We start from the raw sequence: 56,889 nt of genomic DNA on the forward strand, positions 1-56,889 counted from the left end.
AGCTCGTCGAGCGAGACTTCGCCCGGACGCAGCGGGCGCTCCAGGGTCTGGTCGATCAGCGTGCCCGAGGTCATCTCTTTTGCCGGCGCAGCAGCGGCAACCGGGGCTTCCGGCACCAGCGGCGGAGCCTCGGCAACGGGAGCGGCGGCAGCGCCCGCGGCCATTGCCGCCATGCCCTGCTCGACCATCGCTTCCAGCTTGTCGATGAGATCGCGGTCGGTCCCCTCGGGGGGGGGGGGGGGGGGGGGGGGGGGGGGGGGGGGGGGGGGGGGGGGGGGGGGGGGGGGGGGGGGGGGGGGGGGGGGGGGGGGGGGGGGGGGGGGGGGGGGGGGGGGGGGGGGGGGGGGGGGGGGGGGGGGGGGGGGGGGGGGGGGGGGGGGGGGGGGGGGGGGGGGGGGGGGGGGGGGGGGGGGGGGGCTCGGTCGCTTCGAGGCCTGCCAGAATCTCCTTGATGCGGTCGATCGAGGACAGGATCACCGTCACCGCTTCGGCCTTCACCGGCATGCCGTCGCGGAATTTGCCCATCAACGTCTCGCCGGCATGCGCCAGCGCTTCGAGCCGCGGCAATCCGAGGAAGCCGCAGGTGCCCTTGATGGTGTGGACCAGGCGGAAGATGTTATCCAGGATCTTGGCGTTGTTCGGCTCCTGTTCGAACTTCACCAACTGGTTGTCGACGGTGTCCAGGCTCTCGCTGGTCTCCGTCAAAAACTCCCGCAACAGATCATCCATGAAAACAGGCCTTCATACAGGGCGGGCACGCACGAATTGTGATGCGCCTATTCGGAATGGGGCCAGCTTCACCGCAAAGCGTTTAATATTGGTTGAGTATGTGCAAAAGAACGGAACCAACAAAGAGATAAGGCGCTCCGGACAAGCCGAAGCGCCTCGTAAAGATTTGATTAAGATGCCGAGCGCGCTGCGCGCGTTTACGAAGCGGTAATGATGATGGCTTCGCCTTCCGGCTTGAGCGTCACGGTGAGCCCGCAGGCCTGCGCCAGCAGCCGCGTATAATAAGGCTGGATCGCATGCGCATCCGCGGCAGGGCCGCGCTCGCCGCTCAAGAGCTCGGAGATGTTCTGCGGCAGGCGCGCATTATGTCCGGTCGCGGTGATGCGAAAGCTCATCGTTTCGCCCTCGCCGATCGGGTCGATCGTCAGCATGCCGCCGCGCGGGATCGTGTGCTGGGACACGACCAGCATGTTGAGCAGCAGCTTGACGCGATTCTTCGGCAGCAGGAGCCGCGGCAGATTCCAGGTGATCGAGCACTTGCCATCCTCGATGTGGCCGCGCGCCATGGTCTGGGCATCGCCGAGATCGATTTGCGCCCCGGACGAGCCGGCGGCGCCGAAGGCGAGACGGCAAAACTGCAGCCGGGCGGAGGCGGTCTTGGCGCTCTTGCGAATCAGGTCGAGCGCGAATTCGCGGTCTTCCGGCTTGGGATCGTCGTCGAGCACTTCGAGCCCGTTGACGATGGCGCCGACGGGGCTGATGAGATCGTGACAGACCCGCGAGCACAGCAGCGCTGCGAGTTCGAGCATATCGGGAGCAGTAGCGGTCGCGGGCGACGAGGCGTCAGACATATAAAGGGGTCCTGGAGGGTTCCTGAAATTGCACGGCGGACGCCGCGAATCACGCATGCTTGACGGATGCTTCGGGTTCTAACATTCGCCAGCCCGTGGCAGCTAGCTTGCGATAGGTTCGAAGCGGCCATAAAGGGGCTGCGGGCGAATCAACTGAGGGGGCGAGACTTGCTGACGAATGAGGCACACAGGTGAGGATCATCGACGCCGAGGCCGCATCCCGGTTGATGGAGCCGCTCACCGCGCTGGTGGTGAAGGCGGGCGAGGCGATCCTCAGCGTCAACCGGGTGGCGATGCGGATCGACGGCAAGCAGGACGGCTCGCCGGTAACCGAGGCGGATCTCGCCGCCGACCATATCATCGCGGACGGCCTGGCCCAGCTTGCGGGCGACGTTCCGACCCTTTCGGAAGAGCGGACCCAGCTCGCCTCGCCCTCGTTTGATGGCAGCTTCTTCCTGATCGACCCGCTCGACGGCACCAAGGAGTTCGTCGCCGGTCGCGACGAGTTCACCGTCAACCTCGCTTTGGTGACATCAGGCGTGCCGCTGCTGGGCATCGTCAGCGCGCCTGCGCTCGGCCTGCTCTGGCGCGGCATCGTCGGCCGCGGCGCCGAGCGCGTGAGCTTTGACGGCGCTACCATCGGCGTGGCCGAGCCGATCCACACCCGCAAGCTGCCTGCGCAAGGCGAGCCCTGGATCGCGGCGGTGAGCCGCTCGCACGGCGATCCCAGGAGCGAAGCGTTCATCGACAGCAGGCCCAACGCCGTCAGACGGACCGTCGGCTCGGCCGTGAAATTCGGCCGGATCGCGGAAGGCAGCGCCGACATCTACCCCCGGTTCGGGCCCACCTGCGAATGGGACGTCGGGGCCGGCTCTGCGGTCGTAACCGCGGCCGGGGGCAAGGTGACCGACGGCAAGGGCGGCCAGCTCCGCTTCGGCGAACGGCACGCCAGCGGCTTCATCATCCCGGAGTTCATCGCCTGGGGCGACCCGCAGGCGGCAAGACTCTGGCAAGACTCTGAAGGCTGCTACTGACCGAGCTTGTCCTGAAGGGCCGGCCAGCGCTTGCCCACCTCATAGAGGAACCGCTCGGGATTGGCGGCGAAGGCGTCGCGGTTGGCTTCCCGGCTGAACAGATAGAGCCGCTGCGCCACGATCGCGAAGAAACGGGGATTGCCGGCGACGGTCACCCCTCGGGCGATGTCGGCGGGGTCGTAGCCGCCGAATTGCGGTCCATAGATTTCGGGATGGGCCAGGAAGGAGGCGCGGTTGCCCTCGTTGCGGAAGCGCCAGACCGCGCCCCAGAGGTTCGCCTCGAACTCCGCCGTGCCCTGCATGGCCGCCCCCGCGACGAAATAGGCGACGGGATCGAACCCTTCGATGGCGACGCCGGTGAAGCGGTTGACGACGACCCGCTCGGTGGTGGCAGCCCCGGCCGGCGTGACCGGGCCGGTGAGCCATACGCCCGACAGCAGGCAGACGAGGAGGCCGATCAAGGCAATTCCGGGGCGCAAAGGGCTATCTTCCTGCCGTTGTGCCGTCATAGTTGCTGCGGATAACATCCGAGTCGAGGGGACATCCGGCGCAACCTAGAGCCTCGCCTGTTGGCGTCAGGTTAAGGAAGCGACCGGTTTCGGTACCAGGGGTTCTTTTATGACTTTCGCATCACGCCTTGCTGCGCTCGCGCTTGCCGCGATGGTCGGCTGGATCGTGCCGGCCTCCGCCCAGCAGGCGCCGCCGCCCAATCTGCCGCCGCCGCAGCGGACCCCGACGCCCAGCACCTATGGGCCGGACGAGCTCGTCGGCGCCGGACACCGTTTCTTCGGCAACGTCTCGCGCGGGCTCGCCTCGATCATCGAGAAGGCGATCAGCCAATGGGGTCTGCCCAACGGCTATATCCTGGGTGAGGAAGGTTCCGGCGCGTTCGTCGCCGGCCTGCGCTACGGCGAAGGCACGCTCTACACCAAGAATGCCGGGGATCTGCGCGTCTACTGGCAGGGCCCCTCGCTCGGCTTCGACTGGGGCGGCGACGGCGCGCGCACCATGACGCTGGTCTATAACCTGCCCGCCACCAACGCGATCTACCAGCGCTTTGCCGGCCTCGACGGCTCGGCCTACATCATCGGCGGCTTCGGCATGACGGCGCTCACCGCCAACAACATCGTGCTGGTGCCGATCCGCTCCGGGCTCGGCCTCAGGCTCGGCGCCAATATCGGCTACCTCAAATACACGCCGCGTGCGACCTGGAACCCATTCTAGGGTTTTCCTCTCCCATCGGGCTTACGGATCAAGGTTAACGACAGGCCGGGGCTGGCTTTTTGCCGGGTCGCCATGGCATGGTCGTTGGTGAATTTTTCCTTAAGCTTGGGAGTTCTGCCCCATGGTCGAACCGATCATGTACCTGGCGATCGGTTTCCTGCTTTCGATGCTGTGCGGGCTCGCGATCGTGCCGCTGGTGCATAACCGCGCCGTGCGCCTGACCACGCGCCGGCTGGAGGCCGCAACGCCGCTGTCGATGGCCGAGATCCAGGCCGACAAGGACCAACTCCGCGCCGAATTCGCCATGTCGGCGCGGCGGCTCGAGATGAGCGTCGATCAGCTCAAGAACAAGACCACCAGCCAGCTCGCCGAGCTCGGCAAGAAGAGCGACGCCATCAACCGCATGAAGATCGAGCTTGGCGAGAAGAACGCCACGATCTTCGCGCTCGAGGCGCGCGAAAAGGCGGTGAAGGAGCAGCTCCGCGCCACCGAAGAGGAATTCAACGCCAAGACCGAAGCCCTGCGCGCCGCCGAGAACGCGCTGACCGACAAGCAGAACGAGCTCGCCAAGATCAACTCCGAACTGTCCGACCGCTCGATGATGGCGGAGAGCCGCCAGGTCGAGCTGGTCGCGGTGCGCGCCCAGATCGAGGAATTGAAGAACCGCGTCGGCGATGCCGAGAAGGAATTTGCCGCCACGCAAGCCCGCCTCGCCCAGGAGCGCACCGAATCCGAGACCGCCTCGCGCGAGCTCGGCGATGCCCGCGGCCGGGTCGAGAATCTGAGCCAGCGCGTCACCGAGCTCGATCGCCAGCTGATCGGACAGGTGAAGGAAGCCGAGATGCTGTCGAGCCGCGTCGCCGACCTCGAGGGACGGCTCGCCACGCAGGGCAAGCTGCTCGCCGAGCGCGACTATGAGAACAACCAGCTCCGCCAGGCCAATGAAGGCGCCGAACGCACCGTCAAGGAGCTGCGCGTCGAGATCGCGGCCTTGAGCGGCGGCAAGTCGTCGGCCGCCATGGAAGCGCTGCGCGCGGAAAAGACCGCGCTGGAGGAACAGCTGCGCACCGCCCGCGACGAGCGCGCCAAACTCCAGCGCGACATCAACGCGATCCAGCAGCAGGCGGAAAGCTCCTGGGCGACCGAGCGCATGGAGAACGCGCTGCTCCGCGAGCGCATCAACGACATCGCCGCCGAGGTGGCAAAACTCGCGATGCAGCTCGAAGGCCCGAACTCCCCGATCGAGGCGTTGCTGGCGGCCGAGGCCGGCCAGCCGCCGAAGCCGGCGCCGCGCCCGGCCAACGACGCCGCGACCAATGGCGCGCCGAGCCTGCCCGAAGGCGGCGGAACGCTGGCCGAGCGCATCCGGGCGCTGCAGGCCCACGCCTCCCGGGCCCGCCAGCAGGGCGCGTAAGCAGCCCGAAATCCGGCCGGGCCAGCGAATTGCGCGATCGGGCCAAGGTTTTCCGCCCCCCGCGGCGCCTGGAAACTTGACACCTTAAGCCCGCACTTCTAAATCGCGGGCTCCGATGCGCCGGCCGGCCGAACAGGTCCGGCCGTCTGCATGATGGTCCCGGGCGCATAGCTCAGCGGGAGAGCGTTCCCTTCACACGGGAGAGGTCCAAGGTTCGATCCCTTGTGCGCCCACCATTCATTTTCCTGACCGCTGCCGGTTGCCGACGATCGCCCTGGCCTCACGGCTGTTCGGGACCGCCCATATCAAGAACATCGAAAACAACCCCATGCACGGTAGCCGGCCTCAGTCGGATCAAGGGGCTGCGCCTTTTCCGAATCCTGGTTTGACCCGTCGGGCAAGACAGGAGCAGGGTTGCATGATCTGAAGAGAATCGTGCGGCGCTAATGAGCCATCAGGACAGGCAGATCCGCATGCTCCATGATATAGCTGGTCGCCCCGCCGAATATCATTTGCCGCAACCGGGCGCGGGTGAAGGCTCCCTTGATCAAGAGGTCGCAGCCCTCAGCTCTAACGGCATCGAGGACTGCCTCTCCGGTGTCGCGATCCTCCAGTTCAACCGTTCTCGCCTGCGCTGCAATGTCATTGTACCGCAGTTGCTGGACGATCTGATCGGCAGACGGTCCTGGTACCGCTTGGCCGCCAACGACGGTTAGGACCGATACCTTCTCGGCCAGACGAAGCAACGGCATGGCAAATGCGTTTGCCCGAGCTTGCTCGGTACTACCGTTCCAATGGATCATGATGTTTGTTGCGATGCTTCTTGGTGCATTCGATGGCACAAGTAGAACGGGCCTGCCGCTCTCGAACAGCGCGGACTCAATCGCGCGACGGTGAGGGCCCGCAGCATCAATGTCAGACCGTGCCATCACGATCAGATCGAAAGCGCGCCCATAGCTTCCGACAAAATCTTCGCCCTCAGGGGCGGTCTCCAGCCAGCCGAAACATGGTCGACCCAATCCAGCGGATCGAGGAACATCGTGCTTCAGCATGAATGCTTCGAAAAAGTCGCGCATGTCGTTCAATTCGGCTGCGCTCTTCACTTCATACGAATCTAACAGAATGCCGGTGGCCAACTCCGCGGCCAGATATTGAGGGATGCCGAACCGGAGCGGAAAGCCTTCGATATAGGCGCCGGTACGATGCGCGAGGCGTACGGCGGAATCGAGCGTGGGTGTCATCATCGGAATATTCTGAAGCGGGACCAAGAGCGTCTTCATTTTCGACCTCCGGTGTTTGCAGTGAAGTTCGACGCAGGATTCCTAGTTTCGCTTGAATTGATGCCTACGATAATTTCACTTCGCGTCGTTCCGGTGCGCCGCCAGCCTACGCGGCAGCCTGATGATGAACTCCGTATAGTCGCCGGGCTCGGTATCGACCTCGATGCTGCCGCCGTGCTGTTTCACGATGATGTCGTGGCAGATTGAAAGGCCAAGGCCGGTTCCTTCGCCTGCGGGCTTGGTTGTGAAGAATGGGTTGAATATTTTCCCTCTCACGTCGGCCGGGATGCCGGCGCCATTGTCGCGAATCCGGATCTCGACGGCGCCGCCGAGGTTTGTCGTCGTCGCGCGCAGCCTTGGCTCGAAGCCGTCGCCGGCGGCGTCCTTTTGTTTGCTCGCCGCGTAGAAGCCATTTGAAACGAGATTGAGGAACACCCGCGTGATTTCCTGCGGATACAGATCGAGCGCGCCCGCAGACGGATCGAGGTTCCTTTCGAGCGTGATGTTGAAGCCTGCTTTCTCGGCGCGCGCTCCGTGATAAGCAAGGTTGAGGCTTTCCTCGAGGATGGCGTTGATATCGGCCTCGCGGCGTTCGCCAGACCCTTCGCGAGAGTGCAGAAGCATATTCTTGACAATGGAATCGGCGCGCGTTCCGTGCTGCACGATCTTTTCCAGGTTGCCTTGTAGCATGTGTATCAGCACGTCGATGTCCAGCCTTGCTGCCTCGCCGAGTCCGGCTGAGCGCAGCGCGTCGCCGAGTTCTTCGATCAGTTCGGAGGAAAGCGCAGCAAAATTGTTGACGAAATTGAGCGGATTCTTGATCTCATGCGCAATGCCGGCGGTGAGTTGCCCGAGCGAGGCAAGCTTCTCGGTCTGGATCAACCGATCCTGCGCATTTCGCAATTCCTCGAGCGATTGGGACAGTTCCATGGTGCGCTCGCGCAGCTCGTTCAGCAGGCGTGCATTCTCGATCGCGATCACGCCCTGGTGCGCGAAATTGGACACGAGCTCGATCTGCTTGTCAGTGAAGGATCTCACTTCCTGGCGAAAGATCGTGATGGTGCCAATCAGCTCATCTTCCTTCAGCATGGGCACGATGACGAGGGTCCGTGCGCCGGCAAGGTCGGCAAGCGCGCGAACGTTCGGGTTGCCTTCGACGTAGGGCGGCTGAGTCCTGATATCGTCGATATGAACCGTCTGATGAGTTTTCTCGACGGTGCCTAGCCCGCTCGCCGGATGTGGGCGAATGCTCTGGTACAGCCGGGTATCAACATAAGCCTGTGGCGCGTTGTGTAACGCAACCGTGCGAAAGCCGCCATCCTCGTAGAGATTCATGGTGCCGAAGCCGGCCCCGCAAATTCGCGTCGCGTTCTCCAGCATCTTGTGGAAGACCGGAGTCAATGCGCCCGATGAAGCGCTTATGATTTCCAGCACCTCCGACGTTGCCGTCTGCCGCTCCAACGATTCATTCAATTGTTCGAACAGACGCACGTTACCGATGGCGATGACAGCTTGATCCGCGAAAGTCTGAAGCAGGTTGATCTGCTTCTCGCCAAATGGACGAATCTCCGTGCGACGAAGCACGATCGCACCCATGCTCTCGTCATCGCGCAACAGCGGCACGCTCAGAACGGTCCGAACGTTTGAGCGAAGCGCATATTCGCGTCCGGTCGGGAACTCCTCGCCTTCGGACCCGAGCAGGTCGTGCACATGAACGGTGCGACGGTCGATAATCGCCCGGCCGGTGGGCGATTTGACACTGATCGCCCGCCGGCTCCACACCACGGGAACTTGTCCATGATGGGCCTGGATGACGATGTCGTCGCCGTCCCTCAGAACCACCAGTGCATCATATGCCTCGCAAAGTCCGCATGCGCTTTCCACGATCGCCTTGAGCACCGGACCGACCTCGGTCGGCGAGGAAGCGATAACCCGCAAGATATTGGCGCTGCCGGTCTGGTACGTCAGCGCCTCAGACAGATCTCGCGTTCTGGTCTGCAATTGTTCGAACAGCCGTACATTCTCGATGGCGATCACGGCCTGGTCGGCAAATGTGGCGACCAGCTCGATCTGCTTTTCCGTGAAGGGCTGCACGCGCTTGCGAGCGATTACGAGCGCGCCGATCGGCTCATTTTCGCGCATGAGGGGAACACCGAGCGCCGTGCGCTGACCAGCCATGGTGATGGACTCGTGCAGGCCGTATTCGGCATCGGCAGCGACGTCGAGGATCTGCACTGGGCGGCGCTCAAGTACGGCCCGACCTGTTACCGTGCTCCGGCCGGGCGTAATCGGGTGCCCCTGCAGAAACTCGATGTATTCCTCGGAAAACCCCACCGCTGCTCCGGCCTGATATTCATCGCCTTCGCGGCGCATGATGAATGCCATCTCCGCTTCGCACAGCCGTGCCGCCGAATCGACCAGCGTGTTGAGCACGGTCTGCAGATCGAAGGTCGAGCGGCTGATCACTTTCAGCACATCGGCAGTCGCGGTTTGCTGCTGGAGCGATTCGGCGAGATCGCGCGTCTTCGCCTGGACCTCATCGAACAGCCGGACATTCTCAATCGCGATCACGGCCTGATCGGCGAAAGTTGAGACCAAGTCGATCTGCTTGTCCGTGAACGAGTTCACGGCCTTGCGGCCCAGGAACAGCACGCCGATCGTTTCTCCGGATCGAAGCAAAGGTACGCCCAGGAGGGTCCGGTAGCCGCCGGCCCTCTGCTGCTCGGGATAAGCGTATTCGGGATCGACCAGGACATCCTGGATCTGGACAGCCTTGCCGGACAGCAGGACACGCCCAACGACGCTGCCGCGTCCAGCATTGAGTCGAATGCCAGCCGAGACCTCGGCCCACTCGGGCGAGAAATTATACCGAGTTGCATGATAGTATGCGCCGTCGGTGTCCTGCCGGACGATTGCCGCCATGTCGGCACCACACAGCCACGCCGCCGATTCCGTGAGCGTGTCGAGCACCGTTTGCAAATCAAACGCGGAGCGGCTGATGACCTTCAACACATCGGCAGTCGCCGTCTGCTGCTGCAGCGATTCCCGCAAGTCGTCAGTGCGCGCCTGCACCTCATCGAACAGCCGCGCATTCTCAATGGCGATAACGGCCTGATCGGCGAAAGTCTGCAGAAGTTGCACATGATGCGGAGCGAAGGCACCCGGCGCGACCCGCGTGACGCTGATCATGCCGATCACCACGCCGCCGGTCGCGAGCGGAACGAACAACATGCTGCGAAAGCCGCGGGCGCGCGCGATGAATTTGATGTCGTTTGTCAGCGCTTCGGTATCGGGGGTCGGCACCACCTTACCGGCCCGCGCACTTTCAAAACTCTCGAAATCGGCAATCGGCCGCGGAAACATCTGCTGCAAAGCTCGATCGGCGGCAGAATTCGTCGGCGTGAAGGCCGCCAAATGGGCAGTGCCGTCAATGAAGCGGAATACGGTCGTCGAAAAGCCGCCGAGCAGGGCATTGGCGCGCCTCGCGATCGCATCGAATACCGGCTTCACCTCCGATGGCGAACTGGCAATGATTTTGAGGATGTCCGCGGTGGCGGTCTCGCGATCTTGTGCAGCGCGCAATTCGGCCAGGAGCCGCGCGTTCTCGTGCTGCAATTCCGCCACAACGCCCTGAGGAAGCGCGGCCATGATGAAAATCCAGGTCGCCAGCCGGTTCGCGGCCGACGTCAAAATCCAATCAAGAAAGCGTCGGAATTATTCCACCATCAGGTGCCTCCGACCAGACGTATCGCTAGTTGATTTTCAATCGACCACGCGTCAATTCGCCTCCTCGATCTACCGAAGCAGCGAGCTCCACAAGTCGCGCCGCTTTGGTCCACATGGTGGCAGATCGCCGGATCCAAGTGCGGCTATTGCGGCGGCTGATTTCGGACCGCCTCTAATCTCTCAATGGGAGATACGGGTTGATTTAATTTTGCGCTAGCTTTTTCCGCACCAATGCTTCAGACTTGCCTTTATTGTGGATTTAATTTTTCAGGGCGCTGCGATGGGAAAACCTGCCGTTTCCCGCGATGCTTTCCGTGGGCTGTTTGCTTTATATGCTGCGAAGGCGCATCACGACCGTAAGGCCGAGGGCGAACATTGTCTCTTGAAGCTGTTCGGATCTGCGGAAGATTTACCCGATGCTTTACTGCTGCAGTGTTCGGACAGAGCTGAGCTGCTCCGCTCTGAAACTGTTGGTCGCTTGGTGAGCCCGCGCGTCCGTCGAATCACGAACGGCAACGCTCAATATGACCATGCCAGCGACTTTCTGCACGCGCTACTGAGAGACCTTGAGCAGAAAGTGCACTAATCGATACTCGCTGCGCTATCGTCGCTGATCCAGGAGCAATTGAATCTGGTGATGCGAGCCAACTCATGCTGGGGCGAAGCGGAGCGATCAATCAGCTGCACCAGATACCTGGAGCATGGCAGGGACGCCTACGGGCCAACGTGACGAGCCGAATGTTATGTCCGTTTACGATCCATTACGGGAAGAGCTACAGCGCACAGGGCCGCAAACGATTCGGCTCACATTCTCGGAAATTGAAGCAATTCTCGGCAGACCGTTGCCGCCGTCAGCGTACAAGTTCAATGCCTGGTGGGGAAACAATTTGCGCAAAGCCGGTCACACGCAATCTATGGCTTGGCTGCATGCCGGCTTTGTAGCCAGGGTTTCACTAAGACAGCGAGCCGTGGAGTTCATCGACCTCGACGAATTCCACCGCGCCGGGCTAGCGCCCCGCCCGTACCGGCAAGGTCCATCAGAGACATACCAAGAGGGCACCTCAGGAACGCATCGCGTCAATCGCGTGGGCTATCAGGACCGCAACGCTGACGCCGATAAGGATAACGAGGACCCAGTTCAAAAACACGTTCGCCTCCACCTTTGGAATTGAACGCGAGCAACTGTGCACAGTCAAAAACAACCGGCCAAAACTATTAATTTCGGCTTGGGTTGAGGATTCAATGTAACTGTTGCGTCCGTTGTCGGCCCTATCGATGGAATGCCATGAATAGAAGAACCCCGACAACGCACGCCGCGAGCGAGAGCAAGTAAATACCCACGGCAAATCCCGACTCATCTCGAACTGGAGATTTAAATGGGAACTCGCATTATGCGCTGGTCAAGCCCAAAGCTTACTGGAAACGGTTGATAGGACCTTTAAGCTTCCCTGCTGCGGCAATCATGGCACGGCAGCCGAGTCTCTGCCGCGACATTCCAGCTTTAAATGGCTAAATTAAATGAACTTTGCCATGGAGATTAGGTCTGATTTAATTCCGCTCTCACGCGACTGCGACCGGCGCATTCAAAGCAAGAAGCGCGCGATTTGCGTTGCTCGCACAGGCCTTGCCGACGCCTTTTTCCACATTTATGACAAGCGACCTCGGTTTGGGGCCGAGATCGCCAACCTTGGGGAAGGTTTGCTCCCGACGGGGGCTTTTGATTTGGGGACTTGTCGGAAGCTTGGATTCGACTCGGAATTGGGAAAGTCGTTCCGCTTACCGAGCAAATAAAAGCGGCCTCAGCGAACGGGTGCCGGGGCCGCTGCATTTCCGACCATTCATTCAGCTCACCTGTCCTATCGGAGCTCGTCCCCATAGTCATCGGACTTGTAAGCGCTATCGGTCCACCTCATGGGTTTGTCCCTTCCTGATGCGGGAAGGCAATAGTGCTCATCGAATTGTCCTCAAAGAGTAGCCGTGGCCGCGCGCGTTCTTGAAGCAGTCTGGGCGGCTGAGGCCGGCTGGGCTCTGCTTCGGTTTAGAGAGCCTTTGGGCCAGAGCAAAGCAGCAATCCACACTTCACGGTCGCGTGCACGAAACCGTTTTGGCGGCCAAACGAAGCGGCGCTGAAACAACGCCGTCCGATGCTGAGATGGAGTGAGGGAGGATTAAATGCGCAGCCTAATTTTCGGGGTAGTGCTCGTAGCGCTAGCAACGATCGGATCTTCATCGTTTGTTTCGGCCGCTCTTTCGGCAACGCGGGATGCGAAGTCCGCAACGATCTCAACGCGGTTCGCGCCAGCACCAAATGCTCCCAGCTGCACTTTCGCCCCCAGGCCGCGGGCGGGTTTGAGCGTGCGTTCTTGAGCGGCTATTTTCCGAACCATGGATCGGCACTTCGCTGGTCGATCAGAACCTGATTCAATCTCAACGGCTTGAACGAATAGCAATTGCGACCAAGGATAATTGCGCATTGTGCGTAGCTTGGGGATACCTGCTAATAGGTCAACGCATCTGCATTTTCCGAATCGACGTTCCATGGTCGCTGGCGCATGCGCCGTATTCGGGGGTGTAGGTGTGAGCCAGTTTCTATCGATGCTGCTGCTAACAACAGCCGTGGTTTTAACCGTCTGCTTCGGGGTGGCGGCCTGGCGCCTCTCTGACGAAAAGGACACCGACATCACTGGCCAGATCGCACGCCAGTCGTATGGATGGAAAGCGGCACCGGCCAGATAACCCTTTCGCTTGCCTCCTGCGCGCTCTCTGGCCTGAAATGCCGGTTGCGCTTCCCTGGCACGGTCCTTGCCAATCCCGGCCTATCTTTACCGGTCCTGGCAGGGAGCCGTTTCGCGATGAAACAGAAATCTCGAACCTCAAAGCCGCAAAAGCCTACTCTGGCACACATAGCTTCCGATTTGGTGAGATTGCTTAAGGCGATACAGGATCTCGAGGGCCTCAGAGAGAAAGTCCGGCTAGCAGAAGCCGCTCGCGTATTGCACTAAGCTTGGCGGGTAGAGGCGCATTATTTAGGTGTGGCTAGATCAGCGCCGTCGCCCTGAAGCTGTCGATCGCAGGCGATCACGGCGCCCGCCAGCGGTCCTTCGAGCTGCCTCAAAATGTCGAAAACAACCCCATGCACACAAGTTGACGGGCGTTGAGCTGCCGGAGGTGTAAGACGGAGCAGGCTTCAGGCGACCCGCTCCGGCCGCCAGGCCGCGTAGAGGCCAACAAGCGTCCCCATGGCGGCCAGCGCTGCCGCCAACAGCGCCTGCAATTCGCCGTCATCAGCAGGGCCGACGGACGATACCAACCTGGTCACGATCACGAACAGGATGCCCACGGCGGCCGCTGCACCCGCGCAGAGATAGGCGAGCTCTCGCGTCAGGCTGCGGCCGAGAAGTCCGAGCGCCGTGAAATACATCGCGCAGGCGTTGGGATGAACGAACAAGGCAATGCGCGCGTAAGCGCCATAGGCGTCGAACAGGGACTCACATCGGCGCACGGCCGCCTTCGAGGCCACCCGCTGCAGGAACGGCCTGAAGAAACGAGCCTGTCCGTAACTCAAGACGGCGCCCAGGATGATAGCGAGCCACGCCACCACAAAGACGGAAGCATCCGCCGACTTTGGATTGAGCGCCACGGACATCAGGATGAGGGCGGTTCCGGGAAAATAGCCGAAATACGGGAAGACCGACTCCAGGAGCACGCAGACGAACATGAACACCAGAAACCACGACGAACCGGTCGCACCCTGGACGATGGCGTTCAGATCGAAAAGGTTTGCCCTGTACAGGACGAGATACATGCACATGGCCAATGCAGCCAGCGCGTAAAACGGCAATGCTCCCGACAGAAACCGTCTCATCCAACCATCGGGCTTTGTTTCGCGGACACGGCGGGGATCATCGATATCAGGACAGGACAACAAAGACGCATGGCTCATGCATTAGGCGAATGGGATTGCTCCTGCAATCCTCGCCTCGCCCTGCACGCTGCTACGCAATCGACAGAATCTCGATCTCCTGCGCGCCCGTCCCTACGACGTCACCCACCGCCTTCCCCATCAGCGACCGCGCGACCGGCGCGACGAACGAGATCGTCCCCGCCTTCGGGTCGGCTTCGTCCTCGCCGACGATGCGGTAGGTCTGCACGCGGCCGTCGGTGCGGCTGAAGGTCACGGTGCTGCCGAAGGCGACCGTTTCGGTCGAGGTCGGATCGGGAATGAGCTGCGCCGTGCGCAGCCGTTCGGTCAGATAGCGGGCGTCGCGCAACGGCACCGCCGACTGCCGGCGCTTTTCGTTGACGTCCTCGATGGCCTGCGCGGCCTCATAAGCCTCGCGGGCCTGCTGAAGCTGCGTCTGCAACGCCTGCAGCCCTGCTTCCGTCACGAGGTTGGGATGCGGCGAGATCGGGCGATCCGGCAACAGCGTCTCGGACGCGGTTTCGGCGCTTTCTTCCTTGGTAAAGGCGACGCTCAATTCAAAGATCCTGTCGAACTGTTTCGGGTAACGGCGCGCACCATCATGCTGCGATTCACCGAGGGGAAATCGCGCAGAGGCGCCGCTGACGATTGCCCTGGACTATATCTCAAGTTCGACGAAACGACGGAGCTTGAAGACGAGGTCCGGCATGGCCTGGCGGAACCGCGTCGCGTTCTGGAAATTGGTCGAGAACGGGGCGAAGGTAATCATGGCGTTCCAGTGCCGGTAGCCATAGACCGTGACCGAGGCGCCGGTCGCCGGGAAATTCTCCAGCTTGCGCAGCTCACCAAGCACGAGATCGGCGATCGCTTCTGCCGGCAACAGCTGCTTGCCATCCCGCGTCGTGACGATTTTCGCAGGCGGCTCGACCGGTTCCACGGTGGCCGGCGCGGTGGCGGCCGCATCCTCCTGCCCGGTCGACGTCGCCTCAGGGACGGGCGTCGCGACCGCGTCCGCTCCGTTCGACGGCACTGTCGGCGGCCCCTCGGTGAGCGGCGGCGGTGCAACACTGTCTGCGCGCTTGTTGCCTCCAAGGATGCTGCTGATCATGGCCACAAGGCCAGCATCCTTCACGTCGTCACTCATCACTCCCCCCAGGCTTCGGCCTACTCTAGCACTGCGCTCGCAGACCACCACCGGGGATATGAGGTCGGCAGCCGCCCGGCCGGCGCCCATCTGGGCAGGCACCGGCGGCGCGACGGCTGATCACGTCGCGCCGCCGTGCGATCCGTCACTGCTTATCGAACGGGATATATTGCTGGTACTGCTTGGGCACCGAGCTGCGATAGCGCGCGGGCACGGTGCCGCTGTCGACGGAGTGGTCGATTTCCTGCTGCCGCGTCATCTTCTTCTTCGCCGGCTTCTTCGACGCGCTCTTCTTGGAGTCGGTCGGCTGGCTGGACGTGTCGGTGGTTGCGCTCGGCGCCGCCGTCGTGGCCGGCGCAGTGGCTGTCGCCGCAGGCGCCGCGGTTCCGCCGGCAGCCGGCGTGCTTTGGGCCAGGGCATGCGGCGTTTGCGTCATGAGCGCCAGCGCTGCCACTGCAGCCAGCAAATATGATTTCTGCATCAGAACCTCCAAATGCCTTGATCCGTATGAGGCAAGCCTAGTCCCACGGGATCGAGGCGTGCAAGTTCGCCGAGGATAGGTCGGAACCCGTGCGCGAACTGTGGCGGAGATCACAGTGCAAGCCGCTGGCTGCGTCACGATGTACCTCGCTTCGAACGCATCCGGCGTCGCGGACACCAACACAGCATGACCCCGCGTCAGACAGGCCACGGGAACGCCAAGGCTCGGTCGTTCCACCTACCATTGAAGGAGATCGAAATGCGTCGCACCATCCTCACGCTTGCATCGTTCGCAACGCTGATCGCCGCATCGTTGTCGGCGGCCCAGGCCCAGGCCGGAAGCGACAGATACTGCCTGCAGGGCCGCAACTGGGGCTATCCCGGCAACTGCCAGTTCGCGAGCTACCAGCAATGTGCCGCCACGGCCTCCGGAACGTCAGCCTATTGCGGCATCAACCCGCGCTACGCCTATTCGCAGCCGTATCATTACTGATGAAGCAGGTGGTGAGACTCCCTCTCCTGCAAGCGGGAGAGGGAGAGCACCTATTGTGTCGGAAGTGATTAGCCCGGCCTCTGCGCGCCGGCTCCCAATCCGCTTTCCTCGAGCCGCGTCGCGAACCAGAGCGAGAGCGGCTGATCGATTGCGGCGCTGACATACACCTCCGACATCGTCACATGATGCTTGTCCAGCACGAGCAGCACGCCGATCCAGTAGGGAAACCAGACATGCACGTCGGTCAGCGCCCGCAGCTTGTGCTGGTCGTGCTCAAGCGGGGTGTGATTGCTCGCCTTGCGGATCTCCACCGTGAGCAGATTGTTCGGGATCTCGCGCTGATGCACGACGACATCGGGGTAGATCGACTTGCCGAGATGGTCGTCGGTCGAGATGATGGTGCCGTGCGGCAGATGCAGCGTGCGCTCGCCGAGCCGGTCGTAATTGCAGTCGACCGACCAGCCGGCGAACTGCTTCTCCAGATGCACGGCGAACCGGTGGGTGACCGCGCGCTCGCCGATGTCCTTCTCGAACAGGAAGCCCTCGTGGGCGTAGAAGTCCCGCAGCGCCGCGATCACCTTGTTCAGCTCGGTCTGCATCGTGCCTCCGGGCCCATCTCGCGCACCTGGTTCGGTGTCGTCCCGGCGAACGCCGGGACCCATACCGCGAGGTCTATCGAGTGTACACGGCGCACGTACCGAACTCCGAGTCTTCGCCAAACCTCTCCCTGGGGTTATGGGTCCCGGCGTTCGCCGGGACGACGTGGGGAGAGAGCTTGTTCAATCAACCCCCTACATCAGGACTTCGATCAGCCGCGGCCCCGGCTCGGCCACGGCTTCGGCCAGCGCCTTGTTGAACTCGTCGGCATTGGTGACGGCGCGGCCGGGCACGCCCATGCCCTTGGCCAGCGCGACGAAATCCAGCGTCGGGCGGTCGAGGCGGAGCATGTCGTTGGCGCGCTGGCCGGGCTCGCCGGCACCGACATTGTCGAACTCGCCGCGCAGGATCTGGTAGATGCGGTTGGCGAACACGATGGTGACGATATTGAGGTTCTCGCGCGCCTGGGTCCACAGCGACTGGATCGTGTACATCGCGCTGCCGTCACCGACCATGCAGATCACCTTGCGGTCGGGGCATGCGATCGCGGCGCCAATCGAGAGCGGCGTCGAGAAGCCGATCGAGCCGCCCATGTTCTGGAGCCAGTCGTGCGGCGCGGCGGCGGCCGTCGGCGGGAAGAAGGCGCGGCCGGTGGTGAGAGACTCGTCGACCAGAATCGCATTCTCGGGGATCGCGTACGCAATCGACTGCGCGATCGAGGCATGGGTCAGCGCGCCGGTCGGCTTGATTAGCTCCTGCACCGCCTGCGGCTTGACGTCCTTGGCGCTGGCCTTGACGGCGCCGGCGAGCGCTTCGAGCGCTGCGACCGAATTCTCGCCCCACGAGGTCATGCGATGCACGTCGCAGCCCTCGGGCTTGAGCATGCTCGGCTTGTTCGGATAGGCGAAGAACGCCACGGGATCGTCGGACTCGACCAGCACGATGTGACGGAACTTGGCCAGCATCGGCAGCGCGTTCTCGATCACGTAATGGATGCGGTCGATCGAGTAGCGGCCGCGGCCGCGCGCCATCTTGGGGCGGAAGGTCGGGCCCATCACGGTGCAGCCGGTCTTGGCGGCGATGCGCTCGGCCAGCGCCAGGCCCTGCTCGCTCAGGGCGCTGCCGGTCATCAGCAAGAGCGTGCCCTCGCCGTCGCCATGCAGGATTTTTGCGGCCTGCTCGACCGCCTGCGGCGAATAGCTCGCGCGCTGCTGCTCGGCTGGAACCTCGGCAACGCCGTCGGCCTCGTTCCAGGCGGTGTCGGCGGGCAGGATCAGGGTCGCGATCTGCGGCGGGGCGCTCTTGGCGGCGGCAATCGCCGCGGCGCCGTCGGCGGCGACCGATTTGGCATCGGGCGAGGTGCGGACCCAGGACGACATCGGCCGGGCCAGGCCCTCGATGTCGGAGGTCAGCGGCGCGTTGAAGCCGATGTGGTAGACCGCATGCTGGCCGACGATGTTGACGATGCCGGAATTGGCCTTCTTGGCGTTGTGCAGATTGGCAAGGCCGTTGGCGAGGCCGGGGCCGAGATGCAGCAGCGTCGAGGCCGGCGTGCCCTTCATGCGGAAATAGCCGTCCGCTGCACCGGTCACGACGCCCTCGAACAGGCCGAGCACGCAGCGCATGCCGGGCACGCGGTCGAGAGCTGCGACAAAATGCATCTCGGAGGTGCCTGGGTTGGTGAAGCAGACATCCACCCCACCCTTGACCATCGTCCGCACCAGGCTTTCCGCACCGTTCATTCGTTCTGCTCCCGCAACCGGCAATATCCAAAGACCCGTTCGATCAATCATTGTTCGCTCGTCCCGTCAAAGCAATAGGCGGCATCGCGGCCCTGCCCCGCGCGACGATGCGCCGGCTTGGCTAATAGCCCGTTCCGATAGAGTCGGAACGGGGTATTAGCCCCATGTTTTGACGCGTTTTCTTGATGCGAACCGGTATCCACTTCGCTTGAAAACGCTCTGGCGCTTTTCGGCAAATGGCATGGTTGCCGATTTGATAACGCCTGTGCTGGATGATGTCCCTCACGGGGCCGTGGCTTGCGAAAAGCCCGCAAATATGGCCTGTGGCCTGTGTTGAATCGATTTTTTGCTGGGGGAAACAATGATCCGGTTTTTTGCCGCGCCGATTGCCGCCGTCGCACTGCTGTCGGCCATGGCGGGCGGCGCGTTCGCCGAAGAGTTCGACTCGCGCGACATCATGGGCGGCGGCCCGAACTTCTTCCGTTCCGGCGCCAATCCGATCCCCCGCACCACCGTCATGTATAACGGCAATTACGCCCCCGGCACGATCGTGGTGAACACCAGCGAGCGGCGGCTGTATCTGGTGCTGCAGAACGGCCAGGCGCTGCGCTACGGCATCGGCGTCGGCCGCGACGGCTTCCGCTGGGGCGGGGTGCACAGGATCACCGCCAAGAAGGAATGGCCGGACTGGACGCCGCCGTCGCAGATGCTGGCGCGTCGGCCGGACCTGCCGCGCCACATGAAGGGCGGCGTCGAGAATCCGCTCGGCGCGCGCGCAATGTATCTGGGCTCGACGCTCTACCGCATCCACGGCTCTAACGAGCCGGAGACGATCGGCCAGGCGGTCTCCTCGGGCTGCTTCCGCATGACCAATGACGACGTCAGCGATCTCTACGGCCGCGTCTCGGTCGGTACCACGGTGGTGGTGCTGAACAACTAGACGCGAATGAACGGCCGTAGGGTGCGCAAAGCGAAGCGTGCCCACGATTTGTGGCTGTTGGCGAGAGATGGTGGGCACGGCGCTTTCGCGCCTTTGCCCACCCTACGGCACCGTGCTTGAAAGCGGCAGGAACCCGCTAGGCGCGTGAATTTGTAGTCTTGTGCGCGCGAGCCGAATACGGCAGCGTCGCAGGACAATGAGCGCAATCAATCCGCCCGCGCCTGGCCTTCGCATCGCCCTCCTGGCGCTCGGCGCGCTCACCTTGCTTCCTGATACCGCTACCACGGCCGCCGCGGGCGAATTACTCGCGATCTCCTCGCGCCAGCGCTCCGAGAAGAAGAATTTCACCGACGGCGAGATCGTCGAGGGCTTCCTGAAGACGGCGTTCGGCGCCGAATATCATCTCGCCGGCCGCGTCGACCGCATCCGCAAATTCGACGGGCCGGTGCGCGTGTACGCCGAGAGCGACCGCGCCGACCGCAAGACGCAGCTCGCCAAGGTCGTGGCCGACATCGCCCATCGCGTGCAGCATCTCGACATCGCCATGATCGCGACCGCCGAAGCGGCCAATGTGCGGGTGAAGCTGGTGCGCGACCGCGACCTCTTCCGCACCATCTCCAGCTTCTACGGCGCCGAGAAGGCGCGCGAGATCCGCACCTCGCTCGACCCGCAATGCCTGTCCGGCTTCCGCAAGAACGACAATTTCGAGATCGAGCATTCCGACGTCATCCTCACCGTCGACAACGGCGATTTCGTCTTCCTCGACTGCGCCTATGAGGAGCTGCTGCAATCGCTCGGGCCCATCAACGACACCGCGAGCGTGCCGTGGACCATGTTCAACGACAACGTCTCGATGGGCTATTTCGACGTCTACGACCAGTACATCCTCAATCTCTTGTACGACCCCCGCATCAAGCCCGGCATGACCGTGGCCGAGGTCAAGGCGGTGCTGCCCGCCGTGCTCGCCGACGTGCGCACCTGGGTCAGGCAGGTGAATGATCTGAAGGAGTGAGCCGCGCGACCCTCCCCATGGTTCGAGACGCCTGCTTTGGCGGGCTCTCACATGAGGCAGAATCTCACGGTCAAACGCGCCTCACACCTTCCTTGCCTTCGACATCAGGAACTGCTGGCGCATCACATTGTGGCCGGCGTCGAAATATTCCGAGATCAGCGCCTCGAACTCGGCTCGGAAGCTCTTGAGCTTGTCCGGTTCGTCCTTGTACTGGGCGACGAGCTTGATCAAAGGCCCGATCGTCGCTTCCATGGTGCGGCGGAAATGCTGCGGGCTGAGGGCGGACGGCGTCATCATGTCCATCTCGAAGGAGAGATCCTTCGTTTTCCCCGCGAGACGCTCCGCGACGATCTTCGGATCGCCCCACAACACCGGCGATGCCACGCCCTCGGGCGGCGGCAGATGGCGGCCGATCAGCGCGAACATCCGCCCGACATACAGATGCGGCGGCCAGGTGGAGAAGGCGATGGTGCCGCCGGGCTTCAGCACGCGCAGCATCTCGCCGATCGCGACGTCCGGACGCGGCGCGAACATGTGGCCGAACTGGCTGAGCACCACGTCGAACTCGTTGTCGCCATAGGGCAGGCTTTCGGCGTCGCCGTCCTTGAAGTCGACATCGAGGTTCATCAGTTGCGCATGCTCGCGGGCGCGTTCGATCAGGACCGGCGACAGATCGAGACCCCTGACCTTCGCACCGCGGCGCGCCGCCGTGATCGCGACCACGCCGGTGCCGCAGCCGACGTCGAGCAGCCTTTGGCCGGCGGCAACGCCGGCAAAACCGACGAGCCTGGCGGCGGTCGGTGTCGTGAAAACTTCCATCGGCGTGAACAGCGACCAGGCTTCCTTCTGGACTGCCTTGAAAGCTGCAAACGGGTCCTGCGCAGTCATGGAACTCTCCCTTTGCTCGAGGTCGATCTTCATGAGGCTGGCGAAGGTCACCGAAGGTTCAACGCGGCCTCATGACGGCGACGGCACGGTCTTTCATCGTCGCGGCCCTATTGCACGAAATCGGCAACCGTGGTCGCGGCCTTCAGGCCGGTGCCGGTGAGGACGGCAACCGTGGTCTCGTTCGCCTTGATGGCGCCGATGGCAGATAGTTTTTCCAGCGCGGCGGCAGCACTTGCGCTGGTCGGCTCGGCGAACAGGCCTTGGCGCGCGAGGCGCCGCAGGGCGGCGACGATCTCGTCCTCGGTGAGCGCGACGGTGGCGCCGCCGCTCTCGCGCAGAGCTGCGACGATCTCGCGCAGGCGCAGCGGGTGCTTGATGGCGGTGCCTTCGGCGATGGTCTTGTTGACCTCGCGCGCGACTGGCGTATCGACGCCGGCCTGAAAGCTCGCATCGATCGGCGAGCAATTGAGCGGCTGCGCCGCGAACAGCCGCGGTAGCTTCGCGATCTGGCCGGCCTTCAACAGCTCGCGGAAGCCGAAGGCGCAACCGAGCAGAGAGCTGCCGGCGCCGACGGGAACGATGACGTTGTCGGGCGCGCGGAAACCGAGATCTTCCCAGATCTCATAGGCGAGCGATTTGGTGCCTTCGAGGAAGAACGGCTGCCAATTGTGGCTGGCATAGAAGGTCTGGCTCGACTGGCGGATCGCCTCGGCCTCCGATTCCTCGCGCGGGCCCTCGACGAGCTGCACCGCGGCACCGTAGGCGCGCACCTGCGCGATCTTGGCCGGCGACGTCGAGGCCGGCGCCAAAATCTTCACGCGCATGCCGCCGGCGGCACCGAGCCCGGCCATCGACGAGCCGCCATTGCCGGAAGAATCTTCGAGAATTGCGTCGACGCCGATCTGGCGCAGGAACGACAGCATCACGGCGGAGCCGCGATCCTTGAAGCTGCCGGTCGGGTTGAACCATTCGAGCTTGAACAACGGCCGCAAATCGCCCCAGTCCTGCTGCACCAGCGGCGTGCAGCCCTCGCCGAGCGTGATCGGAGCCTTGATCTCGACTGGCAGCGCCGCCCGGTAGCGCCAGAGCGAGCGCGTGCGGCCATCGATGTCCTCGCGCGTGATCCCCGCCCCCGGCGTCACCAGTAGCGGCGTGCGCTCGTCCGAGCACCAGCGCGGCTGGTCGAGCGGGTAGAGCTTTGCGTTGCGGGGGTCGATGTAGCTGGCGGGCATGGGGGTCTCCGGGGCGGGCAGCCGATCCAGTCGATATGTCTGAATATACGGGCTTTATCCAGTCACGCGTTTGGAGGCCGAGGCGCCGCCCGCCCCTTTCAAAAATTCAAACGATTACATAGATATAGGGAGCATTTCGGCGTCGACCGCCGATCCGGACGGGCGCGGGAATGATCCTTCCGGGGCGCGCAGCACGATTAACTTGTCTGTCGCGTCTTGCCGCTACAATATGTTGGATTGAGCTTGCGTCGCCGATGTTCCGCGTCGGCAACGCGACCGAGCCAGGCCCGTCCGAGCGGCGGGCCGTTGGCTTTTTGGGAGTTTGGTCATGAGCCGCGCGAACCGTACCGACCACATCCGCCTGACCTCCCATCCGGAGCCGGGCCGGAAGTCCGCCTTCCCGATCCACTGGGGCGCCCCTGACGCGCGCGCCCGCGGACCGATCATCGGCACGGTCTCGCGCGCCGGGGATCGCAACGTGATCGGCAGCCATGGCGGGTCCTATGCGATGTACCGCGCGCTCGCAGTGTCCGCCGGCGCGCTCGATCCGATTCGGAGGCCCGACCTCACCAACACCTTTCCGGCTGCAACCATCGGTCCGTTCGAGCAATGGCGCGATCCCGCCAAGATCGTCGCGCTCGATCCCTGGGGGCATCTGGTCGCGGAGAATTTCGGCAAGGAGATCGCAGAAGGCTCCGACATCCGCCCGAGCATCGCGGTGACGCGGGCGCGGCTCGACCTGCCGGAGATCCGCGAGGCGCTGGCTGCGAAACGCTTACGCGCCGACGGTGAGGTCGTGCATGCCAATGGCAGCGTCTCCGTGGTGAAGATCGCGATCGATCCGGTCTGGCACCTGCCCGGCCTTGCGGCGCGCTTCGGCACCGGTGAGACCGAGCTGCGCCGCACGCTGTTCGAGCAGACCGCCGGCATGTTCCCCGAGCTCGTCACGCGGCCGGACATGAAAGTGTTCCTGCCGCCGATCGGCGGTACCACGGTCTACATGTTCGGCGATGTGACGAAACTGCCGGACCATCGCACCAAGATCATCTGCCGCGTGCATGACGAGTGCAACGGGTCCGACGTGTTCGGCTCCGACATCTGCACCTGTCGGCCCTATCTGATCCACGGCATCGAGGAATCCGCACGCGGCGCGCAGGAGGGCGGGCTCGGGCTCGTCGTCTACAATCGCAAGGAAGGCCGCGCGCTCGGTGAGGTCACCAAATTCCTGGTCTACAACGCGCGCAAGCGCCAGGAGGACGGCGATGCGGCCGCCGCCTATTTCGAGCGCACCGAATGCGTCGCCGGCGTGCAGGACGCGCGCTTCCAGCAGCTGATGCCGGACACGATCCACTGGCTGGGCTTGAAGCGCATCGACCGCTTCCTGTCGATGAGCGACATGAAGCACGACGCGCTGACCTCCCAAGGAATCGATATCGTCGAGCGCGTGCCGATCCCGCTGGAGCTGATTCCGGCCGATGCCCATGTCGAGATCGCCGCGAAGAAGGCCGCCGGCTATTACTCCACCGACATCGCGCCCGAGAAGGACGTGGACGGCGTGGTCGGGCGCTCGCTGGAAAAATACTGATCGCGATGGCGGAGGCTTTGGAATTGCAGGCACGCTCGCTGCTCAGCGCAGATGCGGTGCGCGCGCGGGCCGGGCAGATGCTGGAGATCGGCCTTGCCGGCGGCTTGAGCCACTTCACGATCGATCTCGACCGCATGGACGGCGTTGCCGACGCCGTGATCGCGGTCACCCGAAAAGCCTATCCGACGCTGGACGTGCCCTTCCACGCGCGCTGGCGTCACTTCGTGCTCGGCGGCGTCGACCGCTGGGCGCGGCTTGCCGACGCTGCATTATGGCCGGATCGCGCGGCGCGGGCGCGGGCCGAGTTCGACCTCGCGATCGTCTCCGTCCTGCTCGATGCCGGTGCCGGCGCTGCGTGGCGCTATCGCGACGCGGTGACGGGCGAAGCCATCGGGCGCTCCGAGGGCCTTGCGATTGCGAGCCTCGACATGTTTGCGAATGGTCTTTTCTCGGGCGATGCGCGCGAGGCGTTAAGGGCAGATGCGGACGTGCTGACACAACTGCCCCTGGCCTCCCTCACCTCAGCGTTTCAGGCCAGCGGTGCCAATCCGCTGCTTGGCCTCGAAGGACGGGTGGATCTGCTGCGGCGACTGGGCAAGCAGGTCGCGAGCCATCCCGAGATTTTTGGACGGATCGACACGCCGCGGCCGGGCGGCCTGTTCGACCACATCGCGGCGCAGGCCAAGGGCGGCGCCATTGCCGCGCCCGCGATCCTGTCGGCGGTGCTGAACCAGCTCGGACCGATCTGGCCATCGCGGCTGGAGCTTGCAGGCGTCCCGCTCGGCGATTGCTGGCGGCATCCGGCGATCAAGGCCGATGATGCGACCGCAGGCCTCGTGCCCCTTCACAAGCTGTCGCAATGGCTGAGCTATTCGCTGATCGAGCCGCTGCAGCGCGCAGGCTTCGAGGTCACCGACATCGACGGCCTGACCGGGCTTGCCGAATACCGCAACGGCGGCCTGTTCGTCGATCACGAGGTGCTGCGCCTGCGCGATGCCGCCGATGCCGAGCGCGCACATGCGGTGGATTCGCTGCTCGTCGTGGAATGGCGCGCGCTCACCGTCGCGCTGCTCGATCAGCTTGCGGAGCGCATCCGCGCCAAGCTCGGTCGCTCGCCGGAGTCGCTGCCGCTCGCCAGCATCTTGGAAGGCGGCACCTGGGCCGCCGGCCGCGCCATTGCGTTTGCGCGCCGGCCCGATGGATCACCCCCGCTCAAGGTCATCAGCGACGGCACGGTTTTCTAATCCTCGCTGCCGCTCACACATTCACTTGATGAATTTCAGGAGCATCCCATCATGGAAGGCGTCACGATCGTCGATCATCCGCTGGTGCAGCACAAGCTGACGCTGGTGCGGGACAAATCGATTTCAACAAAGTCGTTCCGCGAGCTGATCAAGGAGATCGGCATGCTCTTGTGCTACGAGGTGACGCGCGACCTGCCGCTCGCTGACGCCGTCATCGAGACGCCGCTGGCGACGATGCATTCGGCCAAGATCGCCGGCAAGAAGCTGGTGTTCGTGCCGATGCTGCGCGCCGGCACCACCTTCGTCGACGGCATGATGGATTTGGTGCCGACCGCGCGCGTCGCCCATATCGGACTCTACCGCGAGCCGCACAGCTTTGCGGCGGTCGAGTATTTCTTCAAATCGCCGTCCGACCTCGGCGAGCGCCTCGCGATCGTGGTGACCCCGGTGGTCGCCACCGCCAACACGGCTGTCGCCGCCATCGACCGCCTGAAGGAGCGCGGCGCCAGGGACATCCGCCTCGCCTGCCTGATCGCCGCCCCGGAAGGCCTCGAACGGCTGCGCGGCTTGCATCCGGACGTGCCGATCTGGACCGCGGCGGTGGACGAGGGCCTCGACGAGAACGGGTTCATCCTGCCGGGCCTCGGCGACGCCGGCGACCGCGCTTACGGGACGCGGTAAGAGAAGTTCACACCTTCCCGCTGCCGCAAATCCCCTTCAGTGACTGCCATTCCTTGTCCGTCAGCAGCGGCGGGCCGCTGGCCGGGCGATCTTCCCTGGTCATGCGGGCGAGGCGGTCCTCGGTCAGCGGGTGGCTGGCGAGGATCGACGTGAGCGTGGAGCCGCCCTCCTTGCCGGTGATGCGGAACATCAGCTCGGCCGCGGGCTTCGGCGAACGGCCGAGCTTGTGCATGATCTCGATCGCGAACGTATCGGCGGCGGTCTCGGCCTCGCGCGAATAGGAGGCTTCGACGACGGTGCGCGAGGCAAAGATCACGGCGGATGAGCCGGTGACGTCGCCGAACAACAGGCCGATCAGGAACGACGTGCCGCCGTTGTAGATCAGGCCGCGCATGTTGTCGTAATGCTTGAGATGGCCGAGCTCGTGGGCGAGGATGCCGGCGAGCTCGTCGGGGTTTTGCGCCTTGTCGAGCAGGCCCCTCAGCACGTAGACCTTGCCGCCGGGCAGCGCGAACGCGTTCGGCACCGCGGTCGGCAGCACGCCCGCCGTCATGGAATCGTCGTCGAGGCCGGCGGCATCGCGCAGGCGGTTGACCAGCTTTGTGAACGCGGCCTTGCCCGCGGGGTCTTCGCACACGCTGCGGCCGAAGATGGTCTTCACCTGGACTTCGGAGGCATCGCCGATGCGCCGCTCGATCGGTTTCGGCACCAGCGGCGCGAGGCGGTCGGCGGCGAGCGGCACGCCGAACAGCACGACGCAGACGATGGAGACGGTGGCGGCCACCGACCAGCCGACGATTTTTGCGACGCCGCGGCGCGAGGTCCGGTGCTCGTCGAGATGGGGGCAGCGGACGGTCACGTCTGCCGCGAGTACGGCATCGCGGATCTCGAGCCGCGCCAGCGGCGGCGCCGTGGTGCAAGCCAGACGCAATATCCCGGGCGGACTGTCGGCGCGGCGAATGTCGGCATAGGACCAGCGAACCGGCGTTCCGCCCTCCTCAAGGATCTCGAACGCATCGGCGAACGTCAGCGTCACCTGCCGCCGGCGGCTCGACGTGCCGTCGAAGAAGATGGTCGGCTTGGCGGCCTGCGCCGGCGCCTCGGCAAATACGTCAGTCACAGCTCAGAATCCCGCGACATCGAGCCCGTCGGCAAAACCTTCGCCGAGCGCGCTGGCAAGTACGCCGCGCCCCTGCACATCCGACGCCGCGCCGATGTCGTGCACCTTGACGGTCTCCAGCACCTTGGCCCAGAGATCACGCTGAAGATAGACCCGCATGACGATGTTGATCGCAAGCGCCAGCGCGAGATAGCCGATCACCATCATCACCACCATCGGGATGCTCCTGGCGGCATTGTCGGAGCCGAACACCTGATCGGCCGGAACGCCGCTCAGCTGGACGACCGCTAAGGCGCTGCCGCCGAGATAGGCGGAGAACACCATCGAGAGCAGCGTCCACCAGCCGATCACCTTCCAGTACAGGCCGTAGAAGGCATCGTGCGGCAGGTCCGAGGACAGGCTGACGCCGCCGATGCGGATGCCGTCGAGCCACCAGCGCCACTCGCGCGCCTTGAATTCCGCATAGAAGAACGGCGCAAGCGGGAAGATCACCAGCGCGATCGGGCTGAGCAGCCACAGCCACCAACCGCGCTTGAAGAAGGTCCAGCCGTTGCCCTCAAAATCGCCGCGGAGATCGCCGTAATGGGTGTGCTGCATCTTGTAGCGTTCGAGCGCGGCCTCGCGCCAGGGCAGCGCCAGGCCGAGCGTCAGGAACACGAGCAAGCCCCACGCCATGGCGCGGAACGAATAGGCCCAGCCCGAGCCGTCCATCCAGAAGCGGACGCCGCGCCAAACGGTGCGCGTCAACCGGTAACGTCGCGCGCGAAAAATCGCGAACTGGCCGAAGGCGTAGAAGCCGATGAACAGCGGCGTCGAGGCAAACCCCTGCCAGCGCTCGAACTCGATGCCGATCAGGAAGTAGGCGAGGTAGATCGGCACCAGGATCGCGAGCGCGAACAGGAAGCCGACCAGCAGCTCCTTGGCGCGGCCGGTATATTCGGCGGCATCGCCGTCGATCGCGGTGTTCGCCCACAGATGACGACGGATGTCGGTGACGAGCCAGAACCGGTAGAAGCCGAAGGTGACCAGCTCCAGCATGGCACCCTTGGTGACCATTTTGCGGAACTCGGAGCGGTCACCGCTGAAATCGACCCGCGTGGGCGGCAGCGGCGGCGGTAAGGGCTCGGAGCCGATGGGGGTCCATTGCATGTCGTTCACGGCGGCAACCTCGGGATGCGGTCTTGATCGGGTCAAACTATAGATCACAGGTTGGTCGGCCCCCAAGATGGCGGGGTTCGATTTACCTTGATTCCAGTCGGTTTCTGGCACGTTTTCACGACAAACGGTGTGCGGAGGGTCACGCTGTCGAGATCCCGTCAGCGTAATCCGGGATCGTGCCCCAAGCGACGCCGGCCCCGGATGACGCGGAGCCTGTCATCGGGCGGCGCTTTGCGCCAACCCGGTGGCTCCATTCGGGCTTCACATCCACCCTCTCGCAAAGGTTGGATGTGACAAAACTCTCCCTTGCTCCGGCGCAGATAACCGGCTGTAATTGCACATCAAATACCGCAGCGCAGAATTCAACGAGAACGCGCGGTACATGCCAGGGAGAACGGTCATGCATGGGACCATCGAGAGCGCGGCCAAGCTCGACGCCCTTCGCGAGCGCGCCACGACACTGCCGCTGGAGCAATTCGATCCGGGCGATCCGGAATTGTTCAGGACTGATACGTTCTGGCCGTATTTCGATCGGCTGCGCCGCGAAGATCCCGTGCACTACTGCAAGGACTCGATGTTCGGCCCGTACTGGTCGGTGACGCGCTACAACGACATCATGGAGATCGAGACCAACCATTCGGTGTTCTCCTCGGCCTCCTCCCTCGGCGGCATCACCATCCGCGACATCGATCCGGACCTGCGCCGCGAGAGCTTCATCTCGATGGACCCGCCGCGCCACGCCGCGCAGCGCAAGACCGTGGCGCCGATGTTCACGCCGACGCATCTGGACAATCTCGCCCTCAACATCCGCAAGCGCTCGGCCGAGTGCCTCGACAATCTGCCCCGCGGCGAGGTGTTCGACTGGGTCGATCGCGTCTCGATCGAGCTGACGACGCAGATGCTGGCGGTGCTGTTCGATTTCCCCTGGGAGGACCGCCGCAAGCTGACGCGCTGGTCCGACATCGCCACCACCATTCCCGGGCCTGACGGCCTCGTTGCCACCGAGGACGAGCGGCAGGCCGAGCTGACCGAATGCGCCGGCTATTTCGCGCGGCTGTGGAAGGAGCGCATCGCGCAGCCGCCGAAGAGCGACCTGTTGTCGATGATGGCGCATGGCGCCGCGACCCGCGACATGGACGCCAAGAACTTCCTCGGCAATCTCGTGCTTTTGATCGTCGGCGGCAACGACACCACGCGCAACACCATGTCGGGCTCGCTCCACGCGCTGAGCCAGCATCCCGAGCAGTATCGCAAGCTGCGCGAAAATCCCGCTCTGCTCGACAGCTTCGTGCCCGAAGTGATCCGCTGGCAGACGCCGCTGGCGCATATGCGGCGCACGGCGCTCGCCGACTTCGAGTTCCGGGGCAAAGGGATCAAGAAAGGTGACAAGGTCGTGATGTGGTACGTCTCGGGCAACCGCGACGAGGAGGCGATCGAGAAGCCCTACGAATTCATCATTGACCGCGCCCGCCCGCGCACGCATCTGTCGTTCGGCTTCGGCATCCACCGCTGCGTCGGCCTCAGGCTTGCCGAACTCCAGCTCAAGATCATCTGGGAAGAGATCCTGAAGCGGTTCGATCATATCGACGTGGTCGGCGAACCCAAGCGGGTCTATTCGAGTTTCGTGAAGGGTCTGGAAGAACTGCCGGTGAAGATTGCGGCGTGAGACGAAAAACCCTCCCTCCGTTCTTACGGGGAGAGGGAGGGGTGAGGGGCTCTCTCCCCGAAGACGGCGACAGCCGAATCGCAGAGAGTCCCCCTCACCCGGATCGCATCTAACGATGCGATCCGACCTCTCCCCGCAAGCGGGGCGAGGTGAAGGAAGAACCAACTGGAGCCACCACGATGAACATCCAAGCGCCGGTTAAAGTGGACAAGGCCGAACGCATGCGCAGGGCCCGCGAGGAGGCCTATGCGACGCCGTTGGCGCAATTCCACCCCGGCGCGCCCAGGCTGTTCCAGGACGACACGCTGTGGCCGTGGTTCGAGCGGCTGCGCAAGGAAGAGCCGGTGCATTACTGCACCAACGCGCCGATCGAGCCGTACTGGTCGGTGGTGAAATACAACGACATCATGCATGTCGACACCAATCACGGCATCTTTTCCTCGGATTCCACGCTCGGCGGCATCTCGATCCGCGACGTGCCGGAAGGCTACGACTATCCGAGCTTCATCGCGATGGACCAGCCCAGGCATTCGTCGCAGCGCAAGACGGTGTCGCCGATGTTCACGCCGACACATCTGGACGAGCTGGCAAAGCTGATCCGGCAGCGCTCGCAGACCGTGCTCGACAATCTGCCGCGCAACGAGACCTTCAACTTCGTCGAGCGCGTCTCGATCGAGCTGACGACGCAGATGCTCGCGACCCTGTTCGACTTCCCCTGGGAGGAGCGGCGCAAGCTGACGCGCTGGTCGGACGTTTCGACCGCGCTGCCCAAGAGCGGCATCGTCGCCTCCGCCGAAGAGCGCCGCCGCGAGATGGACGAGTGCTACGCCTACATGTCAAAGCTGTGGAACGAGCGCGTCAACTCCGCACCGCGGAACGATCTGCTGTCGCTGATGGCGCACAACGATGCCACGCGCCACATGGACCCCGACAACCTCATGGGCAACATCATCCTGCTCATCGTCGGGGGCAACGACACCACGCGCAACACCATGACCGGCTCGGTGCTGGCGCTGAGCGAGAACCCGGAGCAATACGACAAGCTGCGCGCCAATCCGGAGCTGATCGACTCCATGGTGCCCGAGGTGATCCGCTGGCAGACGCCGCTGGCGCATATGCGCCGCACCGCCTTGCAAGACACCGAGATCGGCGGCAAGCACATCAGGAAGGGCGACCGCGTGGTGATGTGGTACGTCTCCGGCAACCGCGACGAGGAGATGTTCGACAAGCCGAACGACTTCATCATCGACCGTCCGCGCCCGCGCACCCACCTCTCCTTCGGCTTCGGTATCCACCGCTGCGTCGGCATGCGCCTCGCCGAGCTGCAGCTGCGCATCGTCTGGGAAGAGATGCTGAAGCGCTTCGACCGCATCGAGGTGGTCGGCGAGCCCAAGCGGATCTATTCGAGCTTCATCAAGGGGTACGAGACGCTGCCGGTGAGGATTCCGGGGTAGGCTCTAACCTCCGTCATTGCGAGCGAAGCGTCTTCTTCGCTCGTGTCCCGGACGCACCGCAGCGCGTAGCGGTGCGGCGCAGAGCCGGGACCCAGCAAGCAACGGCCTCGCTGCAACATGGGCCCCGGCTCTGCAGCGCATCACACACCGGACGATGCTTCGCATCGCCGGGCGTGCTGCGCTGCGTCCGGGGCACGAGGGCGGTATGTTGGCGTTCCAGCCCAGCTATAAAATTTCGGCATGACAGCTCGCGCCAGATGCGATGGCCGGGCGGCGCGCGGCTGTTCTACGACACGAGCCGCATCTAACTCAATTTGATATCCCACACGCCTTCCTTGCGGCAGGCGGCGACTTCCTCGCGCAGAAGCGCCGTGACGGCGAGCGAGGCCGTCGAGACCGGGCGGTCGATCGGAGAAGCGAAAATGAGCTCGCGCGTCATCGGCTTGGAGACGACAGCGGTTTCCAGCCGCCCGTCCGCGACCTCGCCGTGGACCGACGACGGCGGCAGCAGCGCGAAGCCGAGCCCCTCCTCGACCAGGCTGGTCAGCACGCGGAACGAATCCGCCTCGAGCTGGACGTCGAGCTTGATCTTGCGCTGGGCGGCCGCGTGCTCGATCAGCGCACGGAGGCCGTGCGAGTGAGAGGGCAGCACCAGCCGTTGCCGCAGCAGCCAGCCGATGTCGACGCTCTTCTTGCGCGCGAGGCCGCAGCCGCGCGGGCCGACCGCGACGATGTTGTCGCGCCCCAGGCTCTCCACGTTGAGATGCAGATCGGCCGAGCGGCCATAGAGGATGGCGAGATCCATCTCGCCGCGATGCAGCCATTCGACCAGATGGCCGCTGTAGCTCTCGACGATGCGCAGCGAAATGCCGGGAAATTTTTCGACGCAGCGCCGCGCAAAGCGCGCCGACAGCACGCAGCTCACGGTTGGAACCAGGCCAAGCACGACCTGGCCGGACGGCGGCCCCTGGGACGACTGGATATCGTCGCGGATCTGGTCGATCTGACGCACGATGCCCGAGGTGCGCGCCAGCAGCAGGCGCCCGGCCTCTGTGAGCACCATGCCGCGGCCGTTGCGCGTGAAAAGCTCCGTGCGCAGCTCGTGTTCCAGCAGCTTGATTTGCCTGGAAAGCGCCGGCTGCGCCACGCGCAGCGTGTCGGAGGCCTTGCTCAGACTGCCGAGCTCCGCCACGCAACTGAAGGTCCTGAGCTGCCGGAAATCCATGCTTGCCAATCCTGGAAGGCTACTCCATACGCTATAACAAATGAGCATAGGGGGTTGGCGTTGTTTTCACAACGCCTGAGGATCGGCCGGCGTTATCTTAACTGCCGCTAAGAACTGGAAACGCCATGAGTGAAGAACACCACACCGAAGATTACGCCGACATCCGTGAAGCCGTCGCAAAGCTCTGCGCCCAGTTCCCCGGCGAATATTGGCGCAAGCTCGATCGCGAGATGGCCTATCCCAAGGCGTTCGTCGACGCGCTGACAGCGGCCGGCTATCTCTCGGTGCTGATCCCCGAGGAATATGGCGGTGCGGGGCTGAAGCTGTCCGCGGCGGCCGCGATCCTCGAAGAAATCCAGCGCGCGGGCTGCAACGGCGGCGGCTGCCACGCCCAGATGTACACGATGGGCACCGTGCTGCGACACGGCAACGCCGAGCAAAAAGCAAAATATCTGCCGAAGATCGCCAGCGGCGAATTGCGCCTGCAGGCCTTCGGCGTCACCGAGCCGACCAGCGGCACCGACACCTCCTCGCTGAAAACCTTCGCGCGCAAGGACGGCAACGACAGCTACATCGTCAACGGCCAGAAGATCTGGACCAGCCGCGCCGAGCATTCCGATTTGATGGTTCTGCTGGCGCGCACCACGCCGAAGGAGCAGGCCAAGAAGCGCACGGACGGCCTGTCGGTGTTCATCGTCGACATGCGCGAGGCCAAGAACAACGGCCTCGAGATCCGCCCGATCCGCACCATGATGAACCACGCCACCACCGAAGTGTTCTTTACCGACATGAAGGTGCCGGCGGAGAATCTGATCGGCGAGGAAGGCAAGGGCTTTCGCTACATCCTCTCCGGCATGAACGCCGAGCGTATCCTGATCGCGGCCGAATGCGTCGGCGACGCAAAGTGGTTCATCGCCAAGGCGACGAACTACGCCAAGGAGCGCAGCGTGTTCGGCCGGCCGATCGGCCAGAACCAGGGCATCCAGTTCCCGATCGCCAAGGCCTATGCCTCGATGCGCGCGGCCGAACTGATGGTGAAGGAAGCCACGCGCAAATACGAGGCCGGGCTCGACTGCGGCGCGGAGGCCAACATGGCCAAGATGCTGGCGGCGGATGCGTCCTGGGAGGCGGCGAACGCCTGCATCCAGACCCATGGCGGCTTCGGCTTCGCCGAGGAATACGACGTCGAGCGCAAATTCCGCGAGACGCGGCTCTATCAGGTGGCGCCGATCTCGACCAACCTCGTGCTCTCCTTCGTTGCCGAGCATGTGCTCGGCATGCCGCGCTCGTACTGAGGCCGTCATCATGGGAGCATTGGACGGGATCAGGGTGATTGCGGTCGAGCAGGCGGTGGCGGCGCCGTTCTGCTCCTCGCGCCTGGCGGATGCCGGCGCGGAGGTGATCAAGATCGAGCGGCCCGAAGGCGACTTCGCCCGCGGCTATGACGCGGCGGCCAAGGGCCAGAGCAGCTATTTCGTCTGGCTCAACCGCGGCAAGCAATCGGCGGTGGTGGATCTCGCAACGAAAGAAGGCTGCGCCGAGCTGGAGAAGCTGATCGCCAGCGCCGACGTGCTGATCCAGAACCTCAAGCCGGGCTCGATGGACAAGCTCGGTTTTTCGCGCGAGCGGCTGCTGAAGGACTATCCGAAGCTGATTTCCTGCACGATCACCGGCTATGGCGACGAAGGTCCCTACGCGCATCGCAAGGCCTATGATCTGTTGATCCAGGCCGAGAGCGGCCTGGCCTCGATCACCGGCAACCCTGATGGCGCCTCGCGCGTCGGCATGTCGATCGTGGACGTCGCGACCGGCGCGACCGCGCATGCGGCGATCCTGGAGGCGCTGATCGGGCGCGGGCGTACCGGCAAGGGCTGTGACATCCGCATCTCCATGTTCGACGTGATGGCGGACTGGTGCACCGTGCCGCTGCTCAACTCCGAAGCCGGCAATCCGCCCAAGCGCATGGGGCTGCGGCATCCCTCGATCGCGCCCTATGGCGTGTTCACGTCGAAGGACGGCAAGGACATCCTGATCTCGATCCAGAGCGAGCGCGAGTGGAGGACGCTTTGCGCGAAGGTGCTGGATCAACCCGATCTGCCCGCCGATCCCCGCGTCGCCAACATGGTCGAGCGCGTGCGCAACCGCGACTTCACCGATACGACGGTGGCGGATATCTTCGGCAAGATGACGCGCGACGAGCTGCTCAAGCGGCTGTCGGATGCCGATATCGCCTTTGCCGAGGTCAACACCATGGCCGACCTCACCAACCACCCGCATCTGCGCCGCATCGAGGTCGACACGCCGCAGGGACGCGTCAGCTATCCCGCGCCGGCGCCGATCGTCGTCGGCGAAACGCGCGCTTACGGCGCTGTGCCCGCCATCGGCGAAAACCCAAAGTCCAAGACGTAAGAAGAGCGAGGCGTCATGACCGAGAAGCTCGACATCGATCACTTGCGGCAATGGATCGGCCGCAGCACGGAGGCCACCGACATCGTCACCGCGCAGCTCGTGATGGGCCTGCGCGCGACGCTGTTCCAGGAGGTCGGCGAGCCCAGGAGAGGCGACGCCGCGCCGTTCACGGTGCATTGGTGCCTGGCGCAGCCGGTGTTCCCGATGTCGATGCTGGGGCCCGACGGCCATCCCACCCGCGGCGGCTTCCTGCCGCCGGTGCCGCTGCCACGCCGGATGTGGGCCGGCGGCGAGATCGAGTTCCTGCAGCCGCTGCAGGTCGGCGATGAATCGACTCGGACCTCGCGCATCGCCGACGTGCAGGTCAAGACGGGCTCGACCGGCACGCTGTGCTTCGTCTCGGTCGAGCACAGCATCTCCTCGCCGCGCGGCGTCGCCATTCGCGAGCGGCAGGACATCGTCTATCGCGAGATGACGAGCAGCGCGCCGGCTGGCGCCAAGGCCCCGCCTCCGCCGCCGAAGGCGCAGCACCGCGAGACCCATGTCTCCGACCCCGTGCTGCTGTTTCGCTATTCCGCGCTGACCTTCAACGGTCACCGCATCCATTACGACCGCGACTACGTCACCAAGGTCGAGGGCTATCCGGGCCTGATCTTCCACGGCCCGCTGCAGGCGGCGCTGATCATCGAGCTGGCCGCGAAGCTGCACGGCGGCGAGGCGCCGAAGAAGTTCACCTATCGCGGCCTGCAGCCGCTGTTCGAGGGCACGGAGTTCTCGGTCAACGCCAACGAGACCACTGATGGCATGGAGCTGTGGACCGCGAATGCGGAAGGGCAGCCGACGATGAAGGGCACGGCGGTTTGGTGAGGGACGTCCCGTCGTTCCGGGGCGGTCCGCAGGATCGGACCTCAGGTGCGCAAATTGCGCACCGGGGAATCGCGAGATTCCGGGTTCGCCTCGCGCCCCCCGGCATGACGCCGCCAGGAGCGCGCCCTTCACAGTTCATCGAGCGCCGTCCACTGCGGGACATGCTCGGCCAGCTTGTCGAGCAGACCTTCGAACACCTTGCGTTCGGACACGCTGAGGCATGACAGCATCGCCCGTTCGCGCTCGCGCAAGGTGGGGATGTATCTGGCATAGAGCGTGCGTCCGGCTGGCGTCAGATACAGACGCTGGCGGCGATTGTCGTTCTTGTCGACGTCGCGACGCAACAGCTTCTTCTTTTCCAGCGCAATGATCCCGCGGCTGATATTGGCCTTGAGATGACCGGAAAACTCGCAGATCTCGCTGGCGGTCACGCCCTCGCGAAAACTCAGGAAGATGAGCGTGACGATCTCCGGACGTGTGATGCCGAGCTCCATCTCGATCTTCCGAAACGACGGCTCACGGTAGAAATTCAGGACGTAACCCATCTTGTAGGCGATCCTGACTTCGGTGCCGCCGAGCACGTCCCTGGCGCGGTCGGCGCTTTCCCCTGAATTGGGCCGGGTCGCGTCTTTGCTAGATCGTCTCATATGTGACTTTCTCATTGCCTTTCGGATTGATCTCATCCTAACATCGCAGCGGAATAGAACAGAACTCTGGGAGATCGCCGGCTGTGAACAAGGCGGGACCCGTCGCGTCCGCGCGACGGAGGCATTTGCTGCGCGCGCAGGGGCCATCGTGCTTCTACGCAGGGACTGAGGTGCATCCGATCTATGTCGATCACGTCCGACCGCCCGAGGGCGGAACCGAGCGGACGCCCGTCGTGATGGTACATGGCGCTGCGCACACCGGCGCCTGCTACATGGCGACGCCTGATCTGCGGCCGGGCTGGGCGCCACGATTCGCAGGTACCGGCCGCCATGTGTTCGTGCCTGATTGGCCCGGCCATGGCCGCTCGCCACAGCGGGCGGATTTTCCGACGCTTGGCAGCGCCGACGTCGCCAACTCGTTGCTCGCACTGCTGGAGGAGATCGGCCCCGCCGTATTGCTGGTGCATTCCGCGAGCGGGCCGATGGCATGGTGGATGACCGAGCGACGGCCCGATCTGGTCCGCGCCGTCGTCGGCATCGCGCCGGGCCCGCCCGCCGATTTGCTGAAGGATCTGCCCGACGATCCGGCCGCGCTTGCAGCGCTACGCGACGACGCCAGCGTCGGTCGGCCGGTGCATGCCGCCGAGGATCGGCCCGTCTGGCTGAACGCCGAATTCGCCGCTTCTTCCTGGGCGAACACATCGCGATTTCCGCAACATGCGTTCAAGCACTATTTCGCGTCCATCGTGCCCGAAAGCCCGCGTATCCTGAACGAGCGCTTCAACATCGGCGGACGCGGCCTCCGCGTCGGCGATCTCAACAGACTCGGCAACCATCGCATCCTGATCGTCACCGGCGAGCTCGATCCGCGTCATCCACGCGAGGTGGACGCTGCGACCGCGGCCTATCTCGATGCCGACTTCATCTGGCTGCCGGATCGCGGCATCACCGGCAACGGCCACATGATGATGATCGAGGACAACAGCGATGATCTCGCCGCGCTGGTCCTCGATTGGCTCGATGCGGCCGGCTGCTGACCCGACAAGGCACGAGAAGATCAGGAGGAGATGAAGATGAGATCGAACCTGCTCGGCGCGGCCCTGATCGCGCTGATCGTTCCGATTGCGGCACAGGCGGAAGTCTCGGGTGGCGTCGTCAAGATCGGCGTCCTGACCGATATGGCTGGTGTAACCGCTAATGTCACCGGCAAGGGTTCGCTTGTCGCCGCCGAGATGGCGGTTCGCGAGTTCGGCGGCACCGTGCTCGGCAAGCCGGTTCAGGTGATCTCAGCCGATCATCAGCACAAGCCCGACATCGGCACCGGAATTGCCCGCCAGTGGTTCGATGTCGAGGGCGTGGATGCGATCGTCGACGTACCGAATTCCGGTGTCGCGCTCGCGATCCAGGGCCTCGCACGCGAAAAGAAGAAGATCGTGCTCTATTCCGGCGCGGGCACGACGGCACTAACCAACGAGCAGTGCTCGCCGTTCGGCGTGCACTGGACCTACGACACCTACGCGGTCTCGCACGGAACGGCCTCGGCAGTCGTCGAGGCCGGCGGTACGACGTGGTTCTTCCTCGCCGCCGATTATGCCTTCGGCCAGCAGTTGCAGAAAGACGCCAGCGACGTGATCGCGGCGGCCGGCGGCAAAGTGCTGGGCGCCGTCCGCCATCCGCTCAACACGCCGGATTTCTCCTCGTTCCTGCTCACCGCGCAGTCTTCCGGCGCCAAGGTCATCGGCATTGCCAATGCCGGTAACGACACCATCAATGCGATGAAGCAGGCCAACGAGTACGGGATCGTGAAGGGCGGGCAAAGTCTTGCGGCGATGATCCTGTTCTTGCAGGACATCCACACCCTGGGCCTGGAAGCCGCACAGGGCACGTATCTGACGACGGCATCGTACTGGGACATGAACGAGGCGACGCGCGCCTGGTCCAGGGAGTTCATGGTGAAGACCGGCGCGCCGCCGTCGATGCTGCATGCCGGCGTGTACGGCGCGGTGCGGCACTATCTGAAGGCTGTCACCCAGGCCGGCACCGACGACGCCGAGCGGGTCGCCGCCGCCATGCGCGCGATCCCGATCGACGACATCTTTTCGCAGGGCGCGACGCTGCGCGAAGACGGCCGCGTGACACGCACGATGTATCTGGCCCGCGTCAAGAAGCCTTCGGAGTCGAAATATCCCTGGGACTATCTGGAGATCGTGCGTCCGATTCCATCGGAACAGACCGCGTGGCCGCTCTCGGAGAGCAAGTGCCCACTGGTCAAGGGCGCCACGCGCTAGCGCCCCAGCATCACACGCAGCCTCATCTTGACTTCGCCAAGCAATCCACCGAGAGGTAGGTTGCTTTTGCCTGTGCTCAAAGGCCAAGGCGGACAAATCGTCGCTCATGCTCGGCACGGCGACGGAACACAAGAAGATCAGGGGAGCCGTCCGATGTCGTCCCGCAAGCCCGCCGCGACAAAAAGCAAGTCCGTCACCGTCAAGCAGGCGACGCTCGACCTGCTGCGCTCGTTCGGCATCACAAAAGTGTTCGGCAATCCTGGTTCAACCGAGCTGCCGTTCCTGAGCGACTGGCCCGATGACATCGACTACGTGCTGGCGCTGCAGGAAGCCTCCGCCGTCGGCATGGCCGACGGTTACGCGCAAGCGACCCGCAATGCCGGCTTCGTCAATCTGCATTCGGCCGCCGGCGTCGGCAACGCGCTCGGCAACATCTACACCGCGCATCGCAACCAGACCCCGCTGGTGATTACCGCGGGCCAGCAGGCGCGCTCGATCCTGCCCTTGCAGGCCTTCCTCTATGCCGAGCGCGCGTCGGAGTTTCCGCGGCCTTACGTGAAATACAGCGTCGAGCCGGCGCGGCCCGAGGACGTGCCGGCTGCGATCGCGCGCGCTTATTACACCGCGATGCAGCCGCCGTGCGGGCCGACCTTCGTGTCGATCCCGATCGACGACTGGGCGCATGCCTGCGCGCCGTCCGAGGCGCGCAAGGTCAGCCGGGAAATCGGCCCCGAGCTTGAGCCGATGAAGGCACTGGTCGCCGCGCTCGGCTCCGCAAGGCACCCTGCCCTCGTCGTCGGCCCCGGCGTCGACCGCGCCGGCGCGGTAGACCTGATGGTGGGCGTCGCCGAGAAGGCGAAGGCCAGCGTCTGGGTCAGCCCGTTCTCGGCACGCTGCTCGTTCCCCGAGCGGCATCCGCAATTCGCCGGCTTCCTGCATGCCTCGCCGGCGCAACTCTCCGACGCACTGCGTGAGCATGATCTCATCGTCGTGATCGGTGCGCCCGTGTTCACCTTCCATGTCGAGGGCCATGCCGCGATCTTCGATGGTAGCGCGACGATCTTTCAGATCACGGATGACCCGGATGCGGCGGCTGTGACGCCCGTCGGCACCAGCATCATCGCCACCATGAAGCCGGCACTGAGCACGCTGCTCGACCTGCTGCCGGAGAGCAAGCGCGCCACGCCGAACGGCCGCACACTGCCGCCGGCGCCGCAAGCCGCCGATCCGCTGCCGGTCGAATTCCTGCTGCATTCGCTGTCGCAGGCGATGCCGGATGGTGCGTCAGTCGTCGAGGAAGTGCCCTCGCACCGGCCGGCGATGCAGAAGTTCATGCCGATGCGCGGCCAGGATAGTTTTTACACCATGGCGAGCGGCGGCCTCGGCTATTCCCTGCCCGCCGCCGTCGGCATGGCGCTCGGCAAGCCGAACAGCCGCACGGTCTGCCTGATCGGCGACGGCTCGGCGATGTACTCGATCCAGGCGCTGTGGACCGCCGCGCAGCGCAAGCTGCCGCTGACCATCGTCGTCATCAACAATTCCGGCTACGGCGCGATGCGCTCATTCAGCCAGGTCATGCAGGTGCGCAACGTGCCGGGGTTGGAGCTGCCGGGGATCGATTTCGTCCGGCTCGCCGAAGGCATGGGATGTCACGCGGTGCGGGTGACGAAGGCGGCTGAGCTCGGCAAGGCGCTGAAGCGCGGGATGGCGTTCGAGGGGACGAGCCTGGTCGAGGTCGTCGTGGATTCGGCGGTGCCGGTGCTCTACGGGCAGAAGCATTGAGTTGTCGTCCCGGCGAAGGCCGGGACGACATCGAGTTTGCCGCACCACCGCCGACAACTACGACGCCAGAAATCCCCCGTCCGCCGCCAGCACATGGCCGACCACATACGACGACGCATCCGACGACAGCCACACCACGGCCTCCGCCACCTCCTCCGGGCTCCCCATCCGCCGCAGCGGCAGGCCAGCACTCACCGTTGCGATGTCGCCGACGCCGGCGCTCAGCATCATGTCGGTGACGACGCGGCCCGGCGCGATGGCATTGATGCGGATGCCGCGCGGGGCATTCTCCAGCGCGGCCGAGCGCGTCAGCGAGATCGCGGCGGCCTTCGAGGCCGAATAGAGCGAGAAGCCGGGATTGGGATTGCGCACGCCGCTGACGGAAGCGTTGACGACGATGCTGCCGCGCCCTTGCGCCAGCATCGCCGGCAGTTGGTGGCGCAGGCACAGGAACAGCGCGCGGACATTGGTGTCGAACACGCTGTCGTAGATGTCAGTGCCCTGCTGTTCCAGCGGCGCGCGGCGCTCCTGGAAGCCGGCATTGTTGAAGGCGACGTCGAGCCGGCCGCAACGTTCGATGGCGGTGCGGACGAGGCGCGCGACGTCGTCCTCGCGCGTGATGTCGGTCTTGAGCGCGATCGCCTCCGCACCGAGCTCGCGGCACGAAGCGGCGGTCGCCTCGATCTCGGCCTCGCGCCGGCCCGCCACGATGATCGCCTCGGCGCCCTCGGATGCCATCCGCAACGCTGTGGCGCGGCCGATGCCGGTGCCGCCGCCCGTGACGAGGCAGACCTTGCCATTCATCCGCATCGCCGTCGGCAAAGCTCCGCCCATGGCTCACTCCAAAACGCTTGCGTGCGCCGCGTTGCGCCTATAGTTGTATGATACAACTATAGGCGAGGAGTCAAGGGATGGCCGAGCTTGCGCTCATCGACGACATTCGCGCCGCCTCGCGGTTGATGGTGCGCGAGCTCGGCTTCATGGATGCGACGGTGGCGGCCTCGGACTATCCGCCCTCGGCCGTGCACACGATCCTGGAGATCGGCATCCGCGGCCCGATGACATCAGGCGAGCTCGGCGATTTCCTGCGGCTGGAGAAATCCAGCGTCAGCCGCCTGGTGCGCAAGCTGATCGATTGCGGCGAGCTCAGGGAGACGCCGGATGAGAATGATGCACGCAGCAAGCTATTGTCGCTGACCGCGAAGGGGCGGCGCACGCTGGAGGGGCTGCACGCGTTCGGCCGGCAGCAGGTGCGCGGCGCGCTGGCGGCGCTAACGGCGGCGGAACAGCGCACGGTGCGCGAGGGCATGATGCTCTATGCGCGGGCGCTCAGGCAGAGCCGGGGGGAGGAGACGTTGCCTCGTTAACCACCGGTGTCGTCCCTGCGAACGCGGGGACCCATACCGCGTGATTTATCCGTAAAGCGCAGGTGTCAGTACCGCGCGCAAGAACATCTACCAGTGTTCGCCAAACTTCTCCCTGTGGTTATGGGTCCCTGCTTTCGCAGGGACGACAGCGAGCTTTTGGCGCGAGTATACGTCAGCTCACCGACCTGAAGGTCACTTCCCGAAATCCTCCCGCATCCTGGCCTGGATCTTGGCCATGCCGCCGATCCAGCGATCATAATTCTCGGTCTTCTTGCGCATATAGCCGAGCACTTGCGGATGCGGCAGGATCAGGAACGTCTCCTGCTCGAGGCCGGCGAGCACGTCTTTCGCGACCTGCTCGGGCGTGAGATCGCCGTCGCCGGATTGCGGGCCTTTCGGGATCGAGCGCAGCATGTTGGTGTCGACACCCTGCGGGCAGAGGATCGAGACCTTGATGTTGTCAGCCTTGTGCGAGATCGCGAGATTCTCGGCAAAGCCGACCGCGGCGTGCTTGGTGGTGGAATAAGCGGGGCTGCCGACCTGCGACAGCAGGCCCGCGGCCGAGATCGTGTTGAGGAAATAGCCACCGCCGCGCGCCTTCATGCGCGGGATCAGATGCCGCGCCGCATAGACATGGGCCATGACGTGGATCGCCCAGCTGCGCTGCCACGGCTCGTCGGAGGCTCCGCCGGCATTGACCGACATCGGATCGAAGCCGCCGCCGATGCCGGCATTGGAGCAGAACAGGGCGATGGGGCCGAACTGCCGCTCGGTCTCCTCGATGACGTGCGAGATGTCTTTCTCCTGCGCGACATCGCATTTGAAGGCCGCGCCATCCACCATGGCCGCAACCGCCCGCGCATTGGCGGCGTCCATGTCCGCGACGACGACCTTGGCTGCGCCCGCATTGTAAAACGCCTCGCACAGCGCCTTGCCGATGCCGTTTGCGCCGCCCGTGACGACCACGACCTTGCCGGTCACCTGCATGCGACGTCTCCTCTTGTCTTATACCGCTTCTTGGAAGACCCCCTGGGTCTTGCTCAGCTCAACATGAGGTCGAGCACCGCGGTATAATGGCACGCCGCGCCGGCCAACACAAAGCCGTGCCAGATCGCATTCTGGAAACGCAGCCGCCGCCAGGCATGGAAGATCACGCCAAAGCTGTAGAGCAGCCCGCCCGCAAGGATGAAGCCCAGCACCAGCGCGGGCAGCGCCCGGACCACGGCGTCGTAGAGCATCACGCCGCTCCAGCCCATCGCGAGATAGATGCCGACCGAGACGCGGTCGAACCGGCCGGGATAGAAGAGCTTCAGCACGATGCCGAGGATGGCGACGCACCAGACGCCGGCGAGCAGCACCAGCGCGAATCCGCTGTCCTTCACCTCGAGGATGAACGGCGTATAGGTCGCCGCGATCAGCAGATAGATCGCGGAGTGGTCGAACCGCCGCAGCAGCCATTTGGCCGGCGACACCGGCCAGAGATTATAGGTCGCCGACAGCACCAGCATCGAGAGCAGGCCGGCGACATAGATCGAGACGCCGACGATGTCGGTCGCATCGGCATAGATCGCCGTCAGCACCACCAGCACGGTCGCGGCGATGAGGCCGGAGAGGACGCCGATCGCGTGGATGATTCCGTCGGCGATCAGCTCGGTGCGGTCGTAATTCCAGCCCATCACGTCGGCTGCGGCGTGGACGGAGCTGGAGGCGAACTCTTTCAGTTGGAAGACGGTCATGGCAATCCGCAAGATGAGGCAATGTCCTCTTGTATGGGTCTTTCGGGATCGGCGCGTCGTTCAAACGGCTGATTTTCCGACAAAGACGGTGGAAGTATGGAGCTTGATTTTCTTCACGCAATTGCCACTTTTGTGATCGGTCACACAGTCCAGCCGCTCCCGATCCACTAACGTTCATATGGCATTCAGTTTCCAGGATATGGTCGAAGAAGCGCGCTTGTCCGCGCAGGCGCTGATCGACTATGGCGAGCACTTCTTCAACCCGACGGTGCGGTTAGGCGTTACCGGCCTGTCGCGGGCCGGCAAGACCGTGTTCATCACCGCGCTGATCCACGGCCTCACCCGCGGCGGCCGGTTTCCCGTGTTCGACGCTTACGCCTCGGGCCGGATCGCGCGGGCGCATCTGGCGCCGCAGCCCGACGATGCCGTGCCGCGGTTTGCCTATGAGAGCCATCTGCGCGCGCTGATCGAGGAGCGACGCTGGCCGAACTCGACCGTCGACATCAGCGAGCTCCGGCTCGTCATCGACTATCAGCGCCCGAACGGCGCCGACCGCACGCTGACACTCGACATCGTGGACTATCCCGGCGAGTGGCTGCTCGACCTGCCGCTGCTGCAGAAGAGTTTCGAGCAATGGTCGGCGGAGAGCCTGGTCTTGTCGCGCGAGGCGCCGCGCGCGCATCTTGCGGGCGAATGGCACGCGCATCTGGCAACGCTCAAGCCCGACGCGCGCGAGGACGAGCAGGCGACGCTGACGGCCGCAAAACTCTTCACCGATTATTTGCGCGCCTGCCGCGACGAGCGCTTCGCGATGAGCCTGTTGCCGCCCGGCCGCTTCCTGATGCCCGGCAATCTCGCAGGCTCCCCGGCACTGACCTTCGCGCCCCTCGAGGTGCCCGCAGGCGGCCAGGCGCCGGAGGGATCGCTGTGGGCGATGATGGTGCGCCGTTTCGAGGCCTACAAGGACGTCGTGGTGCGGCCGTTCTTCAGGGATCATTTTGCCCGGCTCGATCGCCAGATCGTGCTGGCCGATGCACTGTCCGCGTTCAACTCCGGACCCGAGGCGCTGCACGATCTCGAAGCAGCCCTCGCCGGCATTCTCGACTGCTTCAACATCGGCCGCAGCACGATCCTCTCCAGCCTGTTCCGTCCGCGCATCGATCGCATCCTGTTTGCAGCGACCAAGGCCGACCATCTGCACCATTCCAGCCACGACCGGCTCGAGGCCGTATTGCGCCGCGCCGTCTCGGGTGCCGTCGCGCGCGCGGAAAATACCGGCGCGGCGATCGACGTGGTGGCGCTCGCCGCGGTGCGCGCCACGAGAGAGGCTCAAGTCGCGCGCGGCCGCGACAAATTGCCGTCGATCCTTGGAACACCGGCCGCGGGCGAGAGCGCTGGCGGCGAATTCTTCGACGGCAACACGGAGGTTGCGACCTTTCCGGGCGACCTGCCCCTGGATCCCGAGCCATTGTTCAACGGCAATGCCGCGTTCCGCGGCCTTGCGACCGAGACCGCCGGGACAAGCGACTTTCGTTTCCTGCGCTTCCGCCCGCCCACACTCGACCGCGAAGGCTCCGAGCCGCCGACGCTGCCTCACATTCGCCTCGACCGTGCCTTGCAGTTCCTGATCGGAGACAAGCTCGCATGAACGACCGATCGAAGCCACGGCGGCCGGCGACGTTCCGGCTCGACGATCCCGGCGTCGTCGTCACCGAAGCCGACGAGACCAGCCGGCTCAGCCGCGCCACCATCCAGATCACGCCGGAGCCCGATCCCCTGGCGCTTCCGGTCCCAGTTCAAGCGGCGCTGCCGGCGCGCCGCGGTTTTCCCTGGGGTACGCTGTTCTGGTCAGGCCTCGCCGGGCTGACGCTGCTCGGCACCGGGCTCGGCGTGGTGCATCTGATCGAGGACCTGTTCGCGCGCAGCGAAACGCTCGGCTATGTCGGTCTCGCCTTCGCGCTCGTCACCGCGCTTGCGCTTGCGGTGGTGATCGGCCGCGAGGCAGTCGGTCTGGCGCGGCTGGCGACGATCGAGCAGTTGCATGCGCGCGCCGCCGCCGTGCTCGCCAGCGACGACCGCAAGGAGAGCCGCGTCATCGTGCAGGATCTGCTCAAGATCGCGCACCAGAACCCGCAGCTCGCCCGCGCCCGCGCGACGCTGGAGAGCCACACCGGCGAGATCATCGACGGCGCCGACATGATCCGGCTCGCCGAACGCGAGTTGATGTCTCCGCTGGATGCGGAGGCGCGGCGTCTGGTGTCGTCAGCCGCGCAAAAGGTTTCGATCGTGACCGCGGTGAGCCCGCGCGCGGCGATCGACGTGCTGTTCGTGTTCGTCGCCGCGCTGCGCCTGATCCGCCAGCTCGCTTATCTCTACGGCGGGCGCCCCGGCGCGCTCGGCATGATCCGACTGCTCCGCCACGTCATCGCCCACCTCGCCATCACCGGCGGCATGGCCGCGAGCGACAGCCTGGTGCAGCAGATGCTCGGCCACGGCATCGCGGCAAAGCTGTCACAGCGGCTCGGCGAAGGCGTGCTGAACGGATTGCTGACGGCACGGCTGGGCCTGGCGGCGATCGACGTCACGCGTCCGCTGCCGTTCGCCGCGCTGCCGCCGCCCAAACTGTCGGATCTCGCGACGGATCTCTTGCGGAAGAAGGACGACGAGGCGTAGCTTCTTCGCCTCTCCCCGCGTGCGGGAGAGGCCGGAGCGCATCGCCAGATGCGATCCGGGTGAGGGGGACTATCCGCGAGTTCAACTGTCACCTCCCCCGCGGAGAGTCCCCCTCACCCCAACCCTCTCCCCGCAAGCGGGGAGAGGGAGAGGAAAGCCAGCACCTTCCACCAAAACAGCGGCGAATCCTTCGACGGCGACAGCTCGGGGGTCCAGCCGGTGAGCTTTTCGATCACATAGGTGTCCGCGAGAACACCGCGCCAGCGGCGCTCGACTTCGCCGAGCTGCTCGCGCTTGGCTGGGATGTTCTCCCATAGCGAGGAACGATCGTCCGGCTCGCGGCCGACATAGATGCCGGCATGGCCCTTGATCCGGTCCAGGCCGGGATCGCGGAAATCCTGGAAGCGGCCGCGCTCGTTGATCTCGATGACGGGCACGCGGCCCCTGAACAGCCAGCGCATCATCGCGTAGGTGCGATAGTCCGTGGTGGCGATCCAGGTCGCGCCGGTCTCGTCGAGCGCGGCCTGCGCCCGCGCGGCGACCTGCTCATAGCCGGCCTCGGCGCCGATCGGATCGATCTTGCCGAGGAGATTCCAGGGCGCTGCGACGTAATAGAGGAACACGATGACGACGAAGGCGATGCCCGAGCCGACGGCTGTCTTGGCCCAGAACACCGACGATCTCAGCATACGGGCCGACCAATCCTCCTTCGCCATCGCCGCGAGGTTCACGGCGGCCGCGGCGAAACCGACCGGCCACATGAACATCGGCCAGGTGTCGCCGACCCGAAGCGTGGTCGACTTCGCGAGGAAATACAGAAACGGCACCAGCACCGCCGTCGACAAGAGAATTCCAACGGGCTCGCGCGCGCGATAGCCGCGCCATGCCGTCAGCACCAGCCCGGTCAGCACCACCGGCAGCATGACGAAGCCGACCAGGCCGAACTGCAGGCCGATAAAGTCACCGATGGTCCGCAGCGAGATGCCGTAACTGGCGGTGGCGCGTACGCCCTGGAAACGAAACGAGGCCCAATCGTGCTGCGCATTCCAGACCAGCACCGGCGAGAACACGGCTATTGCGACCAGCACCGCGAGATAAGGGTAAGGACTGCGCAGCCAGCGCCAACGCCAATCCGGCACCAGCAGAAAGGCGGCAACCGCCGGCGCGAACATGATGGCGGTGAATTTCGACAGCATCGAGAGGCCGGCGAACAGACCGGCCGCAAGCCACCAGCGTCCGTCGCCGCTTTGCGCGAGCCGCACCAGCGACCACATCATTGCCACCGCAAACGGGATCATGGCGACATCGGGCGCGACCTTGGCCATCAGCAGGCCGTAATAGAGCGCGGCTTCCGGCATCAGCACCGCGAACAATACGGCGCGCACATCATGGGTGAGGCGGCGGACGACGTCGGCAAGCAGGAGCTGCGTCGCCAGCATCGCGACGATGCCGCCGAAACGGACCCCGAGCGTGGTGTCGCCGAAGATCGCGGTTCCGAAACGGATCAGCCAGGCGATGCCCGGAGGGTGATCGAGGAAGCTGAGCGCGCCCTCCTTCGACCAGGTCCAGTAATAGGCCTCGTCGGTGCGCAGCTCGATCGCGCCGGCGTAGACGATGCGCAGCAGCGTCATCGCGGCGATGACGAGCACGGCGATGACGAGGGGCCGGCGCGCGGCGCCACGGGGAAACACGGTGATATCAGGGGATGTCGTCACGGCCGCGCTTTTCGCCAACCTGGGAGGGGGAGTCAATGTCGGCTGTCCAGACATAGGTGTCGTCCCGGGCAAGCGAAGCGCAGACCCGGGACCCATAACCACAGGGAGGGGTTATGGCACGAGCTGGTAACCACGAGTCTTCGCCAAACCCGACCCTGTGGCTATGGGTCCCGGATCGGCGCGCGCTTAGGGCGCGCTTGTCCGGGACGACGGCGGAGTGTGAGGCGCCTTCCCGGGCATGTGATCCCCGAACCTGTCCACATCGGGAATTAACCGCTACGCTGGCTGTTCTCCTTCATGAACTGATACAACCGAATCATGGCCACCGCTGCTGCATCCATCTCCGAACTCGTCCGCGGGACCAGCGTGCGGCAGGTGCGGCTCGTCTGCGGCGTGATCCTGTTCTGTTATGTGATCAGCCATTTCCTCAACCATGCGCTCGGCAATATTTCGGTCGAGGCTATGGAGGCCGGAGTCTACTACCACACCGTCTTCTGGCAGTTCCTCCCCGTCTCGATCGTGTTCTACACCGCCGCGCTCACGCATATGGGGCTCGGCATCTATGCGCTGTATCAGCGCCGGCAGTTCCGCTGGCGGACGATCGAGCCGCTTCAGCTCGTGCTGGGCCTCAGCATCCCCGCGCTGATCATGGGGCACGTGGTCGGGGTGCGGCTCGGCTACACGCTGTACGATCACCAGAAGCTCTATCCGCAGGAGCTCTATCTGTTCTTCGTCGCAGCGCCGGGACGGCTCTGGCAGATGACGATCCTGCTTCTCATTGCCTGGGTGCACGGCTGCATCGGGATCTATTTCTGGCTCCGCCTCAAGCCGTTCTTCACGCGCGCCGCGCCCTATCTGCTTGCCGCCGCGGTGCTGGTCCCGACATTGTCGCTGCTCGGCATCTACCAGGGCGGCCGCAGCGTCGCGATCGAGGCCGATGACGGGGAATGGCGCACGCACAATCTCACGCGACGCCAGGTCGGCACGGTCGCGGAAGGCAACACGCTCGATCGCATCACCGGCGCCTTCACCGTCACCTATTTTGGGCTGCTGGGCCTGGCGCTGGCGGCACGCGGCGTGCGGGCCTGGCGCGAGCGGCGCGGCGGCATGATCGCGTTGTCCTACGGCAACGGCAAGACGGTGCGGGTTCCCAAGGGTCTCTCCGTGCTGGAAGCGAGCCTGCGCCATAATCTGCCGCATGCCAGCGTCTGCGGCGGCCGCGCCCGCTGCTCGACCTGCCGCATCCGCGTCATCGGCGATCATGGCGTCCTGCCCGAGCCGTCGCAGCGCGAGGCCTTCGTGCTCACCCGCGTCGGCACCAACGACCCTTCGATCAGGCTGGCCTGCCAGCTGCGGCCGACGTCGGATCTGTCCTTCTTCCAGCTCTTCACCCCGCAAACGTCGTCGGCCAACGCGCAGGCCTCGGCGCCGGCGAGGATCGGCCAGGAGCGCTATCTCGTCAGCCTGTTCGTGGACATGCGCGGCTCGACCCAGCTCGCCGAGAAGCGGCTGCCGTTCGATACCGTCTTCATCGTCAACCGCTTCCTCGGCGCGGTGTCGCAGGCCGTGATCGAGAATGGCGGCCAGCCGAACCAGTTCGTCGGCGACGGCATGCTGGCGCTGTTCGGACTCACGGCCGATCCGCAAACCGCCTGCCGGCAGGCGCTGAAGGCTGCCAGCGGCATCGCCACCCATATCGACGAACTGAACGAGCTGCTGAGCCACGATCTTCGCCAGCCGATCCGCTTCGGCATCGGCATTCACGGCGGCGAGGTCATCATCGGCGACATCGGCTATCGCGATCACATCGTCTTCACGGCGCTGGGCGATGCCGTCAACGTTGCCGCCCGCCTGCAGGACATGACCAAGACGCTGGCCTGCGAGGCGATCGTCTCGGACGAAATCCGCGGCACCGCGGGCCTCGCCGACGATACGCTGCCGCAACAGGAGGTCGCGATCCGCGGCCGCGACGAGCCGATGGCGGTCCGCGTGGTGGCCGATGCGCGGGGGCTGACGGCGCTGGTCGATCGAAGCGAGCGCGTCGCGGCCTGATGTTCGCCTCTCCCCGCCTGCGGGGAGAGGCCAACGCGCGCAGCGCGGCGGGTGAGGGGGACTCTCCGCGAGTCCAACTGCTTCCTCCCTCGCGGAGACTCCCCCTCACCCCAACCCTCTCCCCGCAAGCGGGGCGAGGGAGCACACCGCCGCCGCGGTGAGAACTTGGCCACATGCATGTCTCCGTAACACCGGCCTGCTGCAACGCAGCGGCATGGGCCTGCTGCGAAAGCACGAATTGACTTCGTTCAAATCGTTGCGACAGATGAGCGCGGCTCGCGGTGATGACCGCGGGCCAACGAAAAGCTCCGGGAGGGGACCAGATGTTCGATCGCCGCGACCTGCTCAAAGGAGCGGGGCTTGCCGCCATGGCGGCCACACTGAATGCCACCAGGGCGTTGGCACTCGACACCGTGACCCTGCCCTTCGCCAATGGCGAACGGCCGCTGGTGAAATACCCGCAGAAGCGGCCGATGATCGGCCTGACCAGCCGGCCGCCGCAGCTCGAGACGCCGTTCGCGATCTTCAACGACGGCCCGATCACGCCGAACAATGCGTTCTTCGTCCGCTATCACCTCTCGGACCTGCCCTACAATCTCGACCCCGACAAGTTCACGCTGGAGGTCAAGGGCAAGGTCGACAAGCCGCTGAAACTTTCACTGAAGGACATCAGGAAGATGAAGGCGACCGAGATCGTCGCCGTCAACCAGTGCTCCGGCAACAGCCGCGGCTTCTTCGAGCCGCGCGTCGCCGGCGGCCAGCTCGCCAACGGCGCCATGGGCAATGCGCGCTGGCGCGGCGTGCCGTTGAAGGCGGTGCTGGAGATGGCCGGCGTGCAGAGCGGCGCCAGGCAGGTCACCTTCAACGGCATGGACGGGCCGGTCAGCGACAAGACGCCTGACTTCGTCAAGGCACTCGACATCGCTCACGCCAGTGACGGCGAGGTGATGCTGGCCTATGGCATGAACGGCGAGGATTTGCCGTTCCTCAACGGCTTTCCGCTGCGCCTGATCGTGCCCGGCTATTACGGCACCTACTGGGTCAAGCATCTCAACGAGATTACCGTCATCGACAACGTCTATGACGGCTTCTGGATGAAGTCCGCCTATCGCATTCCCGATACGCCTGATAACGCGATCGAGCCCGGCACCGCACCGAAGGCGACGATCCCGATCAACCGTTTCACCATCCGCTCCTTCATCACCAGCATCCCCGATGGCGCCAAGCTGAAGGCGGGAGCTGTGACCCTGCGCGGCATCGCCTTCGACGGCGGCAAGGGCATCAAGGAGGTCCAGGTCTCCACCGACGGCGGCAAGACCTGGGTGAGCGCCAAGCTCGGCAAGGATCTCGGCAAATATTCGTTCCGCGAATGGAAGCTGCCGGTGAAGCTTGCGGCGGGAAGCGTTGAGCTCAAGGTGCGCGCCACCGGCAATGGCGGCGAGACGCAGCCGGACGCGCCGCGCTGGAACCCGGCGGGATACTTGCGCAACGTCGTCGAAACCGTCCGCGTCACCGTGGCCTGAAAGGAGAATGACCATGCAGCGCACCATTCTCCTCGCCGTCACGCTCGCCCTCGCCACCGGCCTGACGGCCGTGACCGCGGCGCCCGTCAACTACCAGCTTCCGGACGAGGTCGCCGCCTTCAAGGCGGGGCCCAATCTCGAAATCGTCCAGGCCAATTGCAGCGCCTGCCACTCGGCCGACTACGTCAAGACGCAGCCGCCGATGAAGGACAAGAAGGGCTTCTGGCAGGCCGAGGTGACCAAGATGATCAAGGTCTATGGCGCACCGATCGACGATGCGGATGTCGGCAAGATCGTCGATTATCTGGCGGCGACGTATTGACAGACAGCGCGCAGCACGCCGGCCATTTGACCGCGAAACGGGCAAAACCGGCAAAAACGCCGCGAAGTTGAGCGGAATTCGGCGAAAGGCCGATGTGGTTTGAGCTACCAAGCCGGCCACATTCCGCGTATCCTGTTAGGACCGAACCGGCCGGTTGGCGGGGACTGGCGGTTCGAGATCTCGGAGGAAGACCCGCGGAGAAGTCGTGATGGCTAAAGGTACGGTCAAGTGGTTCAACCCGACGAAGGGTTATGGATTTATCCAGCCTGCGTCGGGCGGCAAGGATGTGTTCGTGCATATCTCGGCAGTGCAGAAAGCCGGTCTGTCGTCCCTGAACGAAGGACAGACGGTGGAATACGAAGAGATCGCAAACCGGGGCAAGACCTCCGCAGAGAACCTCAAAGTATAAGCCCGCCAGCTTTTGCTGCCTCCCGGATCGATCCGGGGGCCGGGCCAAGAAAATTTTAGAAGACGGCCAGTGCATTCGACGACAGGCGTTGCGACTGCACACGGAGAGCTATTTTCCCGCGAGGACCGCCCGTTCAACGCCTCAGCAATGACAATCGCGACGGCACTTCGTCAGCCCACCGGTAACGGTGCGTCGCGCTTGATCTCCTCCATCACCGCATAGGTCCGCGTCTCGCGCACGCCCGGCATCGACAGCAGGGTCTCGCCGAGGAAGCGTCGATACGCCGCCATGTCCGCGAGCCGCGCCTTCACAAGATAGTCGAAGCCGCCGGCAACCATGTGACACTCCAGAACTTCAGGCGCGAGTTTCACCGCGCGCGCAAAACGTTCGAAATTGTCCGGCGTGGTCTTGTCGAGCAGCACCTCGACGAACACCAACAGACCGAGGCCGAGCCGGTGCGGGTTGAGCCGCGCGCCATAGCCTTCGACAAAGCCCTCCCGCTGCAAGCGCTTCAGCCGCTCGCCGATCGAGGTTGGCGACAACCCGATGCGCTCGGCGAGTTCGACATTGGCGATGCGCCCATCCTCCTGCAAAATCGAGAGGATCTTCCGGTCGATTCGATCGAGTTCCATGTTTAATCAGGCCAAGTTGCTTCTTGTCTTCATTTTCTAAGGCAAATTGGCTAGATTGTCTATCGAACTACGGTCACGCGGGCCTTATCCTGGATCTAGCCACAGGACACGCCATGCCGAACATCCCGCCGCCCTTCACCGCCCCCTACGCGCCCGATGATGCCGAGATCGCCGCGCGCCTGTTGCCGGCATCGCATCTGTCCGCGCCGCAGGAGGCCCGGATCGACCGCACCGCGACCCGGCTGATCGAGGCGATCCGCAAGCGCGACGACCGTCTTGCAGGTAGTCTTGGCGGGGTCGAGGACATGCTGCGGGAGTTCGCGCTCTCGACCAAGGAGGGGCTGGCGCTGATGGTGCTGGCCGAGGCCCTGCTGCGCGTGCCGGACGCGCGCACCGCCGACCAGTTCATCGAGGACAAGCTCGGCGAGGGCGACTTCATCCACCACGAGACCAAGTCCACGGCCTTCCTGGTCAACGCCTCGGCCTGGGCGCTCGGCCTGTCGGCGCGGGTGATCCAGCCCGGCGAGACGCCCGACGGCACCATCGGCCGTCTGGTGAAGCGGCTGGGCGCACCTGCGGTGCGCACCGCGACGCGCCAGGCGATGCGGCTGATGGGCAGTCATTTCGTGCTGGGCGAGACCATCGAGCAGGCGCTGGAACGGGGCCGGCCGCGCTCCGGCCAGAAGCCGCGCTATTCCTTCGACATGCTCGGCGAAGGCGCGCGCACGGCCGCCGATGCCAGGCGTTATTTCGATGCCTATGCGAGTGCGATCGAGACGATCGGCAAGTCTGCGGGCAGCAATCCCCTGCCCGACCGGCCCGGCATCTCGGTCAAGCTCTCGGCGCTGCATCCGCGCTTCGAGGCGATCAGCCGCGACCGCGTGATGGCCGAGCTGGTGCCGCTGCTGCTCGACCTCGCGCGGCGCGCCAAAGCGCATAACCTCAACTTCACCGTCGATGCCGAGGAGGCAGACAGGCTCGAGCTGTCGCTCGAAATGATCGCCGCAACGCTCGCCGATCCCTCGCTGAGAGGCTGGGACGGATTTGGCCTCGCGATCCAGGCCTATCAGAAGCGCGCCAGCGCGGTGATCGATTACGTCGACGCGCTCGCCCGCGCGCATGACCGCAGGCTGATGGTGCGGCTGGTCAAGGGGGCCTATTGGGACACCGAGATCAAGCGCGCGCAGGAACGCGGGCTCGACGGCTATCCCGTGTTCACGCGCAAGGCGATGACCGATCTGAACTACGTCGCCTGTGCGACGAAGCTTTTGAGTCTTCGGCCGCGCATCTTTCCGCAATTCGCCACCCACAACGCGCTGACCGTCGCGACCGTGCTGGAGCTTGCCGGGAAGAGCGGCGGATTCGAATTCCAGCGCCTGCACGGCATGGGCGAAGCGCTCTACGAGCAGCTCGCCAAGGATCATCCTGATATCGCTTACCGCACCTATGCGCCGGTCGGCAGCCACCGCGATTTGCTGGCGTATCTTGTGCGTCGCTTGCTGGAGAACGGCGCCAACTCGTCGTTCGTGGCGCAGGCCGCCGATTATCGCGTTCCGGTGCCGGCGCTGTTGCAGCGACCGGCGGACGCCATCGTCCGGCCGCAAGCGGCGGCGCATCCCAAAATCCCGTTGCCCGGTGATCTCTACGCGCCGGAGCGGCGCAATTCGCGCGGCGTCGAGTTCGGCGCACGCGTCGCGCTCGATCATTTGCTCGCTGACGTCAAAGCCGCAGCGACCGAGCTCGAGCCGATTGCGGATGCCACGCCGGATCAAGCCAATGCGGCAGTGACTGCCGCGCGTGTCGGCTTTGCGGCCTGGAGCCGGACACCTGCGGCCACGCGCGCGGCGGCGCTGGAGCAGGCCGCGCATCTCCTGGAGAGCCGCAGCGCCCGCTTCATCGCGCTGCTGCAAAGCGAGGGCGGCAAGACGCTCGACGATTCGCTGTCGGAGCTGCGCGAGGCCGCCGATTTCTGCCGCTATTATGCCGCAGAGGGCCGCAAGCTGTTCGGCGTTGATGCGGCAATGCCAGGCCCGACCGGCGAAAGCAACGCGCTCGCGATGCGTGGCCGCGGCGTCTTCGTTGCGATCTCGCCGTGGAATTTTCCGCTGGCGATTTTCCTCGGCCAGGTCACGGCGGCGCTGATGGCTGGCAACAGCGTGGTGGCAAAGCCCGCCGAGCAGACGCCGCGCATCGCGCGCGAGGCCGTGGCCCTGCTGCACGAGGCCGGCATCCCGAAAGATGCGCTGCATCTCGTTGTCGGCGACGGCCGTATCGGTGCCGCCCTGACCGCGCACGCTGATATCGCGGGCGTCGTCTTCACCGGCTCGACCGAGGTCGCCCGCAACATCAACCGGACGCTCGCCGCCAAGGATGGGCCGATCGTGCCGCTGATCGCGGAGACCGGCGGCATCAACGCCATGATCGCGGATGCCACCGCGCTGCCCGAGCAGGTCGCCGACGACGTCGTGACCTCCGCGTTCCGCTCCGCCGGCCAGCGCTGCTCGGCGCTGCGGCTCTTGTTCGTGCAGGAGGACGTCGCCGACCGCATGATCGAGATGATCGCGGGCGCGGCACGCGAGTTGAAGATCGGCGATCCCCGTGACGTCGCGACCCATGTCGGCCCGGTGATCGACATGGAGGCCAAGCAGCGGCTGGACGCCCATATCGCGCGGATGAAGACCGAGGCGAAACTGCACTTTGCCGGGACGGCGCCGCAGGGCTGCTTCGTCGCGCCGCATATCTTCGAGCTCGGCGACGCCGGCCAGCTCACCGAGGAGGTGTTCGGCCCGATCCTGCACGTCGTGCGCTACCGTGCCGAAAACCTCGAACGCGTGCTGCAGGCGATCGAGCGCACCGGCTACGGCCTCACGCTCGGCGTCCATTCCCGCATCGACGACACCATCGAGGCCATCATCGACCGCGTGCAGGTCGGCAACATCTACGTCAACCGCAACATGATCGGCGCCGTGGTCGGCGTGCAGCCGTTCGGCGGCAACGGCCTGTCCGGAACCGGTCCCAAGGCCGGCGGCCCGCACTACCTCGCGCGCTTCGCGACCGAGCAGACCGTGACGATCAATACGGCCGCAGCCGGCGGCAATGCGGCGTTGCTTGCGGGGGAGGAGTGAGGCCCTGCGCCTGATGCCGTTGCATCCCGGCAAAACATCAGTCTAATTGCTCCATCACCAGCCCGCACCAATTCCAGCGCGCGGGAAACGACAAGAGCGAGGGAGCAACGCCGCGATGGAAAAAGGCATCTTTTCAGGCCTGAAGGTTCTGGACTGCGCGAGCTTCATCGCAGCGCCCGCGGCGGCGACCGTGCTGTCGGATTTCGGCGCCGACGTCATCAAGATCGAGCCGCCCGGCGCCGGGGATCCCTACCGCAATCTGCCGAATTTGCCCGGCTATCCGACCGGCGAGCACAATTTCGCCTGGCTGCTGGAAGCCCGCAACAAGAAGAGCATCGCGCTCGATCTTGCCAAGCCGGAGGCGCAGGCCGTGCTCTACAAGCTGGTGGCAGAGGCCGACGTCTTCATCACCAACATGCCGCCGCCGGTGCGCGCCAAGCTCGGCATCACCCATGATCACCTCGCCCATCTCAACGACCGGCTGATCTACGCCTCCTTCAC

General features: G+C 64.6%; 49 protein-coding genes, 1 tRNA gene and 2 pseudogenes (1 of these 52 only partly in view). 29 read left to right on the forward strand and 23 right to left on the reverse strand.

The window, feature by feature from the left end; all coding sequences use genetic code 11:
* The 3 genes and pseudogenes from XI04_RS31195 to chpT form a co-directional block, all read right to left on the reverse strand.
* Window positions 1–236: pseudogene (locus tag XI04_RS31195) on the reverse strand (hypothetical protein); the annotation flags it as partial.
* 181 nt (window positions 237–417) lie between these two features.
* Window positions 418–729: pseudogene (locus XI04_RS31200) on the reverse strand (Hpt domain-containing protein); the annotation flags it as partial.
* A gap of 197 nt (window positions 730–926) precedes the next feature.
* Complete coding sequence (chpT, locus tag XI04_RS31205) at window positions 927–1,580, reverse strand: histidine phosphotransferase ChpT (protein ID WP_026202749.1); 654 nt, start codon at window positions 1,578–1,580, stop codon at window positions 927–929.
* A gap of 227 nt (window positions 1,581–1,807) precedes the next feature.
* On the opposite strand from chpT, the gene XI04_RS31210 reads away from it, so the two are divergent.
* Complete coding sequence (locus XI04_RS31210; protein ID WP_271609535.1) at window positions 1,808–2,614, forward strand: 3'(2'),5'-bisphosphate nucleotidase CysQ family protein; 807 nt, start codon at window positions 1,808–1,810, stop codon at window positions 2,612–2,614.
* Here XI04_RS31210 and XI04_RS31215 read toward each other — a convergent pair.
* Window positions 2,608–3,093, reverse strand: a complete 486-nt coding sequence (locus XI04_RS31215; RefSeq protein WP_095425503.1) for a YHS domain-containing (seleno)protein — start codon at window positions 3,091–3,093, stop codon at window positions 2,608–2,610. The two genes, XI04_RS31210 and XI04_RS31215, sit on opposite strands and share 7 nt — an antisense overlap.
* Window positions 3,094–3,232: 139 nt before the next feature.
* Between XI04_RS31215 and XI04_RS31220 the strand changes: the two genes are divergently transcribed.
* From XI04_RS31220 to XI04_RS31230, 3 genes are all read left to right on the forward strand, one after another.
* Window positions 3,233–3,838 (forward strand): DUF1134 domain-containing protein, encoded by a 606-nt coding sequence (locus tag XI04_RS31220; protein WP_018322430.1) that lies wholly within the window; start codon window positions 3,233–3,235, stop codon window positions 3,836–3,838.
* Window positions 3,839–3,959: 121 nt separating this feature from the next.
* Complete coding sequence (locus XI04_RS31225) at window positions 3,960–5,252, forward strand: hypothetical protein (protein WP_028144013.1); 1,293 nt, start codon at window positions 3,960–3,962, stop codon at window positions 5,250–5,252.
* A gap of 161 nt (window positions 5,253–5,413) precedes the next feature.
* Window positions 5,414–5,488: transfer RNA gene (locus XI04_RS31230), tRNA-Val, on the forward strand.
* Between the two features lie 207 nt (window positions 5,489–5,695).
* On the opposite strand, the gene XI04_RS31235 is transcribed toward XI04_RS31230, so the two are convergent.
* Both XI04_RS31235 and XI04_RS31240 read right to left on the reverse strand, forming a co-directional pair.
* Window positions 5,696–6,532: a universal stress protein gene (locus tag XI04_RS31235; protein ID WP_271609505.1), complete on the reverse strand. Its 837-nt coding sequence runs from the start codon at window positions 6,530–6,532 to the stop codon at window positions 5,696–5,698.
* A 75-nt stretch (window positions 6,533–6,607) separates the two neighbouring features.
* The gene (locus XI04_RS31240) at window positions 6,608–10,180 is read right to left on the reverse strand and encodes a GAF domain-containing protein (protein ID WP_271609506.1); all 3,573 of its coding nucleotides are present in this window, start codon (window positions 10,178–10,180) and stop codon (window positions 6,608–6,610) included.
* Between the two features lie 358 nt (window positions 10,181–10,538).
* Between XI04_RS31240 and XI04_RS31245 the strand changes: the two genes are divergently transcribed.
* Window positions 10,539–10,844 (forward strand): hypothetical protein, encoded by a 306-nt coding sequence (locus XI04_RS31245; protein WP_271609507.1) that lies wholly within the window; start codon window positions 10,539–10,541, stop codon window positions 10,842–10,844.
* A gap of 157 nt (window positions 10,845–11,001) precedes the next feature.
* The gene (locus XI04_RS31250; protein ID WP_271609508.1) at window positions 11,002–11,430 is read left to right on the forward strand and encodes a DUF7662 domain-containing protein; all 429 of its coding nucleotides are present in this window, start codon (window positions 11,002–11,004) and stop codon (window positions 11,428–11,430) included.
* Window positions 11,431–13,445: 2,015 nt separating this feature from the next.
* Here the strand turns inward: XI04_RS31250 and XI04_RS31255 are convergent.
* The 4 genes from XI04_RS31255 to XI04_RS31270 all read right to left on the reverse strand — a co-directional run bounded on the left by XI04_RS31255 (window position 13,446) and on the right by XI04_RS31270 (window position 15,805).
* Window positions 13,446–14,123: a hypothetical protein gene (locus tag XI04_RS31255; RefSeq protein ID WP_271609536.1), complete on the reverse strand. Its 678-nt coding sequence runs from the start codon at window positions 14,121–14,123 to the stop codon at window positions 13,446–13,448.
* 130 nt (window positions 14,124–14,253) lie between these two features.
* Window positions 14,254–14,736 carry a transcription elongation factor GreA gene (gene greA, locus XI04_RS31260; protein WP_028140382.1) on the reverse strand — a complete coding sequence of 161 codons (483 nt, stop codon included), beginning with the start codon at window positions 14,734–14,736 and terminating at the stop codon, window positions 14,254–14,256.
* Window positions 14,737–14,838: 102 nt separating this feature from the next.
* Complete coding sequence (locus tag XI04_RS31265; RefSeq protein WP_038948249.1) at window positions 14,839–15,324, reverse strand: hypothetical protein; 486 nt, start codon at window positions 15,322–15,324, stop codon at window positions 14,839–14,841.
* Window positions 15,325–15,469: 145 nt separating this feature from the next.
* Entirely contained in the window at window positions 15,470–15,805 is a 336-nt protein-coding gene (locus XI04_RS31270; protein WP_212429212.1) for a hypothetical protein, read from the reverse strand.
* Window positions 15,806–16,063: 258 nt separating this feature from the next.
* Here XI04_RS31270 and XI04_RS31275 point away from each other — a divergent pair, with 258 nt between their 5' ends.
* Window positions 16,064–16,297, forward strand: a complete 234-nt coding sequence (locus XI04_RS31275) for a DUF3551 domain-containing protein (protein WP_271609509.1) — start codon at window positions 16,064–16,066, stop codon at window positions 16,295–16,297.
* A 68-nt stretch (window positions 16,298–16,365) separates the two neighbouring features.
* On the opposite strand, the gene XI04_RS31280 is transcribed toward XI04_RS31275, so the two are convergent.
* The gene (locus XI04_RS31280) at window positions 16,366–16,896 is read right to left on the reverse strand and encodes a hypothetical protein (RefSeq protein ID WP_038972722.1); all 531 of its coding nucleotides are present in this window, start codon (window positions 16,894–16,896) and stop codon (window positions 16,366–16,368) included.
* 192 nt (window positions 16,897–17,088) lie between these two features.
* Entirely contained in the window at window positions 17,089–18,636 is a 1,548-nt protein-coding gene (locus tag XI04_RS31285; protein ID WP_038972723.1) for an acetolactate synthase large subunit, read from the reverse strand.
* A 361-nt stretch (window positions 18,637–18,997) separates the two neighbouring features.
* Here XI04_RS31285 and XI04_RS31290 point away from each other — a divergent pair, with 361 nt between their 5' ends.
* Both XI04_RS31290 and XI04_RS31295 read left to right on the forward strand, forming a co-directional pair.
* Window positions 18,998–19,576 (forward strand): L,D-transpeptidase, encoded by a 579-nt coding sequence (locus XI04_RS31290; RefSeq protein ID WP_028140388.1) that lies wholly within the window; start codon window positions 18,998–19,000, stop codon window positions 19,574–19,576.
* A 196-nt stretch (window positions 19,577–19,772) separates the two neighbouring features.
* Window positions 19,773–20,588, forward strand: coding sequence for a DUF2927 domain-containing protein (locus tag XI04_RS31295; protein WP_271609510.1), 816 nt, complete (start codon window positions 19,773–19,775; stop codon window positions 20,586–20,588).
* Between the two features lie 81 nt (window positions 20,589–20,669).
* Here XI04_RS31295 and XI04_RS31300 read toward each other — a convergent pair whose 3' ends face one another.
* Both XI04_RS31300 and XI04_RS31305 read right to left on the reverse strand, forming a co-directional pair.
* The gene (locus tag XI04_RS31300) at window positions 20,670–21,476 is read right to left on the reverse strand and encodes a class I SAM-dependent methyltransferase (RefSeq protein WP_038948242.1); all 807 of its coding nucleotides are present in this window, start codon (window positions 21,474–21,476) and stop codon (window positions 20,670–20,672) included.
* A 107-nt stretch (window positions 21,477–21,583) separates the two neighbouring features.
* The gene (locus XI04_RS31305) at window positions 21,584–22,708 is read right to left on the reverse strand and encodes a threonine synthase (RefSeq protein ID WP_271609511.1); all 1,125 of its coding nucleotides are present in this window, start codon (window positions 22,706–22,708) and stop codon (window positions 21,584–21,586) included.
* A 328-nt stretch (window positions 22,709–23,036) separates the two neighbouring features.
* Between XI04_RS31305 and XI04_RS31310 the strand changes: the two genes are divergently transcribed.
* Genes XI04_RS31310 through upp form a run of 3 tightly spaced genes read left to right on the forward strand, consistent with a single transcriptional unit; the run spans window position 23,037 to window position 26,218 of the window.
* A complete protein-coding gene (locus tag XI04_RS31310) occupies window positions 23,037–24,293 on the forward strand; it encodes a GTP cyclohydrolase II (protein WP_038972726.1) in 1,257 nt (418 codons plus the stop codon).
* Between the two features lie 5 nt (window positions 24,294–24,298).
* Complete coding sequence (locus XI04_RS31315) at window positions 24,299–25,537, forward strand: URC4/urg3 family protein (protein WP_271609512.1); 1,239 nt, start codon at window positions 24,299–24,301, stop codon at window positions 25,535–25,537.
* A 51-nt stretch (window positions 25,538–25,588) separates the two neighbouring features.
* A complete protein-coding gene (upp, locus tag XI04_RS31320) occupies window positions 25,589–26,218 on the forward strand; it encodes a uracil phosphoribosyltransferase (protein ID WP_271609513.1) in 630 nt (209 codons plus the stop codon).
* 7 nt (window positions 26,219–26,225) lie between these two features.
* Here upp and XI04_RS31325 read toward each other — a convergent pair whose 3' ends face one another.
* Both XI04_RS31325 and XI04_RS31330 read right to left on the reverse strand, forming a co-directional pair.
* Entirely contained in the window at window positions 26,226–27,338 is a 1,113-nt protein-coding gene (locus XI04_RS31325) for a M48 family metallopeptidase (RefSeq protein ID WP_271609514.1), read from the reverse strand.
* A gap of 3 nt (window positions 27,339–27,341) precedes the next feature.
* Window positions 27,342–28,487 carry a YjgN family protein gene (locus XI04_RS31330; protein ID WP_038948237.1) on the reverse strand — a complete coding sequence of 382 codons (1,146 nt, stop codon included), beginning with the start codon at window positions 28,485–28,487 and terminating at the stop codon, window positions 27,342–27,344.
* A gap of 409 nt (window positions 28,488–28,896) precedes the next feature.
* On the opposite strand from XI04_RS31330, the gene XI04_RS31335 reads away from it, so the two are divergent.
* Together XI04_RS31335 and XI04_RS31340 are read left to right on the forward strand one after the other, a co-directional pair.
* Window positions 28,897–30,162 carry a cytochrome P450 gene (locus tag XI04_RS31335; protein ID WP_038972730.1) on the forward strand — a complete coding sequence of 422 codons (1,266 nt, stop codon included), beginning with the start codon at window positions 28,897–28,899 and terminating at the stop codon, window positions 30,160–30,162.
* Window positions 30,163–30,341: 179 nt separating this feature from the next.
* Window positions 30,342–31,616: a cytochrome P450 gene (locus XI04_RS31340; RefSeq protein WP_028140397.1), complete on the forward strand. Its 1,275-nt coding sequence runs from the start codon at window positions 30,342–30,344 to the stop codon at window positions 31,614–31,616.
* A gap of 304 nt (window positions 31,617–31,920) precedes the next feature.
* On the opposite strand, the gene XI04_RS31345 is transcribed toward XI04_RS31340, so the two are convergent.
* The gene (locus XI04_RS31345; protein WP_028140398.1) at window positions 31,921–32,841 is read right to left on the reverse strand and encodes a LysR substrate-binding domain-containing protein; all 921 of its coding nucleotides are present in this window, start codon (window positions 32,839–32,841) and stop codon (window positions 31,921–31,923) included.
* Window positions 32,842–32,966: 125 nt separating this feature from the next.
* On the opposite strand from XI04_RS31345, the gene XI04_RS31350 reads away from it, so the two are divergent.
* From XI04_RS31350 to XI04_RS31360, 3 genes are read left to right on the forward strand one after another with little or no spacing between them, the layout of a single operon-like run.
* Window positions 32,967–34,136 (forward strand): acyl-CoA dehydrogenase family protein, encoded by a 1,170-nt coding sequence (locus XI04_RS31350; RefSeq protein WP_018317224.1) that lies wholly within the window; start codon window positions 32,967–32,969, stop codon window positions 34,134–34,136.
* A gap of 10 nt (window positions 34,137–34,146) precedes the next feature.
* The gene (locus tag XI04_RS31355; protein WP_038948231.1) at window positions 34,147–35,250 is read left to right on the forward strand and encodes a CaiB/BaiF CoA transferase family protein; all 1,104 of its coding nucleotides are present in this window, start codon (window positions 34,147–34,149) and stop codon (window positions 35,248–35,250) included.
* Between the two features lie 15 nt (window positions 35,251–35,265).
* Entirely contained in the window at window positions 35,266–36,117 is an 852-nt protein-coding gene (locus XI04_RS31360) for an FAS1-like dehydratase domain-containing protein (RefSeq protein WP_152103524.1), read from the forward strand.
* Between the two features lie 128 nt (window positions 36,118–36,245).
* Here XI04_RS31360 and XI04_RS31365 read toward each other — a convergent pair whose 3' ends face one another.
* Entirely contained in the window at window positions 36,246–36,764 is a 519-nt protein-coding gene (locus XI04_RS31365; protein WP_240536470.1) for a MarR family winged helix-turn-helix transcriptional regulator, read from the reverse strand.
* An 83-nt stretch (window positions 36,765–36,847) separates the two neighbouring features.
* Between XI04_RS31365 and XI04_RS31370 the strand changes: the two genes are divergently transcribed.
* The 3 genes from XI04_RS31370 to mdlC all read left to right on the forward strand — a co-directional run bounded on the left by XI04_RS31370 (window position 36,848) and on the right by mdlC (window position 40,834).
* Complete coding sequence (locus tag XI04_RS31370; RefSeq protein ID WP_271609515.1) at window positions 36,848–37,801, forward strand: alpha/beta fold hydrolase; 954 nt, start codon at window positions 36,848–36,850, stop codon at window positions 37,799–37,801.
* Between the two features lie 36 nt (window positions 37,802–37,837).
* Window positions 37,838–39,052 (forward strand): ABC transporter substrate-binding protein, encoded by a 1,215-nt coding sequence (locus tag XI04_RS31375; protein WP_271609516.1) that lies wholly within the window; start codon window positions 37,838–37,840, stop codon window positions 39,050–39,052.
* A gap of 153 nt (window positions 39,053–39,205) precedes the next feature.
* Entirely contained in the window at window positions 39,206–40,834 is a 1,629-nt protein-coding gene (gene mdlC, locus XI04_RS31380; protein WP_212474875.1) for a benzoylformate decarboxylase, read from the forward strand.
* A 57-nt stretch (window positions 40,835–40,891) separates the two neighbouring features.
* Here mdlC and XI04_RS31385 read toward each other — a convergent pair whose 3' ends face one another.
* On the reverse strand, window positions 40,892–41,668 hold the full coding sequence (locus tag XI04_RS31385) for an SDR family NAD(P)-dependent oxidoreductase (protein WP_271609517.1): 777 nt from the start codon (window positions 41,666–41,668) through the stop codon (window positions 40,892–40,894).
* Between the two features lie 77 nt (window positions 41,669–41,745).
* Here XI04_RS31385 and XI04_RS31390 point away from each other — a divergent pair, with 77 nt between their 5' ends.
* The gene (locus tag XI04_RS31390) at window positions 41,746–42,201 is read left to right on the forward strand and encodes a MarR family winged helix-turn-helix transcriptional regulator (protein WP_049801853.1); all 456 of its coding nucleotides are present in this window, start codon (window positions 41,746–41,748) and stop codon (window positions 42,199–42,201) included.
* 192 nt (window positions 42,202–42,393) lie between these two features.
* On the opposite strand, the gene XI04_RS31395 is transcribed toward XI04_RS31390, so the two are convergent.
* Window positions 42,394–43,188, reverse strand: coding sequence for an SDR family oxidoreductase (locus XI04_RS31395; RefSeq protein ID WP_028140405.1), 795 nt, complete (start codon window positions 43,186–43,188; stop codon window positions 42,394–42,396).
* Between the two features lie 53 nt (window positions 43,189–43,241).
* On the reverse strand, window positions 43,242–43,937 hold the full coding sequence (gene trhA / locus XI04_RS31400) for a PAQR family membrane homeostasis protein TrhA (protein WP_097668844.1): 696 nt from the start codon (window positions 43,935–43,937) through the stop codon (window positions 43,242–43,244).
* Window positions 43,938–44,115: 178 nt separating this feature from the next.
* Here trhA and XI04_RS31405 point away from each other — a divergent pair, with 178 nt between their 5' ends.
* Both XI04_RS31405 and XI04_RS31410 read left to right on the forward strand, forming a co-directional pair.
* Complete coding sequence (locus tag XI04_RS31405) at window positions 44,116–45,585, forward strand: YcjX family protein (protein WP_028140407.1); 1,470 nt, start codon at window positions 44,116–44,118, stop codon at window positions 45,583–45,585.
* The gene (locus tag XI04_RS31410; RefSeq protein WP_028140408.1) at window positions 45,582–46,610 is read left to right on the forward strand and encodes a YcjF family protein; all 1,029 of its coding nucleotides are present in this window, start codon (window positions 45,582–45,584) and stop codon (window positions 46,608–46,610) included. The genes XI04_RS31405 and XI04_RS31410 overlap by 4 nt, the downstream gene beginning before the upstream one ends.
* A 113-nt stretch (window positions 46,611–46,723) precedes the next feature.
* Here the strand turns inward: XI04_RS31410 and XI04_RS31415 are convergent, their stop codons facing one another.
* Window positions 46,724–48,379, reverse strand: coding sequence for a glycosyltransferase family 39 protein (locus XI04_RS31415; protein ID WP_049801854.1), 1,656 nt, complete (start codon window positions 48,377–48,379; stop codon window positions 46,724–46,726).
* Window positions 48,380–48,643: 264 nt separating this feature from the next.
* On the opposite strand from XI04_RS31415, the gene XI04_RS31420 reads away from it, so the two are divergent.
* The 4 genes from XI04_RS31420 to XI04_RS31435 all read left to right on the forward strand — a co-directional run bounded on the left by XI04_RS31420 (window position 48,644) and on the right by XI04_RS31435 (window position 52,631).
* Complete coding sequence (locus tag XI04_RS31420; protein ID WP_028140409.1) at window positions 48,644–50,377, forward strand: adenylate/guanylate cyclase domain-containing protein; 1,734 nt, start codon at window positions 48,644–48,646, stop codon at window positions 50,375–50,377.
* A gap of 323 nt (window positions 50,378–50,700) precedes the next feature.
* A complete protein-coding gene (gene sorA, locus XI04_RS31425) occupies window positions 50,701–51,900 on the forward strand; it encodes a SorA family sulfite dehydrogenase catalytic subunit (protein ID WP_095426730.1) in 1,200 nt (399 codons plus the stop codon).
* 13 nt (window positions 51,901–51,913) lie between these two features.
* The gene (gene sorB, locus XI04_RS31430; protein ID WP_049801858.1) at window positions 51,914–52,222 is read left to right on the forward strand and encodes a SorB family sulfite dehydrogenase c-type cytochrome subunit; all 309 of its coding nucleotides are present in this window, start codon (window positions 51,914–51,916) and stop codon (window positions 52,220–52,222) included.
* A 208-nt stretch (window positions 52,223–52,430) separates the two neighbouring features.
* Window positions 52,431–52,631 carry a cold-shock protein gene (locus tag XI04_RS31435; protein WP_008134691.1) on the forward strand — a complete coding sequence of 67 codons (201 nt, stop codon included), beginning with the start codon at window positions 52,431–52,433 and terminating at the stop codon, window positions 52,629–52,631.
* Between the two features lie 170 nt (window positions 52,632–52,801).
* Here the strand turns inward: XI04_RS31435 and XI04_RS31440 are convergent, their stop codons facing one another.
* Window positions 52,802–53,263 (reverse strand): Lrp/AsnC ligand binding domain-containing protein, encoded by a 462-nt coding sequence (locus tag XI04_RS31440; protein ID WP_018317238.1) that lies wholly within the window; start codon window positions 53,261–53,263, stop codon window positions 52,802–52,804.
* Window positions 53,264–53,376: 113 nt separating this feature from the next.
* On the opposite strand from XI04_RS31440, the gene putA reads away from it, so the two are divergent.
* Together putA and XI04_RS31450 are read left to right on the forward strand one after the other, a co-directional pair.
* The gene (gene putA, locus XI04_RS31445) at window positions 53,377–56,388 is read left to right on the forward strand and encodes a bifunctional proline dehydrogenase/L-glutamate gamma-semialdehyde dehydrogenase PutA (protein WP_028140412.1); all 3,012 of its coding nucleotides are present in this window, start codon (window positions 53,377–53,379) and stop codon (window positions 56,386–56,388) included.
* Window positions 56,389–56,503: 115 nt separating this feature from the next.
* Window positions 56,504–56,889, forward strand: partial view of a CaiB/BaiF CoA transferase family protein gene (locus tag XI04_RS31450; protein WP_028140413.1) — the beginning only. The gene runs 820 nt beyond the window's last position; 386 of the gene's 1,206 nt are visible here — the first part of the coding sequence; the start codon lies at window positions 56,504–56,506; its stop codon lies beyond the right edge, outside the window.

The organism is Bradyrhizobium sp. CCBAU 11430 (genome assembly GCF_028128855.1).
Taxonomy (GTDB): Bacteria; Pseudomonadota; Alphaproteobacteria; order Rhizobiales; family Xanthobacteraceae; genus Bradyrhizobium; species Bradyrhizobium ottawaense.

Coding starts and splice junctions, on each gene's coding strand:
- chpT (WP_026202749.1), bottom strand. CDS start 1,580: ATGTCTGACGCCTCGTCGCCCGCGACCGCTACTGCTCCCGATATGCTC.
- XI04_RS31210 (WP_271609535.1), top strand. CDS start 1,808: ATGGAGCCGCTCACCGCGCTGGTGGTGAAGGCGGGCGAGGCGATCCTC.
- XI04_RS31220 (WP_018322430.1), top strand. CDS start 3,233: ATGACTTTCGCATCACGCCTTGCTGCGCTCGCGCTTGCCGCGATGGTC.
- XI04_RS31225 (WP_028144013.1), top strand. CDS start 3,960: ATGGTCGAACCGATCATGTACCTGGCGATCGGTTTCCTGCTTTCGATG.
- XI04_RS31235 (WP_271609505.1), bottom strand. CDS start 6,532: ATGAAGACGCTCTTGGTCCCGCTTCAGAATATTCCGATGATGACACCC.
- XI04_RS31240 (WP_271609506.1), bottom strand. CDS start 10,180: ATGGCCGCGCTTCCTCAGGGCGTTGTGGCGGAATTGCAGCACGAGAAC.
- XI04_RS31245 (WP_271609507.1), top strand. CDS start 10,539: ATGGGAAAACCTGCCGTTTCCCGCGATGCTTTCCGTGGGCTGTTTGCT.
- XI04_RS31250 (WP_271609508.1), top strand. CDS start 11,002: ATGTCCGTTTACGATCCATTACGGGAAGAGCTACAGCGCACAGGGCCG.
- XI04_RS31255 (WP_271609536.1), bottom strand. CDS start 14,123: ATGAGACGGTTTCTGTCGGGAGCATTGCCGTTTTACGCGCTGGCTGCA.
- XI04_RS31265 (WP_038948249.1), bottom strand. CDS start 15,324: ATGAGTGACGACGTGAAGGATGCTGGCCTTGTGGCCATGATCAGCAGC.
- XI04_RS31270 (WP_212429212.1), bottom strand. CDS start 15,805: ATGCAGAAATCATATTTGCTGGCTGCAGTGGCAGCGCTGGCGCTCATG.
- XI04_RS31275 (WP_271609509.1), top strand. CDS start 16,064: ATGCGTCGCACCATCCTCACGCTTGCATCGTTCGCAACGCTGATCGCC.
- XI04_RS31280 (WP_038972722.1), bottom strand. CDS start 16,896: ATGCAGACCGAGCTGAACAAGGTGATCGCGGCGCTGCGGGACTTCTAC.
- XI04_RS31285 (WP_038972723.1), bottom strand. CDS start 18,636: ATGAACGGTGCGGAAAGCCTGGTGCGGACGATGGTCAAGGGTGGGGTG.
- XI04_RS31290 (WP_028140388.1), top strand. CDS start 18,998: ATGATCCGGTTTTTTGCCGCGCCGATTGCCGCCGTCGCACTGCTGTCG.
- XI04_RS31295 (WP_271609510.1), top strand. CDS start 19,773: ATGAGCGCAATCAATCCGCCCGCGCCTGGCCTTCGCATCGCCCTCCTG.
- XI04_RS31300 (WP_038948242.1), bottom strand. CDS start 21,476: ATGACTGCGCAGGACCCGTTTGCAGCTTTCAAGGCAGTCCAGAAGGAA.
- XI04_RS31305 (WP_271609511.1), bottom strand. CDS start 22,708: ATGCCCGCCAGCTACATCGACCCCCGCAACGCAAAGCTCTACCCGCTC.
- XI04_RS31310 (WP_038972726.1), top strand. CDS start 23,037: ATGAGCCGCGCGAACCGTACCGACCACATCCGCCTGACCTCCCATCCG.
- XI04_RS31315 (WP_271609512.1), top strand. CDS start 24,299: ATGGCGGAGGCTTTGGAATTGCAGGCACGCTCGCTGCTCAGCGCAGAT.
- upp (WP_271609513.1), top strand. CDS start 25,589: ATGGAAGGCGTCACGATCGTCGATCATCCGCTGGTGCAGCACAAGCTG.
- XI04_RS31330 (WP_038948237.1), bottom strand. CDS start 28,487: ATGCAATGGACCCCCATCGGCTCCGAGCCCTTACCGCCGCCGCTGCCG.
- XI04_RS31335 (WP_038972730.1), top strand. CDS start 28,897: ATGCATGGGACCATCGAGAGCGCGGCCAAGCTCGACGCCCTTCGCGAG.
- XI04_RS31340 (WP_028140397.1), top strand. CDS start 30,342: ATGAACATCCAAGCGCCGGTTAAAGTGGACAAGGCCGAACGCATGCGC.
- XI04_RS31345 (WP_028140398.1), bottom strand. CDS start 32,841: ATGGATTTCCGGCAGCTCAGGACCTTCAGTTGCGTGGCGGAGCTCGGC.
- XI04_RS31350 (WP_018317224.1), top strand. CDS start 32,967: ATGAGTGAAGAACACCACACCGAAGATTACGCCGACATCCGTGAAGCC.
- XI04_RS31355 (WP_038948231.1), top strand. CDS start 34,147: ATGGGAGCATTGGACGGGATCAGGGTGATTGCGGTCGAGCAGGCGGTG.
- XI04_RS31360 (WP_152103524.1), top strand. CDS start 35,266: ATGACCGAGAAGCTCGACATCGATCACTTGCGGCAATGGATCGGCCGC.
- XI04_RS31365 (WP_240536470.1), bottom strand. CDS start 36,764: ATGAGACGATCTAGCAAAGACGCGACCCGGCCCAATTCAGGGGAAAGC.
- XI04_RS31375 (WP_271609516.1), top strand. CDS start 37,838: ATGAGATCGAACCTGCTCGGCGCGGCCCTGATCGCGCTGATCGTTCCG.
- mdlC (WP_212474875.1), top strand. CDS start 39,206: ATGTCGTCCCGCAAGCCCGCCGCGACAAAAAGCAAGTCCGTCACCGTC.
- XI04_RS31385 (WP_271609517.1), bottom strand. CDS start 41,668: ATGGGCGGAGCTTTGCCGACGGCGATGCGGATGAATGGCAAGGTCTGC.
- XI04_RS31390 (WP_049801853.1), top strand. CDS start 41,746: ATGGCCGAGCTTGCGCTCATCGACGACATTCGCGCCGCCTCGCGGTTG.
- XI04_RS31395 (WP_028140405.1), bottom strand. CDS start 43,188: ATGCAGGTGACCGGCAAGGTCGTGGTCGTCACGGGCGGCGCAAACGGC.
- trhA (WP_097668844.1), bottom strand. CDS start 43,937: ATGACCGTCTTCCAACTGAAAGAGTTCGCCTCCAGCTCCGTCCACGCC.
- XI04_RS31405 (WP_028140407.1), top strand. CDS start 44,116: ATGGCATTCAGTTTCCAGGATATGGTCGAAGAAGCGCGCTTGTCCGCG.
- XI04_RS31410 (WP_028140408.1), top strand. CDS start 45,582: ATGAACGACCGATCGAAGCCACGGCGGCCGGCGACGTTCCGGCTCGAC.
- XI04_RS31415 (WP_049801854.1), bottom strand. CDS start 48,379: ATGTCTGGACAGCCGACATTGACTCCCCCTCCCAGGTTGGCGAAAAGC.
- XI04_RS31420 (WP_028140409.1), top strand. CDS start 48,644: ATGGCCACCGCTGCTGCATCCATCTCCGAACTCGTCCGCGGGACCAGC.
- sorA (WP_095426730.1), top strand. CDS start 50,701: ATGTTCGATCGCCGCGACCTGCTCAAAGGAGCGGGGCTTGCCGCCATG.
- sorB (WP_049801858.1), top strand. CDS start 51,914: ATGCAGCGCACCATTCTCCTCGCCGTCACGCTCGCCCTCGCCACCGGC.
- XI04_RS31435 (WP_008134691.1), top strand. CDS start 52,431: ATGGCTAAAGGTACGGTCAAGTGGTTCAACCCGACGAAGGGTTATGGA.
- XI04_RS31440 (WP_018317238.1), bottom strand. CDS start 53,263: ATGGAACTCGATCGAATCGACCGGAAGATCCTCTCGATTTTGCAGGAG.
- putA (WP_028140412.1), top strand. CDS start 53,377: ATGCCGAACATCCCGCCGCCCTTCACCGCCCCCTACGCGCCCGATGAT.